Annotated in this window: 59 protein-coding genes, 2 pseudogenes and 1 riboswitch (1 of these 62 cut by a window edge); of the genes and pseudogenes, 28 read left to right on the top strand and 33 right to left on the bottom strand. The window is 73.0% G+C overall.

The features are described 5' to 3' along the window. The 4 genes from I6A60_RS22255 to I6A60_RS22240 form a co-directional block, all read left to right on the top strand. Positions 1–548, top strand: partial view of an ABC transporter ATP-binding protein gene (locus I6A60_RS22255; RefSeq protein WP_203042382.1) — the 3' portion only. Its footprint begins 253 nt before the window's first position; 548 of the gene's 801 nt are visible here — the last part of the coding sequence; its start codon lies off the left edge, out of view; it ends in the stop codon at positions 546–548. Positions 549–564: 16 nt separating this feature from the next. Further along, positions 565–1,647: a phosphotransferase family protein gene (locus tag I6A60_RS22250; RefSeq protein ID WP_203017194.1), complete on the top strand. Its 1,083-nt coding sequence runs from the start codon at positions 565–567 to the stop codon at positions 1,645–1,647. A 54-nt stretch (positions 1,648–1,701) separates the two neighbouring features. Further along, positions 1,702–2,028 carry a DUF4286 family protein gene (locus tag I6A60_RS22245; RefSeq protein WP_203017188.1) on the top strand — a complete coding sequence of 109 codons (327 nt, stop codon included), beginning with the start codon at positions 1,702–1,704 and terminating at the stop codon, positions 2,026–2,028. 112 nt (positions 2,029–2,140) lie between these two features. Continuing rightward, a complete protein-coding gene (locus I6A60_RS22240; RefSeq protein ID WP_203017184.1) occupies positions 2,141–2,986 on the top strand; it encodes a mycofactocin-coupled SDR family oxidoreductase in 846 nt (281 codons plus the stop codon). Between the two features lie 96 nt (positions 2,987–3,082). On the opposite strand, the gene I6A60_RS43650 is transcribed toward I6A60_RS22240, so the two are convergent. Beyond that, positions 3,083–3,235: a hypothetical protein gene (locus tag I6A60_RS43650; protein WP_203017413.1), complete on the bottom strand. Its 153-nt coding sequence runs from the start codon at positions 3,233–3,235 to the stop codon at positions 3,083–3,085. Between the two features lie 31 nt (positions 3,236–3,266). Between I6A60_RS43650 and I6A60_RS22230 the strand changes: the two genes are divergently transcribed. Beyond that, a complete protein-coding gene (locus tag I6A60_RS22230; RefSeq protein ID WP_203017411.1) occupies positions 3,267–4,379 on the top strand; it encodes an ABC transporter substrate-binding protein in 1,113 nt (370 codons plus the stop codon). A 158-nt stretch (positions 4,380–4,537) separates the two neighbouring features. Further along, entirely contained in the window at positions 4,538–4,744 is a 207-nt protein-coding gene (locus tag I6A60_RS22225; RefSeq protein ID WP_203055678.1) for a hypothetical protein, read from the top strand. A 41-nt stretch (positions 4,745–4,785) separates the two neighbouring features. Here the strand turns inward: I6A60_RS22225 and I6A60_RS22220 are convergent, their stop codons facing one another. Then, positions 4,786–5,487 (bottom strand): SDR family oxidoreductase, encoded by a 702-nt coding sequence (locus I6A60_RS22220; protein WP_203023403.1) that lies wholly within the window; start codon positions 5,485–5,487, stop codon positions 4,786–4,788. 132 nt (positions 5,488–5,619) lie between these two features. Here I6A60_RS22220 and I6A60_RS22215 point away from each other — a divergent pair, with 132 nt between their 5' ends. Further along, positions 5,620–6,201 carry a TetR/AcrR family transcriptional regulator gene (locus I6A60_RS22215; RefSeq protein ID WP_203023404.1) on the top strand — a complete coding sequence of 194 codons (582 nt, stop codon included), beginning with the start codon at positions 5,620–5,622 and terminating at the stop codon, positions 6,199–6,201. A 244-nt stretch (positions 6,202–6,445) separates the two neighbouring features. On the opposite strand, the gene I6A60_RS22210 is transcribed toward I6A60_RS22215, so the two are convergent. Both I6A60_RS22210 and I6A60_RS22205 read right to left on the bottom strand, forming a co-directional pair. Continuing rightward, positions 6,446–8,293: an MFS transporter gene (locus I6A60_RS22210; RefSeq protein ID WP_238435962.1), complete on the bottom strand. Its 1,848-nt coding sequence runs from the start codon at positions 8,291–8,293 to the stop codon at positions 6,446–6,448. Between the two features lie 91 nt (positions 8,294–8,384). Further along, positions 8,385–8,885, bottom strand: a complete 501-nt coding sequence (locus tag I6A60_RS22205) for a MarR family transcriptional regulator (RefSeq protein WP_307873808.1) — start codon at positions 8,883–8,885, stop codon at positions 8,385–8,387. 117 nt (positions 8,886–9,002) lie between these two features. Between I6A60_RS22205 and I6A60_RS22200 the strand changes: the two genes are divergently transcribed. Beyond that, positions 9,003–9,758: an AAA family ATPase gene (locus I6A60_RS22200; protein WP_203023405.1), complete on the top strand. Its 756-nt coding sequence runs from the start codon at positions 9,003–9,005 to the stop codon at positions 9,756–9,758. 98 nt (positions 9,759–9,856) lie between these two features. Continuing rightward, positions 9,857–10,642 carry a 2-phosphosulfolactate phosphatase gene (locus tag I6A60_RS22195; RefSeq protein WP_203023406.1) on the top strand — a complete coding sequence of 262 codons (786 nt, stop codon included), beginning with the start codon at positions 9,857–9,859 and terminating at the stop codon, positions 10,640–10,642. 107 nt (positions 10,643–10,749) lie between these two features. On the opposite strand, the gene rox is transcribed toward I6A60_RS22195, so the two are convergent. Genes rox through I6A60_RS22180 form a run of 3 tightly spaced genes read right to left on the bottom strand, consistent with a single transcriptional unit; the run spans position 10,750 to position 13,104 of the window. Continuing rightward, positions 10,750–12,177 carry a rifampin monooxygenase gene (gene rox / locus I6A60_RS22190; protein ID WP_203023407.1) on the bottom strand — a complete coding sequence of 476 codons (1,428 nt, stop codon included), beginning with the start codon at positions 12,175–12,177 and terminating at the stop codon, positions 10,750–10,752. Then, positions 12,170–12,619, bottom strand: coding sequence for a hypothetical protein (locus I6A60_RS22185; RefSeq protein ID WP_203023408.1), 450 nt, complete (start codon positions 12,617–12,619; stop codon positions 12,170–12,172). The genes rox and I6A60_RS22185 overlap by 8 nt, the downstream gene beginning before the upstream one ends. Continuing rightward, positions 12,616–13,104 carry an NUDIX hydrolase gene (locus I6A60_RS22180; protein WP_203023409.1) on the bottom strand — a complete coding sequence of 163 codons (489 nt, stop codon included), beginning with the start codon at positions 13,102–13,104 and terminating at the stop codon, positions 12,616–12,618. Before I6A60_RS22180 ends, I6A60_RS22185 begins: the two co-directional genes overlap by 4 nt. A 217-nt stretch (positions 13,105–13,321) precedes the next feature. Between I6A60_RS22180 and I6A60_RS22175 the strand changes: the two genes are divergently transcribed. The 4 genes from I6A60_RS22175 to I6A60_RS22160 are packed head-to-tail and all read left to right on the top strand — an operon-like array spanning position 13,322 to position 17,109. Then, positions 13,322–14,239, top strand: a complete 918-nt coding sequence (locus tag I6A60_RS22175) for an ABC transporter ATP-binding protein (RefSeq protein WP_203023410.1) — start codon at positions 13,322–13,324, stop codon at positions 14,237–14,239. Further along, entirely contained in the window at positions 14,236–15,054 is an 819-nt protein-coding gene (locus I6A60_RS22170) for an ABC transporter permease (protein WP_203023411.1), read from the top strand. Before I6A60_RS22175 ends, I6A60_RS22170 begins: the two co-directional genes overlap by 4 nt. A gap of 13 nt (positions 15,055–15,067) precedes the next feature. Next, positions 15,068–16,471 carry a sensor histidine kinase gene (locus I6A60_RS22165; RefSeq protein WP_203023412.1) on the top strand — a complete coding sequence of 468 codons (1,404 nt, stop codon included), beginning with the start codon at positions 15,068–15,070 and terminating at the stop codon, positions 16,469–16,471. Next, the gene (locus I6A60_RS22160) at positions 16,468–17,109 is read left to right on the top strand and encodes a response regulator transcription factor (protein WP_203042735.1); all 642 of its coding nucleotides are present in this window, start codon (positions 16,468–16,470) and stop codon (positions 17,107–17,109) included. The genes I6A60_RS22165 and I6A60_RS22160 overlap by 4 nt, the downstream gene beginning before the upstream one ends. A 36-nt stretch (positions 17,110–17,145) precedes the next feature. Here the strand turns inward: I6A60_RS22160 and I6A60_RS22155 are convergent, their stop codons facing one another. Together I6A60_RS22155 and I6A60_RS22150 are read right to left on the bottom strand one after the other, a co-directional pair. After that, on the bottom strand, positions 17,146–18,531 hold the full coding sequence (locus tag I6A60_RS22155; RefSeq protein WP_203023414.1) for an MFS transporter: 1,386 nt from the start codon (positions 18,529–18,531) through the stop codon (positions 17,146–17,148). A 186-nt stretch (positions 18,532–18,717) separates the two neighbouring features. Continuing rightward, complete coding sequence (locus tag I6A60_RS22150; RefSeq protein ID WP_203023415.1) at positions 18,718–19,518, bottom strand: SHOCT domain-containing protein; 801 nt, start codon at positions 19,516–19,518, stop codon at positions 18,718–18,720. Positions 19,519–19,945: 427 nt separating this feature from the next. Here I6A60_RS22150 and I6A60_RS22145 point away from each other — a divergent pair, with 427 nt between their 5' ends. Continuing rightward, positions 19,946–20,824: a bifunctional 2-polyprenyl-6-hydroxyphenol methylase/3-demethylubiquinol 3-O-methyltransferase UbiG gene (locus I6A60_RS22145; protein ID WP_203023416.1), complete on the top strand. Its 879-nt coding sequence runs from the start codon at positions 19,946–19,948 to the stop codon at positions 20,822–20,824. A 221-nt stretch (positions 20,825–21,045) separates the two neighbouring features. Next, positions 21,046–21,492 carry a nuclear transport factor 2 family protein gene (locus I6A60_RS22140; protein WP_203023417.1) on the top strand — a complete coding sequence of 149 codons (447 nt, stop codon included), beginning with the start codon at positions 21,046–21,048 and terminating at the stop codon, positions 21,490–21,492. An 80-nt stretch (positions 21,493–21,572) separates the two neighbouring features. On the opposite strand, the gene I6A60_RS22135 is transcribed toward I6A60_RS22140, so the two are convergent. Beyond that, positions 21,573–21,722 (bottom strand): hypothetical protein, encoded by a 150-nt coding sequence (locus I6A60_RS22135; RefSeq protein ID WP_203023418.1) that lies wholly within the window; start codon positions 21,720–21,722, stop codon positions 21,573–21,575. A gap of 220 nt (positions 21,723–21,942) precedes the next feature. Further along, positions 21,943–22,539, bottom strand: coding sequence for a histidine phosphatase family protein (locus I6A60_RS22130; protein ID WP_203023438.1), 597 nt, complete (start codon positions 22,537–22,539; stop codon positions 21,943–21,945). Between the two features lie 157 nt (positions 22,540–22,696). Here I6A60_RS22130 and I6A60_RS22125 point away from each other — a divergent pair, with 157 nt between their 5' ends. Then, the gene (locus tag I6A60_RS22125) at positions 22,697–23,434 is read left to right on the top strand and encodes a VOC family protein (protein WP_203023419.1); all 738 of its coding nucleotides are present in this window, start codon (positions 22,697–22,699) and stop codon (positions 23,432–23,434) included. 20 nt (positions 23,435–23,454) lie between these two features. On the opposite strand, the gene I6A60_RS22120 is transcribed toward I6A60_RS22125, so the two are convergent. The 3 genes from I6A60_RS22120 to I6A60_RS22110 all read right to left on the bottom strand — a co-directional run bounded on the left by I6A60_RS22120 (position 23,455) and on the right by I6A60_RS22110 (position 25,370). Beyond that, positions 23,455–23,922 (bottom strand): hypothetical protein, encoded by a 468-nt coding sequence (locus tag I6A60_RS22120; protein ID WP_203023420.1) that lies wholly within the window; start codon positions 23,920–23,922, stop codon positions 23,455–23,457. Continuing rightward, a complete protein-coding gene (locus tag I6A60_RS22115) occupies positions 23,919–24,413 on the bottom strand; it encodes a MarR family winged helix-turn-helix transcriptional regulator (RefSeq protein ID WP_203023421.1) in 495 nt (164 codons plus the stop codon). Before I6A60_RS22115 ends, I6A60_RS22120 begins: the two co-directional genes overlap by 4 nt. A 117-nt stretch (positions 24,414–24,530) precedes the next feature. Continuing rightward, entirely contained in the window at positions 24,531–25,370 is an 840-nt protein-coding gene (locus tag I6A60_RS22110) for an NAD(P)H-binding protein (protein ID WP_203023422.1), read from the bottom strand. Positions 25,371–25,432: 62 nt separating this feature from the next. On the opposite strand from I6A60_RS22110, the gene I6A60_RS22105 reads away from it, so the two are divergent. The 3 genes from I6A60_RS22105 (at position 25,433) to I6A60_RS22095 (ending at position 27,748) form a co-directional block, all read left to right on the top strand. After that, positions 25,433–25,828 (top strand): helix-turn-helix domain-containing protein, encoded by a 396-nt coding sequence (locus I6A60_RS22105; RefSeq protein ID WP_203023423.1) that lies wholly within the window; start codon positions 25,433–25,435, stop codon positions 25,826–25,828. Between the two features lie 145 nt (positions 25,829–25,973). Beyond that, positions 25,974–26,065, top strand: a riboswitch (SAM riboswitch). A gap of 7 nt (positions 26,066–26,072) precedes the next feature. Further along, the gene (locus I6A60_RS22100; RefSeq protein ID WP_203023424.1) at positions 26,073–26,693 is read left to right on the top strand and encodes a GNAT family N-acetyltransferase; all 621 of its coding nucleotides are present in this window, start codon (positions 26,073–26,075) and stop codon (positions 26,691–26,693) included. Positions 26,694–26,842: 149 nt separating this feature from the next. Next, positions 26,843–27,748, top strand: coding sequence for an alcohol dehydrogenase catalytic domain-containing protein (locus I6A60_RS22095; RefSeq protein ID WP_203023425.1), 906 nt, complete (start codon positions 26,843–26,845; stop codon positions 27,746–27,748). A 67-nt stretch (positions 27,749–27,815) separates the two neighbouring features. On the opposite strand, the gene I6A60_RS22090 is transcribed toward I6A60_RS22095, so the two are convergent. The 4 genes from I6A60_RS22090 to I6A60_RS42900 all read right to left on the bottom strand — a co-directional run bounded on the left by I6A60_RS22090 (position 27,816) and on the right by I6A60_RS42900 (position 30,718). Next, entirely contained in the window at positions 27,816–28,529 is a 714-nt protein-coding gene (locus I6A60_RS22090) for a Uma2 family endonuclease (RefSeq protein WP_203023426.1), read from the bottom strand. A gap of 402 nt (positions 28,530–28,931) precedes the next feature. Then, positions 28,932–29,480, bottom strand: a complete 549-nt coding sequence (locus I6A60_RS22085; RefSeq protein WP_255545377.1) for an Ldh family oxidoreductase — start codon at positions 29,478–29,480, stop codon at positions 28,932–28,934. A 91-nt stretch (positions 29,481–29,571) separates the two neighbouring features. Beyond that, positions 29,572–30,462, bottom strand: coding sequence for an aminoglycoside phosphotransferase family protein (locus I6A60_RS22080; RefSeq protein WP_203023428.1), 891 nt, complete (start codon positions 30,460–30,462; stop codon positions 29,572–29,574). Positions 30,463–30,583: 121 nt separating this feature from the next. Continuing rightward, a complete protein-coding gene (locus I6A60_RS42900) occupies positions 30,584–30,718 on the bottom strand; it encodes a hypothetical protein (protein WP_255545376.1) in 135 nt (44 codons plus the stop codon). Positions 30,719–30,740: 22 nt separating this feature from the next. On the opposite strand from I6A60_RS42900, the gene I6A60_RS22075 reads away from it, so the two are divergent. Further along, a complete protein-coding gene (locus tag I6A60_RS22075) occupies positions 30,741–31,217 on the top strand; it encodes an NUDIX hydrolase (RefSeq protein ID WP_203023429.1) in 477 nt (158 codons plus the stop codon). Between the two features lie 119 nt (positions 31,218–31,336). On the opposite strand, the gene I6A60_RS22070 is transcribed toward I6A60_RS22075, so the two are convergent. The 3 genes and pseudogenes from I6A60_RS22070 to I6A60_RS22060 form a co-directional block, all read right to left on the bottom strand. Then, complete coding sequence (locus I6A60_RS22070) at positions 31,337–32,110, bottom strand: bifunctional 2-polyprenyl-6-hydroxyphenol methylase/3-demethylubiquinol 3-O-methyltransferase UbiG (protein ID WP_203023430.1); 774 nt, start codon at positions 32,108–32,110, stop codon at positions 31,337–31,339. 92 nt (positions 32,111–32,202) lie between these two features. After that, positions 32,203–32,436, bottom strand: a complete 234-nt coding sequence (locus I6A60_RS44125; protein WP_203023439.1) for a GNAT family N-acetyltransferase — start codon at positions 32,434–32,436, stop codon at positions 32,203–32,205. Positions 32,437–32,448: 12 nt separating this feature from the next. Next, positions 32,449–32,880, bottom strand: a pseudogene (locus I6A60_RS22060) (Tn3 family transposase); the annotation flags it as partial. A gap of 158 nt (positions 32,881–33,038) precedes the next feature. On the opposite strand from I6A60_RS22060, the gene I6A60_RS22055 reads away from it, so the two are divergent. Continuing rightward, positions 33,039–33,779, top strand: coding sequence for a maleylpyruvate isomerase family mycothiol-dependent enzyme (locus I6A60_RS22055; RefSeq protein WP_203023432.1), 741 nt, complete (start codon positions 33,039–33,041; stop codon positions 33,777–33,779). A gap of 271 nt (positions 33,780–34,050) precedes the next feature. On the opposite strand, the gene I6A60_RS22050 is transcribed toward I6A60_RS22055, so the two are convergent. After that, on the bottom strand, positions 34,051–34,857 hold the full coding sequence (locus I6A60_RS22050) for a methylenetetrahydrofolate reductase (RefSeq protein ID WP_203023433.1): 807 nt from the start codon (positions 34,855–34,857) through the stop codon (positions 34,051–34,053). Between the two features lie 417 nt (positions 34,858–35,274). Here I6A60_RS22050 and I6A60_RS22045 point away from each other — a divergent pair, with 417 nt between their 5' ends. Beyond that, positions 35,275–36,633, top strand: coding sequence for a hypothetical protein (locus tag I6A60_RS22045; RefSeq protein WP_203042736.1), 1,359 nt, complete (start codon positions 35,275–35,277; stop codon positions 36,631–36,633). Between the two features lie 284 nt (positions 36,634–36,917). On the opposite strand, the gene I6A60_RS42895 is transcribed toward I6A60_RS22045, so the two are convergent. The 4 genes from I6A60_RS42895 to I6A60_RS22030 all read right to left on the bottom strand — a co-directional run bounded on the left by I6A60_RS42895 (position 36,918) and on the right by I6A60_RS22030 (position 39,763). After that, positions 36,918–37,355, bottom strand: a complete 438-nt coding sequence (locus I6A60_RS42895; protein WP_255545407.1) for a hypothetical protein — start codon at positions 37,353–37,355, stop codon at positions 36,918–36,920. Continuing rightward, on the bottom strand, positions 37,352–38,062 hold the full coding sequence (locus tag I6A60_RS42890; protein WP_307873807.1) for a hypothetical protein: 711 nt from the start codon (positions 38,060–38,062) through the stop codon (positions 37,352–37,354). Before I6A60_RS42890 ends, I6A60_RS42895 begins: the two co-directional genes overlap by 4 nt. Before the next feature lie 274 nt (positions 38,063–38,336). Continuing rightward, positions 38,337–39,191 carry a PASTA domain-containing protein gene (locus I6A60_RS42885; protein ID WP_203024397.1) on the bottom strand — a complete coding sequence of 285 codons (855 nt, stop codon included), beginning with the start codon at positions 39,189–39,191 and terminating at the stop codon, positions 38,337–38,339. After that, positions 39,188–39,763, bottom strand: coding sequence for a SigE family RNA polymerase sigma factor (locus tag I6A60_RS22030; RefSeq protein WP_203024398.1), 576 nt, complete (start codon positions 39,761–39,763; stop codon positions 39,188–39,190). The genes I6A60_RS42885 and I6A60_RS22030 overlap by 4 nt, the downstream gene beginning before the upstream one ends. 158 nt (positions 39,764–39,921) lie before the next feature. Between I6A60_RS22030 and I6A60_RS22025 the strand changes: the two genes are divergently transcribed. Further along, positions 39,922–40,935, top strand: coding sequence for a GlxA family transcriptional regulator (locus tag I6A60_RS22025; protein ID WP_203024399.1), 1,014 nt, complete (start codon positions 39,922–39,924; stop codon positions 40,933–40,935). 266 nt (positions 40,936–41,201) lie between these two features. Here I6A60_RS22025 and I6A60_RS22020 read toward each other — a convergent pair whose 3' ends face one another. Continuing rightward, entirely contained in the window at positions 41,202–41,735 is a 534-nt protein-coding gene (locus I6A60_RS22020) for a hypothetical protein (protein WP_203024405.1), read from the bottom strand. Positions 41,736–42,097: 362 nt separating this feature from the next. On the opposite strand from I6A60_RS22020, the gene I6A60_RS22015 reads away from it, so the two are divergent. Next, entirely contained in the window at positions 42,098–43,291 is a 1,194-nt protein-coding gene (locus I6A60_RS22015) for an MFS transporter (protein ID WP_307873806.1), read from the top strand. Positions 43,292–43,513: 222 nt separating this feature from the next. On the opposite strand, the gene I6A60_RS22010 is transcribed toward I6A60_RS22015, so the two are convergent. From I6A60_RS22010 to I6A60_RS21995, 4 genes are all read right to left on the bottom strand, one after another. Then, positions 43,514–45,490: an ABC transporter ATP-binding protein gene (locus tag I6A60_RS22010; RefSeq protein ID WP_203024400.1), complete on the bottom strand. Its 1,977-nt coding sequence runs from the start codon at positions 45,488–45,490 to the stop codon at positions 43,514–43,516. Beyond that, complete coding sequence (locus I6A60_RS22005; RefSeq protein ID WP_203024401.1) at positions 45,487–47,223, bottom strand: ABC transporter ATP-binding protein; 1,737 nt, start codon at positions 47,221–47,223, stop codon at positions 45,487–45,489. Before I6A60_RS22005 ends, I6A60_RS22010 begins: the two co-directional genes overlap by 4 nt. Positions 47,224–47,398: 175 nt before the next feature. Then, a complete protein-coding gene (locus I6A60_RS22000; protein WP_203024402.1) occupies positions 47,399–47,986 on the bottom strand; it encodes a Clp protease N-terminal domain-containing protein in 588 nt (195 codons plus the stop codon). A gap of 38 nt (positions 47,987–48,024) precedes the next feature. After that, a complete protein-coding gene (locus I6A60_RS21995; protein WP_203024403.1) occupies positions 48,025–48,237 on the bottom strand; it encodes a helix-turn-helix domain-containing protein in 213 nt (70 codons plus the stop codon). Positions 48,238–48,327: 90 nt separating this feature from the next. Between I6A60_RS21995 and I6A60_RS21990 the strand changes: the two genes are divergently transcribed. Together I6A60_RS21990 and I6A60_RS21985 are read left to right on the top strand one after the other, a co-directional pair. Continuing rightward, positions 48,328–49,428 carry a tyrosine-type recombinase/integrase gene (locus I6A60_RS21990; RefSeq protein WP_203024404.1) on the top strand — a complete coding sequence of 367 codons (1,101 nt, stop codon included), beginning with the start codon at positions 48,328–48,330 and terminating at the stop codon, positions 49,426–49,428. Positions 49,429–49,505: 77 nt separating this feature from the next. Then, positions 49,506–51,002 carry a TIR domain-containing protein gene (locus I6A60_RS21985; RefSeq protein WP_307873805.1) on the top strand — a complete coding sequence of 499 codons (1,497 nt, stop codon included), beginning with the start codon at positions 49,506–49,508 and terminating at the stop codon, positions 51,000–51,002. Positions 51,003–51,086: 84 nt separating this feature from the next. Here I6A60_RS21985 and I6A60_RS21980 read toward each other — a convergent pair whose 3' ends face one another. After that, positions 51,087–51,677, bottom strand: coding sequence for a MarR family winged helix-turn-helix transcriptional regulator (locus tag I6A60_RS21980; RefSeq protein WP_307873804.1), 591 nt, complete (start codon positions 51,675–51,677; stop codon positions 51,087–51,089). Positions 51,678–51,842: 165 nt separating this feature from the next. Here I6A60_RS21980 and I6A60_RS21975 point away from each other — a divergent pair, with 165 nt between their 5' ends. Together I6A60_RS21975 and I6A60_RS21970 are read left to right on the top strand one after the other, a co-directional pair. Next, on the top strand, positions 51,843–53,573 hold the full coding sequence (locus tag I6A60_RS21975; RefSeq protein ID WP_238435960.1) for an MFS transporter: 1,731 nt from the start codon (positions 51,843–51,845) through the stop codon (positions 53,571–53,573). Positions 53,574–53,760: 187 nt separating this feature from the next. Beyond that, positions 53,761–54,750, top strand: coding sequence for an SDR family NAD(P)-dependent oxidoreductase (locus I6A60_RS21970; protein WP_203012500.1), 990 nt, complete (start codon positions 53,761–53,763; stop codon positions 54,748–54,750). On the opposite strand, the pseudogene I6A60_RS21965 reads toward I6A60_RS21970, so the two are convergent. Further along, positions 54,717–55,354, bottom strand: a pseudogene (locus I6A60_RS21965) (hypothetical protein); the annotation flags it as partial. The gene I6A60_RS21970 and the pseudogene I6A60_RS21965 overlap by 34 nt on opposite strands.

Genomic DNA, 55,354 nt, shown 5'->3' with positions numbered 1-55,354 from the left:
TCGACGGCGAGCCGCTGCGTCCCGGGCGCGCGACCGCCGCCAACCGGGCCGGGATCGTCCTGGTCCCCGACAACCGGGCCCTGTTCACGGGCCTGACCGTCGAGGAGAACCTCCGGGTGGCGGCCCCCCGGCGCGGCCCGAAACCCCGGTCGATGCTGGAGACCTTCCCCGACCTGGAGAAACGCTGGCGGGTGCCGGCCGGCGCGCTGTCCGGCGGCGAGCAGCAGATGCTCGCCTTGGCCCGCGCGCTGGTCCAGCGGCCGCGGGTGCTGCTCGTCGACGAGCTCAGCATGGGCCTGGCCCCGCTCATCGTCGAGTCCCTGTTCGCCGCGATCAGCCGGATCGCCTCCGGCCACGGTTGCGCCGTCGTCATCGTCGAGCAGCACGTCGGCCTCGCCCTGCAGGCGGCGGACCACGCCGCGGTGCTCAACCGGGGCCGGATCGTGCTGCGCGACCAGGCCGCGGAGCTGGCCACCCACCCCGACCGGCTGGAGGCCGCCTACCTCGGCACCCTCCCCCAGCCGGACCTCACCCCCGAGCAGGCCTGACATGGGAGGACCCACCGTGCCCGATTTAGGCGTCCCCACCGAAGCGACCAGCAGCGGCGTCGCGTTGCCCGACGTCCTGGCCGAGGTGCTTTCCCCGCGCTGGCTGAGTGAGGCGCTGGGTACCCGCTACCCGGGGATCGAGGTCACCGCAGTCGTACCCGGCCCGGTGGTCAGCCGGGTCTCCACCAACGCCCGGTTCCAGGTCGAATGCGCCGGCGGAGTGCCGGACGGCCTGTCCCCGTACCTATGTGCCAAGGGCTACTTCGGCGAGACCGGGCGGCCCGCCCGTCCGGCCGGGGTGCCCGAGACCAGCTTCTACCGGGACCTGGCCGGCCGGACCGGCGTCCGCACCCTGCGCAGCGTCTTCGCGGACGTCGACACCCGCACCGGGCAGAACATCGTCATCACCGAGGACGTCGTCGCCGAGGGCGCGACCTTCCTCGACGGGCTGAGCGACTGCACGCCCGACCAGGTCGCCGACAGCCTCGACCAGCTGGCCACCCTGCACGCCGCGACCTGGGCCAATCCCTCCCTCGCCGATGTCGGCTGGCTGCGCACCCGCCTGGAGACGTACCTGCTCGGCCGGGGCCTGCCCGAGATCGCCGGCAACTTCGGCTGCGCCATCGGCGCCCAAGTGCCCGCCGAGGCGCGCGACGCCGAGCGGCTCGTCGCGTCCTACCGCGCCCTGGCCGCTCTGGCGCCCGGCGCCGCGCCGTGGACGGTCATCCACGGGGACCCGCACATCGGGAACGTCTACCGTGACGACGCCGGCCGGCCCGCCTTCCTGGACTGGCAGCTCGTGCAGCGCGGGCCCTGGTACATCGACGTCGGCTATCACCTCGCGTCGGCGCTCACCGTGGCCGACCGCAGGCGCTGCGAGCGGGACCTGCTGGCGCACTATCTCGACCGGCTGCGGGCCGGAGGCGTCGAGGCCCCACACCCGGACCAGGCCTGGAACGACATCCGGCGCGGCATCCTCCACGGCTTCTACCTCTGGGCCATCACGCTCAAGGTCGACCCGGCCATCACCACCGCGCTCCTGGAACGGCTCGGCACGGCCGCGGCCGACCACGACGTGTTCGCCTCGGTCGGCCAGTGACCACCGCGAGGCCGTCTCTCCGCCACTGATCGCCCGACCTGTCTGGAGCGAGCCATGCCCAAGGGAATTCTGCTGGTGCAGTCCACCCCCGCGAGCCCCGAACGAGAGGCCGAGTACAACCGCTGGTACGACGAGGAACACATCCCCGACGTCTGCGCCATCCCCGGATTCGTCGCCGCCCGCCGTTACCACGTTCGTGAGGCCGGCTCGATGAAGGGTACGCCGGGGATTCCGCCGTACGTCATCCTTTACGAGATCGAGGCCGACGACTTCGCTGTTCCCATGGAAGAGCTACGGATTCGGACCGAGGCGGGCAGCATCCGGCTGAGCGACGCGATCCGGCTTCCCTCGATCGTCGGCTTCTACGAGCTCCTCGAATAGCCGCGGCTCCAGGTCATCGGGACGGGCGCTTTTCCTTCCGTTTCGAATTCCAGATCCGATTCCAGACCGGCCGGCGGCTGATTTCGCCCGGCCTCGTACAGAAAGGCACATCATGACGCCGAGAAGCGGTCGCCTTCAGGGCAAGGTGGCGTTCATCACCGGCGCCGCCCGTGGCCAGGGACGCTCGCACGCCGTGGCGCTCGCCCGGGAGGGCGCCGACATCGCGGCCCTCGACATCGCGGAGCAGATCGAGACCGTCCCATACCCGATGTCCACCCGCGCCGATCTGGACGAGACGGTCGCGCTGGTCAAGGAGGCGGGCGGGCGCTGCCTGCCGATCGTCGCCGACGTCCGTGACATCCACGCCATGGACGGGGCCGTCAAGGAGACGCTCGCCGAGCTCGGGCGGATCGACATCGTGCTCGCGAACGCCGGCATTCTCCACATCGCCCAGGAGGGCGAGGACCTCGACGGCGCGGCCCGCACCTGGGCCGACGCGGTCGGCGTCATGATGACCGGCGTCTTCAACACGATCCGCGTGACCGCGCAACCGATGATCGACCAGGGCGACGGCGGTTCGATCGTCATCACCAGCTCGACCGCCGGGCTTTCCGGCATGCTCGACGGCACCGGCGGCATCGCCGGCTACACCGCGTCCAAGCACGGCGTGATCGGGCTGATGCGCGGCTACGCCAAGCTGCTCGGGCGCCACAGCATCCGGGTCAACTCCGTGCACCCGATGGGCGTCGCCACCCCGATGGTGATGAACGAGCAGTTCGCCCAGCTCTACGCCAACCCCGAGAACGCGAAGATCCTCGACGTCGCGCCGCGGCTGTTGCCCATCAACATCCTCGACGCCGCCGACGTCAGCAACGCGATCCTCTGGCTGGTCTCCGACGACGCCCGCGCGATCACCGGCATCACCCTGCCCGTCGACGCCGGCGTCACCAGCCCCTGATTCGTCGGACGTTCGGACGGGGTGCTGATCGTCGTCTCGGCCCTCCGGCGGTTGTCACGCCAAACGAAGACAACCGCCGGAGGGCCGAGGCCGTAGTCAAGGTGTCGGCGCGGGAACCCAGTCACAATCAAGGAGAATGATGACCACCGGCCGGCGATTACGCCAGGTCTCAGCCACGGCCGTGGCGCTGGCTTTGGCTGCGGTCTCGACGGGATGCGCGGCAACCTCGAACAGCAGTAGCGTGAACACCTGCGCCTCACCGGGTGTAACGGCGAACGAGGTGAAACTCGGGTTACTCTATCCGGACTCGGGCCTGCTTTCCAACGGTCTCCTGGACGCTCGCAGCGCGGTCACCGCCCGGATCGGGCTGGCCAATGCCTCAGGCGGGATACACGGCCGCCGAATCACCCTGGTACCGGCGGACGACCACTCCGATCCGGCGTCCAACCTGTCCGCCGCGCGCACCTTGGTCGAGAACGCCAATGTCTTCGGCGTCGTCGAGGAGAGCGCGGTCGCCACCGGCTCGGCCGCCTACCTCAGCGCACAGGGCGTCCCCGTCACCGGGCTGGCCATCGAACCCGTCTGGGCCGAGCAGCCGAACATGTTCACGGACGCCTTTCCCTTCAGCGGCGGAGCCGTCACCACATTCGGCCTGTTCGGTAAGCAGCAGGGTGCCACCCGCGCCTTCGTCGTACAGGACCCGAGCCTGGCCACCTCGCGACGAGTGACAGCCTCCCTCGCCGCCAGCTTCGCCTCGCAGGGCATCGCCATCGTCGGCACCGCCGACTACTCGACGAACACCTACAGCCCGGATGCCATCGCCAGGCAGATCGTCACCACCCGGGCTGACGCCATCATCGGTGGGGTGTCCGCCGCGAGTCTCGCCAAGATCCTGATCGCGGCCCGCGGTGAGGGCGCGCAGGTCAGGATGACGCTCGGAGTCAACGGCTATGACCAGCAGCTTGTCCACGAGTACGGCGGCCTCGTCGCCGGCATGTCGGTCGTCGTCGGCTACGCGCCGTTCCAGTCGAACTCGCCGGCGCTCGCCGCCTACCGGAAGGCGATGGCGGCCTACGCACCCGAGATCGTCGAGCCGGACGACGAGTCCGCGCTGGCGAGCTACGTGACCGCCGACCTGTTTCTCCGCGGACTCGAGGCCGCCGGCGCCTGCCCGACCCGGGCGGGGTTCATCCAGGCGCTTCGCCAGGTGACCGACTATGACGGAGCGGGTCTGATCCCCGGGCCGGTGAACCTCCAGAAGGTCGCGGGCGGCTCCCAGACCTGCTACTTCTTCGTCCAGGTCAACCGGTCGGGCACCGACTTCGAAGCCATCCCGCGGACGGCCGGACCGAGCGACGGTCAATGGTGCGGAACCGCGATTCCCGCGGGCTGACAAGGGCCCTCTGGGGCCGTGTCCGTAGCCGTTCTACGACCGCCAGAGGGCCTCGGGGCGGGGGGGGGGGCGGGGGGGGGGGGCCCCCCCCCCCCCGCCCGCCCACCCCCGCGCGCCCGGCCACCCTGACCGCCCAGTCCGGCCCGCGGCCGATCGCGGTGACCATCCATCAGCGTGACCCCACCACGCAGTTCGGCGACCGGATCGGGATGGCCGTCGAGATCGCGCTCAACGCGGCCATCTTCCGCGACTCCGACGACGAGCTCACCACCGCGGGCCGGTACATCGACATCTCCGCCCGGCTGTTGGGACCGCTGTTCCTCGGCTTCTCCCTGCTCGCCGTCCGCAACCGCGTCAAACGCTGAGCATCCTGGCCTCGGTGTTCTGGGTTCCACCCTGGTGCCGGCTACGCGACGAGCTCCGGGTAGAGGACGGACGGGTCCGCCGAGAGGGCGGCCTTGACGTGGCGGGTCGTGTCGTCGGCGAGGACCTCGAACGCGCCGGCCTCGACGCCGTCGAGCGCGAGATCCGCGACGACGCGCGGGTCGGCCTTCGGGGCGTCGACGTTCGCGGCCATGTCGGTGTCGATGTAGCCGACGTGCAGGCCGGTCACCGCGATCCCGCGGGGCCGCAGCTCGGCGCGCAGCGACTGGGTCAGCGACCACAGGGCGGCCTTCGACGCCGCGTACGAGCCGCCCTGCGCGTACCAGGACAGCACCGAGGCGACGTTCAGCAGGTGGCCGCCGCCGTTCGCCGCCAGCACCGGGGCGAACGCCCGGGTGACGAGCAGCGGGCCGTAGAAGTTCGTCTCGAACTCGCGGCGGACGTCGGCCAGGTCGCCGTCGAGGAACGGCACGCCGAGGTAACCGCCGGCGTTGTTCACCAGGATCGTCACGTCACCCGCCGCGGCGGCCGCGGCGGCGACGGCGGCCGGGTCGGTCACCTCCAGGGCCAGCGGGACGGCGTGCGGGTGGGTGACGGTGCGCGGGTCGCGGGCGGTCGCGTAGACCTTGCGGGCGCCCCGGTCGAACGCGGCGTCGACGAACGCGCGCCCGAGCCCGCGGTTTCCGCCGGTGACGAGTACGACGGCGCCTTCGAGAGAGGTCATGGCCAGCTCCTTGTCCCCGGGCGGCGGGCGGCTCCCGCCACCGACACCCGGGAAACCGATCGGTTTCCGTGGTCGACTCCGACAGTAAACCGATCGGTTTCCAACGGCAAGGTGTGGGGCTACGCTCGTGGGGTGAGCAATGCCACGGCGCCCGACAGCCGGTCCGACCCCGCCGCGCGGCTGGTGGCCGCGGCCGGGCCGCTGTTCTACCGGGAGGGCGTCGCGACCGGCGTCGACGCGCTGTGCCGCGCGGCCGGCGTCTCCAAGCGCACGATGTACCAGCTGTTCGCCAGCAAGGACGAGGTGATCGCCGCCGGCCTCGACCAGTGGGCCGACTGGATCCGCGCCACCATGTGGCCGCCCGACGACGACGGCGCCGGCCCCCGCGACCGGGTCCTGGCGGTCTTCGCGGCACTGGAGGCGGCCAGCGGCGACCCGGAGTTCCGGGGCTGCCCGTTCGTCGCGGCCGCCGTCGAGGTCAAGGACCCCGACCACCCCGCGGCCGTCGTCGCCCGCCGCCACAAGGAGGCCCTCACCGGCTTCTTCGCCACCGAGGCCCGCCGCGGCGGCGCCGCCGACCCCGACGGCCTCGCCGCCGCGCTCACCATCGTCTACGACGGGTCCAGCGCCCGCGCGGTCGTCCTCGCCCGGCCGCTCGACGGCCTCGCCGTGGCCACCGCGACGACCCTGCTGGACGCGGCCGGCCTGCGGTAGCCGGCCGCGATCCCACTGGGTGTGCGGTCCGGCGCGGACGTGGGTCCACGGCGAACGCGCTAGGCCCTTTCCTGGGAGCTTGAAGCGCCGATGGCGGCCGGCGCCTCCCGCCTTGATCGCTGTTTCGGCCCTCAGGTGGTCGCGCAACAGGTCCGATCGCAACCACGCGAGGGCCGAAACAGCGATCAGTGGCACCAGGGTGGTGGTGGTGCGTGACGCACCCGCCAAGATCTACGGAAGTGTCCTAAGGCACCGGGTCGACGCCGGCCGGCTCGGCGGGTCGCGGGACGGCGGGTCGGCCGCCGCCGGGGGAGGGCACCGTCCCCGCCTCGACGCCGGGCTCCTGCGCCGCTGCGTCGCCGGAGCCGGCGGCCAGGTCCGGGCTCGGGCCGAGAGCCGGACGCCCGCCGCGCAGCAGCGACGCGACCGCGGCGACGGCGGCGAGGACAGCTGCCGTCGCGAAGACGATGACGAGGCCGTGGTGGAAGGGCCCGGAGATCAGGTCGGGGAAGAACTCGTGGCCGGTCACCGTGGCCCGCTGCTCAGGGGTGAGCCGCGCGAGCGTCCCCGACGGGAGCAGGTGCTCGATCGGGTTGAACCCCAGCTGGGCGGCGAACAGCGACGCGACCGGTGGCAGGTGCCCGACCTGCGCGGCGACGTCCGCCGGCACCCCCTGGCGGGCGAGGCCGCCGGACAGCGCCCGCGGCAGGCTGCCGGCGAGGCCCGCGACCATCAGCGAGAAGAACACCCCGATCGACAGCGCCGTCCCGGTGTTCTGGAACGTCGCGCGCATCCCGGACGCCACCCCACGCTGCGCGACCGGCACCGAACCCATGATCGACGACGTGTTCGGGGAGGCGAACATGCCCGACGCGATGCCGTTGAGCAGCAGCAGCGTGGCGAACGGCCAGTACGAGAAGTCGACGGGCAGCAGCATCAGCCCGACGAAGCTCGCGCCGAACAGGATCGCCCCGGCCGACGCGATCCCCCGGGAGCCGAACCGGTCGGACAGCATCCCGGAGATCGGCCCGGCGACGAGGAACCCGAACGTCAGCGGCAGCATGAAGATGCCGGCCCACAGCGGGGTGTCGGCGAAGTCGTAGCCGTGCAGCGGCAGCCACACACCCTGCAGCCAGATGATCAGGATGAACTGCATCCCGCCGCGCCCGATCGACACGCACAGCGACCCGATGTTCCCGGCGGCGAACGCCCGGTTGCGGAACAGCCCCAGATTGATCATCGGCGCCTTGACCCGGCCCTCGGCGACGGCGAACGCGACGAGCAGCGCGGCGCCGCCTGCGATCAGGGCGACGACCAGCGGCCGGGTCCAGCCCATGGTGTGCCCGCCGTAGGGCTGCAGGCCGTAGGTGACGCCGACGAGCACCGCGGACAGGCCGACCCCGAAGGTGAGGTTGCCCCACCAGTCGATCCGGCCGCCGCCGCGGGCCGAGGTCTCCCGCAGCTTCGCGTACGCCCAGAACGTGCCGAAGATCCCGACCGGGACGTTGATCCAGAACACGGCTCGCCAGTCCCAGGCGGTGAGCAGGCCACCGGCGACGAGGCCGACGAACTGGCCGGCCAGGGCGGCGACCTGGTTGACGCCGAGGGCGAACCCGCGCCGTTCGGCGGGGAACGCGTCGGTGAGGATCGCCGCCGAGTTCGCCGTCAGCATCGACCCGCCGACGGCCTGCAGCAGCCGCCAGACGATCAGCCACATCGCCCCGTGGGCCTTGTCGAACGGGTCGAACGACAGCAGCACGGAGGCGACGGTGAACACGGCGAAGCCGGCGTTGTAGAGCTTGACCCGGCCGTACATGTCCCCGAGCCGGCCGACGGTGACGACGAGCACCGCCTGCACCAGCCGGTAGCCCATGATCATCCAGAGCAGGAAGGCGATGTTCCCTGGCGCCAGCGGGTCCAGGTGCACGCCGCGGAAGATCGCCGGCAGGGCGATCAGGACGATCGACCCGTCGAGTGCCGACATGAACACCGCGGCGGTCGTGTTCGTCAGCGCGACCCACCGGTACGGGTCGGGGGCGGTCCGGGCCTGCGCGGGGGCTGCGTCCGGGGCAGCGGTGCCCGGGGCGGCCATCAGGCGTGGCTCGTCGCGAGCGGCTCCAGGGTCGCGGTGGGGGTGACGGTCATGGGAACCCTCCAGGGGGTCGGGGTCGGCCGCGGGTCGGTCAGAGCTGGGCCAGCCGGTCGAGCAGGGCCATCGCCTCGATGACGGTCTGGCGTTCGGCCTCGGTGTAGTGGTCGTGCAGCGCCCGGTTGAGCCACTCGTGCCGGGCGTTCTTGTTGCCCTCGGCGCGGGCCACGCCGGCCTCGGTGAGGGTGACGAGCTGGCGGCGTCCGTCGGTCGGGTCCGGGTCGCGGCGGATCAGCCCGGCCGCGTCGAGCGCCGCGAGCGTCGCGGCCATCGACTGCGGCCGAATCCGCTCGCTGGCCGCGAGCCCGCTGGCGGTCCCCGCGCCGACCCTGGACAGCTGCGCGAGCACGGACGCCTGGGAGGGGGACAGTTCGCCACCGGCGGTGCCGTCGGCGACCTCGCGCAGCCGGCGGCGCAGCCGGCCGATCACGACCCGCACGTCCCGCGCCGCCGTCACGGCCGACGCGGCGAGCGCCACGTCCCCCGCCTCGTCGGCGGGCTGGTCGCCACCGCCGTCTTCGCGCGTTTCAGCCACGGATGCCACCCTAAATCCGACAGTCCAGACTGTCCAGTGCAACCTGTGCAGTTCCGACTGTGTATCCGGGCGGTGATCCTCGCTCGTGCCAGGCCCTGCTCGCGGGAGGATCAGGGGGTGGCGACGCAGCGGCGGTTCATCCGGGAGGTGCGGCTGTCCGTGCCGTCCGGCGCGGGCGGCTACCCGTTCGGCCTTCCCGCGGTCGCGTGGCTGGGCCGGGGGGACGGGCTGCGCTTCGGTGGCGGGGTGACGTTCCTGGTGGGGGAGAACGGCAGCGGCAAGTCGACGCTCGTCGAGGCGCTGGCCGTCGCGGCGGGGTTCAACCCGGAGGGCGGCAGCCAGAACTTCCGGTTCGCGACCCGCGCCACCGAGTCCTCGCTCGGCGACCACCTGGTCCTGAGCTGGGAGGTCCGCAAGCCCCGCACCGGGTTCTTCCTGCGCGCCGAGTCGTACTACAACGTGGCCAGCGAGATCGAACGCCTCGACCGGGACGGGCCGACGCGGCTGCTGGACTCCTACGGCGGGGTGTCGCCGCATGAGCGGTCCCACGGCGAGTCGTTCCTCGACCTGGCGACCCACCGGTTCGGCCCCGACGGGCTGTACATCCTCGACGAGCCGGAGGCCGCCCTGTCGGTCCGCGGCGCGATGGCGCTGCTGGCCCGGTTCGCGGACCTGGCCGCCGCCGGCTGCCAGCTGATCGTCGCCACCCACTCGCCGGTGCTGCTCGCGCTGCCGGGAGCCACGATCTACGAGATTGACGCCGACGGCACGATCGGACCAGTCGGTTACGACGATGCGCTGCCGGTCCGGATGACCCGTGACTTCCTCGCCTCCCCGGACCGCTACCTGCGGCATCTCCTAGCCGGCGGCTGACCGCCGGGCGCGGCCGGCCGCGGGCGTGCGAACCGCAGCGGTGCCCACGTTCGCGGCGAACCGGGCGTGCCAGCCGGTGCGGCGCGCATCATGAACGGGTGGGCCCGTTCACCGACCAGGCGCCGTTCGCGGTCCGGTTCGGCTGGGGCCCCGACGACCTCGCCGCGCTCGCGCCCGGCGGCGACGTCGTCGTGATCGTCGACGTGCTGCGGTTCACCACCGCCGTGTCGGTCGCCGTCAGCCGCGGCGCCCACGTCCTGCCGCACCGCTGGCGGGACCAGGCCGCGGCCCGGTTCGCCGCCGAGCGGGGCGCGCTGCTCGGGGGCCGCCGCGAGGACCCGGACAGCCCGTGGTCGCTGTCCCCCACCGACCTCGCGACGATCCCCCCGGGGACCCGGCTGGTCCTGCCGTCCCCGAACGGCGCCACCCTGTCCGCCGCCGCCCTGGAGCTCGGGGTGTCCCGGCTGCTGGCCGGCTGCCTGCGCAACGCGGCCGCGGTAGGCCGGGCCGCCGCGGCGCGGATCGCGGGCGGCGGGCACCTGGTAGTGATCGCCTCCGGGGAACGCTGGCCTGACGTGTACGGCGACCCGCACCGTGGCCCGCTGCGCCCCGCCGTCGAGGACCTGCTCGGCGCCGGCGCGGTCATCGCCCGCACCGTCCAGGCCGCGGGACTGGCCAGGGAGCAGCTCTCCGCCGAGGCCCGGGCTGCGATGGCCGCGTTCCTCGCCGCCGAACCGGACCTGCACGCCGAGCTGCGCGCGTCGGCGTCCGGGCGGGAGCTGCTGGCGCTCGGCTGGGACGACGACATCGCCGCCGCCGCCCAGCTCGACGTCGACCAGGCCGTCCCGGCCCTGACCGACGGCGCGTTCACCGCGTCCGAATAGGCGTTCGAGACCCACAGCGTCGCGTATTCAACAGTTCACCGCGACGACGGACGTCTGCCCGTCACCTTCGCCGCGCCGTCCCAGCCGGGTACCGGGCAGGCGGCAGCTCAGCGGGCGGCGGCGCCGAACCAGGTGACCAGCCGTTCGCCCAGGTCATCCTGGTCGTCGCCGACCCACGCGACGTGGCCGTCCGGCCGCAGCAGCACGGCGGGTACGTCCAGCTCGTCGCTGACGTCGACGACGTGGTCGACCCGGTCCGCCCAGCCCGCCACCGACAGCCGCCCGGTCTGGTCGAGCAACAGTCCGCGGCCCGCGTGCGTCAACGCATAGAGGCGGCCGCCGGTCAGCGCGACGTCGCGCAGCCGCCGCCCAAGCAGCTCATGACCCGGCCCGAGGTCGTAACGGACCCCGATCCCGGTGATCTTCTCGATCAGGAGGCGGTTCACGTCGTCGAAGTCCATCAGCTCCGCCAACAGCCGGCGGACGGCCTGGGGACCGGGCTCCAGCGAGGTCAGCTCGACCTGCGCGCGGGTGTTGTCGAGGACGGCGGCGGCGACCGGGTGGCGTTCGCCGTGGTAGCTGTCGAGCAGCCCCGGGGGCGCCCAGCCGTTGATCTCGGCGGCCAGTTTCCAGCCGAGGTTGAACGCGTCCTGGAGACCCAGGTTGAGGCCCTGCCCGCCGTTCGGCGGGTGGATGTGCGCCGCGTCGCCGGCCAGCAGCACCCGGCCGGTCCGGTAACGCTCGGCGAGCCTGGTGGCGTCGCCGAACCGGGACAGCGACCGTGGCGAGTGCGCGCCGAAGTCGGTGCCGGCCAGGGCCCTGACCTGCGCTTTCAGCTCGTCGAGAGTCGGCGGGACCGTCGGGTCCTCGGCCAGGCCGGCGGCGGGCGCCCCGAGGCGGTACAGCCCGTTCCCGAGGGGCACGGCGCCGAAGTTCTTGTGGGTCTTGTAGACCTCGGTCACGACGGCCATCAGGGTCTGTTCGGGGACGGCGATCTCCACCTCGCCGAGCAGGGTCTCGCGGCGGGTCGGCTCGCCGGGGAAGGCGATACCGGCCAGTTTGCGGACCGTGCTGCGGCCGCCGTCGCAGCCGACCAGGTAGCGGGCCGCCAGCCGGGTGCCGTCGGCGAGCTCGGCGGTCACCCGCTCGTCGTTCTGGCTGAGACCGACGAGCGCGCCGCCCCGGCGCAGGTCGGCGCCGAGGCTGGTGGCGTGCTCGGTGAGCATCCGTTCGACGGTGGGCTGCGGGATGCCGAGGAGGTACGGGTGGGCGGTGTCCAAGCCGCCCGGCGCCGGTCGGACGAGGCCGGCGAAGGAGGCCCGCAGCGGGTGGCGCGTGCCGTGTGGCAGGAGCCGGTCCAGCAGGCCGCGGGCGTCGAGCACCTCGACGCTGCGGGCGTGCAGGCCGAGTGCCCGGGCCCGGCTGGTCGGTGCGGCGTCCTGCTCCACGACGACGACGCGCACGCCGTGGAGCCGCAGCTCGGCGGCCAGCATCAGACCGGTCGGCCCACCCCCGGCGATGATCACGTCAGTCATCGGAGGCGCTCCGCTCCGCCGGGCCACGTTCGGCCTGGGCGCGGATCGCGCGCAGCCAGCGCCGCATGACGACACGGTGACCCCCGGAACCGATCACCAGGGCGCGGTAGACCCGACCGCGCCAGCCGGGGAACGCGGCGCAGGTCCGGGCGGCGAGCACCGTCCCGCCGTCGCGCGCCGAAAGCCGCCACTCCAGCGTGTAGTCGGAGAACCGGTGGCCGCCGGCGAACAGCAGCCGGCGCGGCGGGTCGGACTCGGCGACCGCGAACCCCGGCCGGGCCGCGTCGGGATCCGAGAGCCGCAGCGCCCGGGTCAGCAGGGCGCCGCCGGGCCGGCGCCGCGGCGGCGCGACCAGGACAGCCCAGACGGCGGTGGCCGGCGCCACAACGAACACGCTGTGCTCGTCGACGAACGGCGGCCCGCCCGCAGCCGGCCCGGTCACGCGCCCCCGCCCGGCCGTTCCCCTGGTTCGCCGCTTCCGCTGGCGAGAAACCGGTCCAGGACGTCGCGGTCGAGGTCGTAGGACAGCAGCCCCGCCGCCTGGTCCGGTGGCAGCCAGCGCAGCTCGTCGACCTCGTCGTTCGGCGTGAACGCACCCCCGGTGACCCGCAGCGCCCAGTACCGCACGACCTTCGTCGCCGGCTTCGACGGCGCGGACCCGTGCCGTCCGACCGGGTAGGTCACGTCGCCGAGCAGGACACCGACCTCGACGGCGAACCCGGTCTCCTCGTCGACCTCCCGGACCGCGGCCGCCAGCCATGTCTCGTCGCCGTCGACCTTGCCCTTGGGCAGCGACCAGTCGTCGTACCTGGGCCGGTGCACGACCACGACCTCGACGCCGCCCGCCGCCGGGCGCCACACCACCCCGCCGGCCGCCCGGACCTCGGCGCCGTCCACGCCGGCCTCGTTTTCTGGTGCCTCGCCCACGACGTCCCCTTCTCCCCGGCCCCGCCTCGGCGACCCACCGGCCGCGCTCTCCCGATCGTGACAGCCCGCCTACCCGGGCGCCGCATCGACCGATCGGTGGATGGGCGGCGTCCACCGCACGGTGGCCGGGATGTAGCCGGCGGGGCGATGTGGCGCACCCGGCCCGCGCGAGATCGTCAGAGCTGTCCACGGGGGCTCGCAGGGAAGGGATGGACCGGTGACGGTTGTCGAGGTGACCCGGCTACGCAAGGCCTACGGGGATCGGGTCGCGGTCCGCGACATCTCGTTCTCCGTGGCGGAAGGGGAGATCTTCGGCCTGCTCGGGCCGAACGGCGCCGGGAAGACGACGACGGTCGAGTGCGTCGCCGGGCTGCGCGCGCCCGACGGCGGAGCCGTGCGGGTGCTCGGCCACGACCCGGCCCGGGACCGGGCCGCGGTCACGGCCCGCCTCGGCGTCCAGCTGCAGGACAGCGAGCTGCAGGCGAACCTGCGGGTCGGCGAGGCGCTGGAGCTGTTCGCCTCCTTCTACCCACGACCGGCCGACCCGGGCGAGCTGCTCGACGCCCTCGGCCTCACCGCGCAGGCCCGCACCCGGTTCGGGAAGCTGTCCGGCGGCCAGCGCCAGCGGCTCTCGATCGCGCTCGCGCTGGTCGGAGCGCCGAAGGTCGCGATCCTCGACGAGCTGACGACGGGCCTGGACCCGGCCGCCCGCCGCGACACCTGGGAGCTCATCGCGGCGGTCCGCGACCGGGGCGTGACGATCCTGCTTGTCACCCACTTCATGACGGAAGCCGAACGGCTCTGTGACCGGGTCGCGGTCATCGACGCCGGCCAGGTCGTCGCCTGCGACTCGCCGTCGGCGTTGACCGCCCGCCTCGGCGCCCGCCAGCGGATCCGCTTCACCCCGTCCGGACCGCTCGGTGTCGACGAGCTGGCCGTACTGCCCGGCGTCGAGTCGGTCAGCCGCCACGGCGAGGAGCTCCTCGTCGTCGGCGACGACGACGCGCTGTCGGTCCTCACCGCCCACCTGGCCCGGACCGGGGTGCTCGCGCGCCGGCTGCGGGTCGAGCAGCCCAGCCTCGACGACGCCTACCTCGCGCTCACCGCCCGCACCCCGCCCCCGGACCAGCCATGAGCCCCACGCCCGCGACCACCACCGAGGAGAAGGCCATGACGTCGATCACCGCCACCGTCCCGGCCCGAGCCGGCCGCCGTCACCCGTTCTGGCGGCTGGCCCGCGTCGAGGCGCTGCTGTTCGCCCGGTCCGTCGGCTCGATCCTGTGGACCGCGCTGCTGCCGATCGCCGCGGTCGTCGTTCTCGGCGCCGTGCCCGCGACCCGCCACCCGAGCGCCTCGTTCGACGGCCGCAGTTGGCTGGAGGTGTACCTGCCGATCCTGATGATGTACGTGTTCGTCATGGCGTCGGTGAACTTCCTGCCGGAGGTGCTCGCGGGCTACCGGGAGAAGGGCATCCTGCGCCGCCTGGCGACGACACCCGTGCCACCGGCGCGCCTGCTCGGCGCGCAGGCGCTGATCTACCTGACGCTCGGCGTCGTCATCGACGTGGTCATCCTGGTGATCGGGATCGGTTTCGGCGCGCCGGCGCCCCGCCAGCCCGTCGGCTTCGTCCTCTCCCTGCTGCTGGTGGCGGCCGCGACGCTGGGGATCGGTCTGCTGATCACCGCGCTCGCCCCGAACGGCCGGGCCGCGAACGCGGCGGGCATGCTGGCCTTCTTCCCGCTGATCTTCTTCGCCGGGCTGTGGATTCCGCGCCCCGAGATGAACCACGTCCTGCGCACGATCAGCGACTACAGCCCGCTCGGCGCCGGGGTCCACGCGGTCGGGGGCTCGCTGGACGGGCACTGGCCGGCCGCGTCCGCGCTGCTCGTCCTCGTCGGCTGGGCCGCCGTCTGTGGCGCGATCGCGGCGCGCCGCTTCCGCTGGCAGTGACACGATGACGGTCATGAGCGGCGTCCACCTCCCCCACCAGGCCGTGGGCCCGGGGCCTGGATGCGGGGCTGGGGTGCAGGCGGACCCGTCGGCGCAGGTCGGCGAGGTGACCTGGCAGGAGCGCTCGGACCGCCTCGCCCGGCTGTTGATGCTGCCGATGCTCGCCATCTCGACCCTGCTGGCAGTGATCACGCTGCCGGCCGTGCGCACCGACCACGCCCGGGCCGAGATCGGCGTCGCCGTGTTGGCCGTCGCCGCCCTCTGGTCGACCGGGCTGATCCGCTACCCGGTGACGGGCGTGCCCCTGCGGTCACGCTGGCTGGTGTTCGGCGTCCACCTGACGCTGGCCGCGACGCTGGTCTGGTTGAACCCCTGGTACGGCGTGTTCGCCTTCACCGGCTACTTCCTCGCGGACGAGCTCGGCGGCCGCGCCCGGCGGGTCGGGTTCGTCGCCGTCGCGCTCGTGTCGGCAGCCTCCCAGGCCGCCGGCTACCCGAACGGCTCGAACGCCCACACCGTCACCTACCTGATCATGGCGGCGTTCAACGTCGTCGCCGTGCTCCTGATGGTCAACCTGACGAACCGGGTGATGGAACAGAACACCGAACGCGGCCGGATGATCGCCGAGCTGGCCGAGACGAACCGCCAGCTCCAGGCGTCGATGGACGAGAACGCCGGCCTGCACGCGCAGCTGCTGACCCAGGCCCGCGAGGCCGGCGTCGCGGAGGAACGTGGCCGGCTCGCCGGCGAGATCCACGACACCCTCGCCCAGGGCCTCGCCGGGATCATCACCCAGCTGGAGGCGGCGCGGCGGGCGCACGCCGACCCGGCCGAGTGGTCCCGCCACGTCGAGCTCGCCGACGGGCTCGCCCGCGCGAACCTCACCGAGGCCCGCCGTTCGGTGCGGGCGCTGCGCCCCGAGCAGCTCGAGCAGGCCGGCCTCTCCGACGCTCTCGCCGACCTGGCCCGCGACTGGTCGCGGCGCGCCCAGGTCCCCGCCGAGGTCGTGACCACGGGCGTCCCGGTCCGGGCCCCCGCTGAAACGGAGATGGCGGTGTTCCGCATCGCCCAGGAGGCACTCGCGAACGTGGCCAGGCACGCCCACGCGAACCGAGCCCGGGTGACCCTCAGCTACCTCGACGACGCGCTCCTGCTGGATGTCGCCGACGACGGAGCCGGTTTCCATCCAGGCGCCGGCGCGCCGCCGGCCCGGTTCGGCGTGACCGGGATGCGCCGGCGCGCCGAGTCCGTCGCGGGGACGCTGAGCATCGAGTCCGCGCCCGGCGACGGGACCACCGTCAACGCCGCGTTCCCGCTGACGCCGGCCCAAGCTGACGAGGCGACCCCGGACCGCGGGGGAGCGGACCCTGCCGAGGCCCCGGTCCGCGACGCGGCGTCCGTGCGGGCGGCCCGGTGAGCCGCGCCCAGGCGGGGCCGATCCGGCTCCTGATCGTCGACGACCATCCGATCGTGCGCGACGGCCTTCGAGGCGTGTTCGCCGGCGACCCGGACTTCGAGGTCGTCGCCGAGGCCGCCGACGGCCTCGACGCCGTCCGGGTGGCCGAGACCGTCGAGGTCGACGTGATCCTCATGGACCTGCGGATGCCCGGGACCAGCGGCGTCGAGGCGATCACCCGGCTGCGGGAACGCAACCATCCGGCCCGCGTGCTCGTCCTGACGACCTTCGACAGCGACCGTGACGTCGTCGCGGCGATCGAGGCGGGCGCCACCGGCTACCTGCTCAAGGACGCGCGGCGCGACGAGCTGATCCGGGCGGTCCGCGCCGCGGACGCCGGCCAGCCGGTCCTCGCCCCGTCGGTCGCGGGCACCTTGATGGGCCGGGTCGGTGCCCGCGAACCCGGCGGTCTGAGCCCCCGCGAGCTCGACGTGCTGCGCCTCGTCGCGGCCGGCGCCACGAACCAGGCCGCCGCCCGCGAGCTGCTCGTCAGCGAGGCCACGATCAAGACCCACCTGATCCACCTGTACAACAAGCTCGGGGTCCGCGACCGCGCGGCCGCCGTCGCCGTCGCCTACCAGCGCGGCATCCTCGGCTGACCGGCCCACCGCCGGCCGGTCGAGTGGCCGCGTGGGTCAGGCGCCGAGGCCAGTCTCGATCCGCGCCTGCGCACCCTCCGGCCGCGCGGGCGCCGGCACGACGTCGGCCGCCTGCGCCGCCGTCGCGCCGGTGTCGTAACGCCAGAACGGCCGGACCGCGACGGCGGCGATCAGCACGAGGACGACGCAGAGGATCGCCGAACCCGACCAGGCGACAGTGAGGGTCGTCGCGGCGGCCATCGCGCCCGCCCGCAGGTCCCCCAGCCGCGGGCCGCCCGCGACGACGACGGTGAACACGCCCTGCAGCCGTCCCCGCATGTTGTCGGGCACGTAGGTCTGCAGGATCGTCTGCCGGCACACGGCGCTGATCAGGTCGGCCGCGCCCGCGAACGCGAGCAGCACGATCGCCAGCCAGTACACGTGGGCGAACCCGGCGAGACTGATCGCCGCCGCCCAGCCGAGGACCGCGACGGTCAGGACGACGCCCTGGCGGCGGACCCGGCCGATCCAGCCGCTGCTCAGCCCGGCCAGCACCGACCCGAGGGCGATCGCCGAGTAGAGCAGGCCCACCCCGCCGTGGAACCGGGTCGCGGCCGCCTGCGGGAACAGTGCCCGCGGCATCGCCAGCACCATCGCGGCGATGTCGACCAGGAACGACATCAGCAGCACCGGGTTCCCGCCGATGAACACCAGCCCGTCGAGGACCGACCGCAGCCCCGGCCGCCCCGCGGACACCGTCGGGCGCAGCGACGGCAGCCGGAACGTCGAGTAGAGCGCGGCGGTGAACAGGACCGCGTCGGCGGCGTAGGCGTAGCTGAACCCGTGGTCGAACCCGAGCAGCAGGCCGGCGACGAGCGGCCCGATCACCGCCCCGACGGTGAACGCCGTGTAGTTCAACGAGTTGGCCGCCGGGACCAGCTCGACCGGGACGAGCGCGGGAACCACGGCACCCCGGGTGGACGACGACACGGCGAAACCGGCCGCCTGGATCGCGACGAGGCAGAGGATCAGCCCGACCGACCGCACGCCCAGCAGGCTCTGCGTCAGCAGCGCGAGGGTCACCGCCCAGGTCAGCAGCGACGACGACAGGTAGAGGGTCCGCCGGTCGACCGCGTCGGCGACCGCCCCGCCGTACAGGCCGAACACGACCATCGGGACCAGCCCGACCAGCCCGGTCAGGCCGACCGCGAACGACGAGCCCGAGATGTCGTAGATCTGGACCGGGGCGGCGACCTCCGTGACCATCGTCCCGATGATCGCGGTCCCCTGCCCGAGGAAGGTCCGGCGGAACGCGGGGATCGCCAGCGGCCGGGTGTCGACCGCGAGCCGGCGCAGCCGCCCGCGCAGCCCGCCAGGCGTGGGGTCCGGCGAAACTGTCGGGTCCGGTGAGGCTGTGGGGTCCGGCGACACCGTCGAGGTCATGAGGCCGCGGCGCGCCGCGCCGTCCCCCCGCTGGACGGGACCGGCCGGGGGCTGGTCGCGGGCCGGTCAGGACCCGACGAGTCGTCTCTCATGCCCCCACGGTGCCTGGAAACACCGCCGAGTGGGGCGTCGGCATGGCCTTGGTCTCGAAGCCTTGGTCTCGATCGCCCGCCCGCCGGGGTGGGGTCACAGGCGGGCGAGCAGCTCGGCCTTCTTCGCGGCGAACTCCTCGTCGGTCAGGACGCCACGCTGGTGCAGGTCGCCGAGCCGGTCGAGGGTCGCCAGCACCGCGTCGGCGTCGGACGCCGGCACGGAGGCCGCCTGGGCAGGCGGCACGGCGGCCTCGGGCGCCTTGACGGTCGCGGCCGGCGCCGGTGGCTGGCGTGCGGCGGTCCCGGCAACGGGAGGTGCCGCGGCTGGGGCCGCCAGCGGCAGGCTTTCCACGGTGAAGGTGCCGTGCTGGCTGGTGAACGACAGCGCGCCCGGCACGGCGCCCTGCTGCTGTTGCACGCCACCGATGACATGGTCGAGCGTGTCGTGGACGCGGACGGGCCCGCCACCGCTCTGCACGGCCAGCCGCCTGACCTGTGGGAACACGGCGTAGCGGGAGTCGTTCTGGCCGCCGCTCGAACCAGGCCGGCCCAGCTCGCCAGGCCACCAGGACTCCAGGTTGGCCTGGTGAACCGGACCCGGGTCGGCGTCGGGAGCCGGCGCGTACAGCGGGGCTGCGGCGAGCTGGCTTGCCAGCTCACTGGCTAGCCCGCTGACCGTCGCCTGCAGGCGTTGGTTGAACATGTCGGCGACCATGGTCATGCCGCCCGCCATCCACTGCCCGCGTCCGCCGAACTCCGGGTGGGAGAACTGGGCCATGGTGCCGTTGCCGAGCCGAACCGCCTCCAACATGGCGCGCACCGCGTCGGCGCTGACCCCGTATCTGGCGGAGAGATCCGCGACCACCTGCTCGCCCTGGCTGGTCAGCTTGCGCACGGGTGCCTCCCCTCACGGCTCGGACGCCTTCCACCGCAAGGCTAAGGTCCACCACGTAGATCATCCAGGCGAACGCCCGGGGGAGTGGGGAATGAAGGCCCGAAACTCGGGGGTGGTCAGCCAGGCAAGACGAAGATCCTGTTCGCGGTCGAGCGCGCACATCAACCTCTACGGCCGTTTCCAGCTCGACATGGCCAGCCACCTCGACGCGCTACGACCGTTGACGGAGGAGGTGCCCTCAGCCAGGAGCAGGAGGTTGACCCAGCACGCGGCTGATCTAACGACGTTCCTCGTCGAATGAGGAGCCACGGTGGCAGGGCGGGTGGATGTGCCGGAAAAGCCAGTTGCGACCGGATACGGAATTGCCTGTACTGCGTGAGGCGGGTCAGTCGCCGGTGCTGACTGGGCGTGTGACAGGGGGTGGGCGGTGTCGCCAGAGGCGGATGAGTCGGTCGCGCGAGTCCGGGAGGTCTTTGACGCGTTCGGCGGGGAATGGGAGCGGCTGCGCAAGGACGCCGCCGGACGGGTTTCCTTCGAGATCCACCGCCGGTTCCTCGATGAGCATCTGACGTCCGCTCCGCGGGTGCTGGAGATTGGCGCAGGTCCCGGGATCTTCACCCAGTACATGGCGCGGCGCGGGGCCCGGCTCACTGTCACCGACATCTCCCCGGTGCAGCTGGCGGACAACCAGCGGCGGCTCATCGAAGCCGAGCTGGGCGGCACGGTAGAAGACTTCCGGGTCGCGGATGTGCGGGATCTGTCCTGGTGGGCCGATGGCTCGTTCGACCTCACGGTGGCCTACGGCGGCCCCCTGTCCTACGTCTTCGAGGACGCGCCGGCCGCGCTGCGTGAACTGTTTCGGGTAACCCGCCCGGGCGGCACGGTAGTCGCGTCGGTGATGTCCGCCCTCGGCGCCTACCGACATTTCATGCCCGGCGTGGTGGACATCGTCATGGACTACGGCGACGACGCCAACGACGCGGTCCTGCGCACCGGAGACCTGCGGCCAGTCCAGCCCGCCGGCCATGTATGCACCATGTACCGCTCCGAGCAGATCCCCGGCCTGGTCGAGCAGGCCGGGGGTCGGGTGATCGCGATGTCGGCATCAAACTGGTCCTCGCTTGGCGACATCGGGGCCCTGGCCCAGTTGGAGGCCGACCCGGCACGCTGGGCGCGGTTCCTGGACAACGAGACATGGGCGTGCCGTCAGCCAGGCTGCCTCAACGGCGGTACCCACCTGATCTTCGCCACCCGCCACCACCACTTCAACACCAACGACATTCCGCCGCCACGCCCGACCGTGTGACTGCGTCGGTCACAGCGAGGCCACCCACCTCGGCGACGCCGACACCTCCGCGAACGTGATCATGGCCGAGACCGGACACCGGTCGCTGCGCAGCGTGCAGCTTGGCGGTGGGTGACACGAACCCGAGCCCCGGGCCATGAAGCCGCGCGGCGGCGGACCGGCTCAGGCTGGCACGCACGGTTTCTTGACTGAGTGCAAATTTGTTCGGCAAGCTGGTCGCCATGAGCACAAGCAAGCTGAGCCTCGAAGAGCGTGTGCGGCTGCTGGAGGACCGGGCGGAGATCACGCAGAGCCTGATCGACTACGGCGAGCTGCTCGACACCCGCGACCTGGACGCCTGGGCGCAGCTGTGGGCCGAGGACGGCGAGTTCGAGATGAGCACGGGCCGGGTCGCCCGCGGCCGGGCCGCGATCAAGGACATGCTCGCCAGCGTGATGGCGAAGAACCCACCGGCTGTCGTCCACATGGAGATGAACCCGCGGATCACCCTCGACGGGGACACCGCCAGCTCCACGATGCTCTACGGCGTCGGCCGGACCCAGGACGACGGGCTGACCCGGGTCGTCTGGTTCGGGCACCACTACAGCCGCCACGTCCGCACCCCGGACGGCTGGAAGATCCAGTACCGGCGCAACACCGTCGACCTGCCGGAGACCGGCCACCCCTGAGCGCCCGCTGTCGGCTGCCGGACATCTCGTTGCGCCAAAGCCGGCCCGTTATGTCTCCCGACCGCAATGGACCGGTCCGATCAGGTCACACCCATCCCTCGCCTCGCGATGCGCGCGCTCGGGGCCTCGGCGGTCCTCGCGGTCGCCGCGGCCTGCTCCACCGGGTCGAACCCGCCCGCGGCGCGGCCTTTCCCGACGGCGCGGCCAGTCGCCCCCAGGTCCGTCTCCACCGTCCCCACCACGAGGCCCTGTAAGGGCGAGAGCCTCGGCACGCAATTCCTCAGCGGGAGCCGCGCCTCCGGGTTCATCGCCGGCACCGGTCCATCGGCTACAGCACCACCAGCCCAGACGTCCTCCAGGCCGTCTACGGCTGCCACGGCGAGGTGGTTCTCGAAAGGTGAACAGCCCGTGACCCCGAGACGGAACGAGGAGTCCCGGCGCGTGGGTGACTTAGCGAGACGGGCTGTCCGGATACACTTGGTTGAGGCCCGGGCCTACGGCGCTGTGCAGGTGAGGGCCGTCGAAGCTGAGCTTGTATATCGCAGGCATCGGCATCGACAGCCAGAAGGTGCAGTCGATCGAGAGACCCAGGGCGAGGAGCGCGCGGGCAATCCAGGTGCCGTGCGTGGCGGCCAGGGTCGCCGTCATGGGCGCAGCGGACGCCACAAGATCGCGAGCGGCGTTCCTTGCGCGCTTGGTGAGATCGGTGAGTGTCTCGCCGGTGCCGATGGCGAGATCGGGCTGAGTCCAGCTCTGCTTGTAGTGGGCCTGCCAGTCCGGGGTCGGGGTCAGGCCTGACCTCCACTCGCGAAGATCGTCACGGTGATGTACGGGGAGTCCCAGAGCCTGGGCGGTCGGTTCGATGGTCTGGACCGCGCGAAGGTATGGGCTGGACACGACCTGTGAGGCGCCGAAGCCAACGAGGGCCGCGGTAAGGGCGACGGCCTGTTCGTGGCCCGCCTCGGTGAGCGGCCGATGGTGGTCGTCGGGGCCATCGAGCGTCGGCCTGACCGACAGGGCATGACGGACCAGGACCAGGACGACCACAGGAGAGATCATGCGTCGTGCGGCACGCTACGTAATGAGAACGGGGTCTGGATCTGGCGCCGATCTGGTGTTCGAACAGCGCGCCCCATCGTAGTCGTCGAGGCAGAACACGCGCTCCAGGTCAACCTGGCTCAGCCGCTGACCTAGGGTCGATGGCATGGGGCTGCGACTTGTCCAGGTGAACTTCAAGGCCCGAGATGACGCGGCGCTCGGCCGGTTCTGGGCGGAGGCGCTCGGTTGGGGGATTTCCAGCGAGGGACCCGGGGTGACCAACATCGAACCCGTGGGCTTCGCGTGGCCGGACCCCGCGGCCGTCTGCATCGACGTCGTCACCGTCCCGGACCCCGAAACGGTCAACTACGGCGTGCACCTCGATCTCGCCACCACCTCCGCCGCCCATCAGACGGAGCTGGTCGCGCACCTGCGGGAACTCGGTGCGACGCCCGCCGACGTCGGCCAGGGCGACGTCCGGTGGACGGTCCTGGCCGACCCGGAGGGCAACCTGTTCTGCGTGCTGGAGCCTCGGGAGATCTACCGGGACACCGGGCCGATTGCCGCCGTGGTGGTCGACTGCGCGGACCCTCGCGCCATGACCCGGTTCTGGGGTGAGGCGATCGACTGGACCCTCCACGAGGTGACCGACGATCACGCGCGCCTCCGCTCGGCCGCGGGCGTCGGCCCCTATCTGGAGTTCCTGCGTACGCCCGATACGGAGACCGTGAAGGGCCGTGTCCACCTCGACCTGCTGCCGTACCCCGGTGACGACAAGGACGCCGAGGTGGCCCGGCTGAAGTCCCTCGGCGCGACGCCAGCGGACGTCGGCCAGGGCGACGTCCGCTGGACCGTTCTGGCCGACCCGGCGGGCAACGAGTTCTGCGTCCTGGCCCTGGCCTGATACGACGTTCTCTTCGGCGGTCAGGCGTTCAGCGCCGCGAGCTCCGCGTTGGCGCGCTCGGTGACCACGGCGAGGACGCGGCCGGTGGCGGCCAGGTCCGCGGCGGAGATCCCGCCCCAGACGCGGGCGGTCACGGGGCCGGTCTCCGCGCTGACGGTGGCCATCAGCGTGCGTCCCGCCTCCGTGGGCCGAATGTGCGGGCCCTGCGTGACGAGCAGTCCCTTGGCCAGCAGCTCGTCGACAGTGGCGCGGACGTCGCCCGGATCGGCCTTGAGGGACCCATGAACCTCGGCAACGAGATCCTCCGGCGTCTGCGCGGCCTCGGCGGTGACGGCGGCCCGCAGGGCGACCTGCTGCGGGAACGTGAGGTCATGCCGGGCGAGGACGTGCTCCAGGACGCCCCGGGCGGCGTAGTGGGCCAGGGCGAGGGTGCGGGCCCCGGCGGCGGGCGCGGTGGGCTCCGGGGTGGTCACGGCGGTGGTGGTCATGGCGTTGTCTCCTGTGTGCTCTCGTCGTCTGGTGCGGATGGGGTGAGGGGTGCGTCGAGCAGAGTCGTCAGCTCGTCGGTGAACGCGCGCGTCCGCGGGGCGTCGAGGCCGCCGAGCGGCTCCAGCAACTGCGCGAGCAGTTCCTGGACCGCCACGATCGCCTGCCGCGTGACGGCCTGGCCCTGCTCGGTGAGAGCGAGCTGCACGGCGCGCGGGTCACGCGGGTCGCGGGTGCGTTCGATCAGGCCGGCGGACTCCAGGACACGCGCCAGCTTCGAGACGTACAGCGCCTCCAGGCCGGTGTGGTCGGCCAGTCGGCGCTGACTGGGCCGCTCACCGTCGCGCTGCATGCCGAGCAGCGACGCGACCAGCGAGTACTGCGCATGGGTGAGGCCCAGCGGAGCCACCGCGCGATCGACCGCGACCCGCCACTTGGTAGCGAGCCGCCACACCAGGAAGCCGGGCGTGGGGCCCGGTGAACCATCACCCATGACCGATAGAGTACATGGCTATCATGTCCATGGCTACTATCTCCGGCAGTGACGTAGCGAGGCGTCTCCGGGGTTGGGATGCTGGCAAGAACGCGTCACCGGGCGCGTCTGGGTCGCTCAGCGGAAGTCGGATGCGTGGTCGTGCGCCCATCGCGCGAAGGTGTGTGCGGGCCGTCCGGTGACCTGCTCAATGGTCGTGTCGAGCTGGGGTGGCGCGGTGGTTCCCGCCTGCCAACCGGCTAGGACACCCTCGACGGCGATGGGCGGCAAGGTCCTGCTCAGTTCCGCGCGCGCTTGATCGACAGTGGTCACTTCCACGGTGATGTCACGGCCGACGGCCTCGCCGATGAGGCGTACCTGCCGACGCAGGGAAAGCGACTCCGGGCCCAGCGCAAGGTAGGAGTGGCCGAGGTGACCCGGGCTGGTCAGGGCCGTCACCGCGAGCGCGGCGATGTCCTTCTCGTGGACCGGTGCGGTTCGCGCCTCGGGATAGGGCAGCCGGGTGACCCCCTCCTCACGGATGGAATCACGCCACCACGCCAGCGCGTTCGTGGCGAACATGCCGGGTCGCAGAAAGGTCCAGGCCAGGCTCGACTTCTTGAGGGCGGATTCGACGACAGCGTGCATGGCCGCGATCGGGCTGCTCATCGGGTCGCCGTTCAGGACAGCGGCCGACGACAGGAGCACGACGTGGCGCACGCCAGCGGATTCGGCCGCCGCCACGAAATCGTCGATACGGGCAGGCCTGGCGTAGAGGAAAACGTTCCTCGCGCCGTCGAGGGCGCCAGGAAGTGTTTCGGGTTGGTCCAGGTCGGCCCTGACCACGTCTGCCCGCGCCGGAAGGGTCGCCTGTTCGGGATTTCGGCTGACCAGACGAACGGGCACACCAGCGGAGGTCAGGCTGGCCGCGACATGGCGTCCGACGTTTCCGCCGGGTCCGAAAACTACTGTCACCATGACTGGAACCTATTGCGGTGGCTCACCTTAGGTAAGTACCCACCCTCAGGTAAGGTCGTGACATGGCGGTACGGTCGCAGGTAGCGCACACTGGCGCGCGGGATGGAAGTGACCTGCCCGACATCGGGTGCTCGGCACGCGAGGTGTACGACTTCACCAGCCGCTGGGGTGGACATATCCTCAACGCTCTACTGGACGGGCCGCACCGGTTCTCCGAGCTGCACAGGACCGTCGACGGCATCAGCGAGAAGATGCTGTCGCAGACGCTGCGCACCCAGATCCGCGACGGGCTGGTCACCCGCAGTGTCCAACCCACCACCCCACCACAGGTGAGTTACGAACTCACCGACCTCGGCCGCGGCCTCATCGAGTCGCTGCAGCCGTTCGTGGAATGGGTCCGCCGGAACGCCGTCGAGGTCGCGGCGGCCCGGCACCGCCACGACCAGAACCAGAAGTGACCGCACGGCCTCACATTTCGACACCCCGGGTTGCGGGCGTGTCCCTGACCGCGGCCAACTCGACGGCCAGGACATGAGATCCGCGTTCCGCGCCGCGTTTCTGGGTTGACGCGGTTCTGGGCCGTTGGGGAGGATCGACCTTCGGTGATCATCCAGAGGATCTGAGGGACCTGGCCCGGTGACGGTCCGGCAACCTGCCCAGCACGGGCAAGGTGCCAACGCCAGGAACGATGAGGACGGACTGATGAGCACGCAGCTCGACGTTCCCGCGCTTCCCGGTTCCCTGGTGCGGCTGGAGCCGTTGACGATGGAACACACGGCCGACCTGGCCGCGGCCGCTGAAGAGGACCGGGCGTCCTACGGGTTCACGCTGGTGCCCAACGGGCGCGAGATGCGGGGGTATGTGGCGGCGCAGCTGGCCAGGCGTGGGCTGACGCCGTTCACCCAGATCCGGGTGGGTGACGGGAAGGCCGTCGGGTGCACCGGATTCTGGGACCCGCGGTCGTGGCCGGACCGGTCGGCCCTGCGCGCGGTCGAGATCGGCTTCACCTGGCTCGCGGCGTCGGCGCAGGGCAGCGGGATCAACGCCGAGGCGAAGTTGCTGCTGCTGGGGTATGCGTTCGAGACCCTGGGCGTCGTGCGGGTCGATCTGAAGACCGACGCCCGCAACCACCGGTGCCGGCGGGCGTTGGAGCGACTCGGTATCAGCTTCGAGGGTGTCCTTCGCAGCTGGTCGATGTCCTGGGCGCCCGGCGAGGAGGGGAAGCTGCGGGACTCGGCGATGTTCGCGGTCGTCGCCTCCGAATGGCCGACCGTCCGCCAGGCCCTCCTGACCCGGCTGGCCGCAGCAGCCACGGCCGGATAAGTATCCGGCTCGGTACGAAAGCGAGGCGGGCCCGCCGGTTCCCGGACCCGCTGGTCGACCGGAACCTCGTCGACGTCGGGACGATCGTCCATCCCGGTATGACACGTGCTCCAGGCAGTGCACTCACGCACCCACGAGAGGAACGCCCGATGTCCCGAGCCGTGGTCCTGACCGGATTTGGTCCGCCCGATGTTCTCGAACTCCGTGAGGTGGAGGTGGGGCCGCCTGGCACCGGTCAGATCCGCGTCGCGGTGACCTTCGCCGGAGTCGGACCCACCGACCTCGCGATCCGCGCCGGCCAGGTGAAGGCATTTCCGGCCGGACCGGGAACCTCGCTCGGCTTCGAGGCAGCCGGCGTCGTCGACGCGGTCGGCTCCGAGGTGCACGACGTGGCGCCCGGCCAAGAGGTCGCGGTCTTCCTCCCTCGGCTCGGCGGGTACGCCGAACACGTGCTCGCCGAGCACTGGGTGCCCAAGCCTGCCTCCGTGAGCTGGGAGGACGCGGCCGCTCTTCCCGCCTCCGGAGAGGCGGCGGCCCGCACGCTGGCCGAGCTGGATCTGCGCGAGGCAGAGACCCTGCTCCTGCTCGGCGGCCTCGGCTCAGTCGGCACGATCGCCACCCAGTTGGCGGTCGGCCGGGGAGCCCGAGTGATCTCGGGCGTGCGGGCCGTGGACTTCGCTGCCGCCGAGAAGCTCGGAGCGGTACCTGTCGCCTACGGCCCGGATCTCCTCAACCAGGTGCGCGCGAAGGCCGGCAGGGTCGATGCCGTACTCGACGCGGCGGGCAAGGGCGGCCTGGAGGCCGCGATCGAGCTGGCCGGCGGGCCCGAACGAGTGATCACACTCGCCGACCACCGGGCCGCTCAACTCGGCGTCCGGTTCTCCGGCCCCGACCCGCGCCGCATCCCGGCCGCACTCGCGGAGGCCATGGCGGCGCTCACGGCCGGCGGCCTGACACTCCGGCCCCGGATCACGGTGCCGCTGGCCCAGGCAGCCGACGTCCACGCCCAGCTCGAGGACGGTCGCGTGCGCGCGAAGGTCCTTCTCGCCACCTGAGGTCTCGGGGGAGCGGGACCACTCGGGTTAGCGGGCATTCCGCGAGCCGTGGGCGGCCGAGGTCTCGCTACCCGAGGTCGTGCAGGTCGGCGAGCCGCAGGGCGACGGGGAACGGCTCCGCGGTGGTGAGGATGCCGTCCGGGCCGACGGTCGCGTCGTCCAGGTATTCGCCCGTCGCGGGGTCGAGACGCAACGCGGTGATGGCCGGGCCGGTGCGCGGGGACGGGTCGATGATCCAGTAGGTTGGCACGCCGATGCGGGCGTAGACGCTTCGTTTGACGAGGCGGTCGAAGGTTCTGGTGGACGGGGAGAGCACCTCGACGGCCAGCACCGGTACGCCGGTGTACGGCCGGTCGAACGCGGCGGCGACGTCGGCCTTGCGCAGCACCACGACATCCGGCTCGACACTGCCGCGACGCCCCTTGCGGACCGCCGGCGACGAGCCGAGGACGAAAAGGTCCCGCGGGCAGGCGGCGGTCAGCAGCGTGGCCAAGCGGGTGACGACGACCTGGTGTGGCATGCCTGGCGCCGGGCTCACGACGAGCATCCCGTCGATGAGTTCGTAGCGGTTCCCGTCGCCGCCGGGAATGCGGTCGAGATCGTCGACGGTGAAGCCACCCGGGCGGGAGACCAGCAGGGTCCCGTCGATGATCTCCGCTTGGCCGCCCTCGTCGGACAGGTCGGCGAGATCGTCGACCGTGAAGCCGTCCGGGCCTGGTGCGGGGAACAGCCACGGGTCTGGCGGGGGCGGTGTTGGCGGGCGAACGGCCATGACCGACATGGTGCCCTCCTCAGGGTCAGGGACATAGGGCAACGGTGCGCGCCGGCCGGGTACGACCGCCACCAACATCACGAAACTGTGGATACGTGCCGTTTGTCCACACTCCCGCCAGGCGAGACTGTGGTCCCGAGGTGGTCCTACTGTCCCGTCTCACTGGACCTGCTCGGTCAGCCAGAAATCTGGGAGGCGTGCAGTGGATATGCAGACCGTCAGTTACTTCGTCGACGTCCGCTCGGGCTTGGGGACGCTGCCGCCACGATCGAGGCTGGTTGCGGGAAGTCCGCAGAGCTGAAGGCAGAAGCGCCCGCGGTGGTCGAGGCCCGGGACCCGGGTTCATGTCACCGGCCGCCAAGTAGCTCTCGGTAGCGGGTCGCGTATCTGCCGGGCAGCTTTTGCCGCCCTTCAGTGGCGGCCCTGTGCGGGAAAGTGTGTGGGGTTGACGCCCAGGACCGGGGTCCGGCCGCCGGCGGGGACGGCCTCGGCGCGGGAGGTGTTGGTGGCGATCCCGATCAGGCCGTGCCGGGCGATCTCCTCGGTCCAGGGGGCGAGGATGCCGTACCGCTGGGTGTTGATCATCCCGACGGCGGCGGCGCCGTGGCGGGCTGCGGTGGCCACGGCGAGGTCGACGGCGAACGCGGCGGACAGCGGTCCGATCTCGCGGTGGGCGTCGACCACGGCGAACACGCCCCGCTGGTGGACCACTTCGGGCGGGCCCTGGCGTAGGTGGAAGAACTGCGACTCGAAGCAGAACTTCGCGACGCCGTGTGAGGGCTTGCCGCGTAACTCGCCCTCCAGGTAGTGCGCGACCACGGCGTCGATCTGCTCCGCCGGGACGCCTTGGTGGCGGCAGGCGGCGGACATCAGCCGCGCGACGTCGCGGCGGGCGACGCGGGCCGCCGGCGCGTCCTGCTGCCCGGCGGCCCGGCCGGGGCCCGGCCGGGGGCCGGCCAGGCGGGTCGGGTATCAGGTGCGACGAGGGCATGGCTGCGCTCCTCTCCACGAGGGAAGGCGACAGTCAGGTGCTCGATAGGCGGTGCGGGGGTCAGGCGTAGGTGCGGACCAGGTCGCCGAGCGCGGTGCGACCGCGGTCGATGAGCGCCTGGTCCTGGTTGCGCAGGCCGGTGGTCAGGTAGGACACGGCCAGCCGGGCGGTCAGCAGCAGCAGTAGCCGCTGGTCATCTTCGGTCAGAGGGCGGCCGTAGCCGTCGAGGTACGCCTCGCGCAGGTGCGGCTGGCTAGGCCACATGGCGCCGCGGAGCCAGATCATGTCCTGGACGGCGAGGCCGTGTTCGGCGGTCTCGAAGTCGATCAGGGCCAGGGTGGTGGTGACCTGGTCCCAGAGCCAGTTGCGCGGTGCGGCGTCGCCGTGGAGGTAGACCAGCGGGAGGCCGGCGGCCAGGGCGACCAGGTCGTGGGCGACCTCGGCGACCAGTTCCCGCTCGTCGGGGTGCAGCAGTTCCTCGGTGGCCTTCAGGCACAGTGCCGCCTCGGCCGCCTGCGCGGTCATCGAGGCGGTGACCGCCTCGCGGGCGCCCTCGGGTTGCGCCTCGGGGTGGTCGTGCCAGCCCCGCAGCAGGGTGCCACCCAGGTGGTGGACCCGGGTCTCGATGTCCGGGTCCAGCGGCAGCCCGCGCACCACGGCGCCGGGGACCGCGGTGGTCAGCAGGGCGAGGGTGCGGGTGTCGTAGGCGATCAGGCGGGGGGCCGCGGTGGGGGGCAGTGCCGCCCTGGCGTGGCGGTGGGCGTGGATCTCCCGCTCGAAGGCGCGGCGTGAGGGGCTGATCTTGACATAGGCGCTGGTGCTCGCGCCGTCCACGCGCCAGACCTGGGAGGTGCTGCGCGGCCAGGAGGTGTCGGTGGCCCGGGTGGTGGCGGGCAGGTGCTGCTCGGCCCAGCGGTGCAGGTCCTCGGGGATCGGCGCGGTGGGGGTCAACAGGGTCTCCAAGGGTGCTGGTCGGGGACGGCGGCGGCCCGGTGGGTCCGGGTCTGGACTGTCAACGCTGCAAGCGGGGCGGCGGGCGCGGGGTGCGCCCGAGCGCCGGGGTGCTGGGTGGTCAGAAGTATTCGGTCAGCCACGGCTCGCGGTCGCAGGTCAAGGCGACCAGCGCGGTGACCGCTTCGCGGGTGCCGTCCACTCCGGTGCGGGTCGGCCCCGAGCTCGCCGCCGTGGGTGTCCCAGCCTCGACCACGGCGTCCTTATCGTGCTCGGGTATGAGCGACTACCCCAGCCCCGCGCTGCTGCGAGCAGCGGCGGGTGCCCTGATCCGGGACCCCGACGGCCGCGTCCTTCTCGTCCACCCCCGCGGCCGTGAGTGGTGGGAGATCCCGGGCGGCGTCGTCGAGGACGGGGAGGCGCCCCCCGAAGCGGCGGCACGCGAACTGCGGGAAGAACTCGGGGTCGCCCTAGCCGTGGGCCGTCTCCTGGTCGTCGATTACGTCTCGGCTCGCGACGGCCACAACGGGCTGCTCAACTTCGTCTTCGACGCCCCCGTAGTCGCGCCGGACACGACTTTCGATCTGCCACCCGACGAACTGGACGAGGCTAGCTGGGTCGCGGCGAAGCACCTGGAGCGCTACCTGATCCCACGCATGGCGGACCGTGTCCACGCGAGCCTCGACGCCGTTCGCCGAACCAACGCTCACTATCTCGACACCGGCCGGGCCGTCGGGACAGCGTCGATCTTCTGACTTCTGACACCACGGACGAGAACCGTCACGACGGCCAGCTTCGAGCGGTGCACGCCTAACGGACACCTCGCGTCGCGTGACCACAGAGCCAGGCTCGGGACGGTGCCCGTCGTGTGTGGTCAGGAAGTGACCGACGTGGTGAGTCCGCGTGCGAGTAGGTGGATCGACAGGTGTGGTGCGGCGGTCTCGGCCAGTCGGGCCGCGGCGATCGCGGTCTGTTCGAGTTGGGTGTCCCTGCGGGCCTGTGCCCCCAGCGGCCCCTCCACGCCAACTATCGTGACGTCCGTCAGGCCGGCTGTGACGAGCTCGGTGTGCAGCTCGGCCGGGTCATGGTTGTAGGAGACCTGGTCGAAGACGTCGCCGTGCGAGTCGTGTCCGTGTTCCATCACCCGCAGCAGGTGGGCCCGAATCGCCTCGTCGCCGAGCTGGTCCTGCACGGTCCGCACGACCGGCTTGGCCCACCGCGACATCGCCGCCACCACCACGACACCGCCGGGGACCGTGCACCGCGCCGCCTCGCCCAACGCCTTCGTCCGGTCCGGGCCGTCCGGCAGGTGGTAGAGCGGGCCCATCAGCAGCACCGCGTCCGCTGATGCGTCTGGACACGGCAGTGCCCGCGCGTCACCCTGTACCGCGTCCAGTCCGCGGTCCCGCGCCTGGCGCACGTGTTTGTCTACCAGGTCCACCACCTGAACCTGGTAGCCGCGTTCGAGGAGCCAGGCCGCGTACCGGCCCGAAGCGCCACCGACGTCCAGGACCCTGGCAGGAAATGGCGGAAGCCAGCGGGTGAGGAGCTCGAGAGTACGGACCCACTCCACCCGATTGCGCTCGGCCACCAGCCGCGCGTCCTCGTCCCCGACGTCGTATATCTGGACAAGACCTTCAAAATTCACCCCGCCAGTGTCCTGCGCCGCGGGCAGAGGGCCTGACCTCTGCCCCCCAGAGACAACAAGCGATCACGAACCGCGACGCTAACCGCTGAAGATCACAGACGTAGCCTGGCCTGCTCAGGGCTGGGCGCCGTCGACCTTTCATCGCCGGGTCGCGCGGAGCTCATTCTGATCTTGATGTTGTTCTCGCCGTGCCGCGCGAGGTCATGGAAGCCGAGTCGCTGGTAGAGGGCGTGCGCTTGCTGGTTGACGGCCAGGACGTCGAGGCTGACGGCGTGGCCGCGGCGAGCGGCCTCGTCGAGGAGGCCCTGGATGAGGCGACTGCCGATGCGCTTGGCGGCTCACGTGTCGCCCTCGTCATCATCGGGCACCTCGGGATCGTGCAGTTCGCGGATCGCTCCTGGCGCGAGGTCCGGCAGGACGAAACTGTAGGTGCCGTGGACTCCGAGGTGCCGGTTGACGAACGGCGACAGCCTGGCCATGTCCTCCTCGCGGACCGGGTAGCCCTGGGTCTTGAGCTGGCGGACGGCGGCATCCAGGTAGACCGTGGTCCACAGGACCACGCAGTTCAAAACGAGTCCGAGAACGCCGAGCTGATTCTCCAGGCCGCGTTCGTAGCGGTGGTACAGCTCGCCCTTGCGGCCGTGGCAGATCTTGCGGGCCAGGGCATGGCGGCCTTCCTGCAGGTTGCGGATGTGCTTGATGTCGCGCCGGTAGGTCTCGTCGGTATCGATGTAGGCCAGGATGTGCAGCGACTTGAAGATCCGGCCGTAGAAGCGCCCGCGTTGGTCGAAGGCGGTTCTGACCGGGCCCCGGTCCTGGACCACGGGTCATCCCGCGACGGCCGTCCATTGTGGCTCGCCGGCTGCACCCACACTCGGCCGAGTATTTCGCCGACGTTCTGACCTGGCATCGGCGTACGGTGCCAGTCGTGGACCACGCTGCCGCTTTGGTGGAGCAGAACGATCTGTTCGCCGATCTGCTCGGCGAGGCCGATCTGGACACACCGGTTCCGGCCTGCCCGGGCTGGGACCTGACCCAACTGATGCGCCACGTCGGGCGTGGTCATCGGTGGGCCGCGGCGATGGTCCAGGCGCGGGCCGTTGACATCATCGACCCACGCACGGTCGCGGGCGGCAAGCCACCGGCTGACCACGACAGCGCGGTCGCCTGGCTGCGCGAGAGCCCGGCGCTGCTGCTCGACGCGGTCGCCGTGGATCCAGACGTGCCGGTGTGGACGTTCACTGGCCCGCGGCCGGCCCGTTGGTGGGTCCGGCGGCGGCTGTACGAGGCGGTCGTCCACCGCGTCGACGCCGCACTCGCGCTGGGAACCGAGTACACCGTCGAGCCGGCGCTCGCGGCGGACGGGGTCGCCGAATGGCTCGGCCTTCTCGCCGCGCGCCCCGACGCCACCGCCCTGCGCGAAGGCGCCACGATGCACCTGCACGCAACGGACGACGGCCTTGGCCTCGACGGGGAGTGGACGGTTCGCGGCGGTCCGGGCGGGATCACATGGGACCACGGCCACGGCAAGGGGGACACCGCCGTCCGCGGCACCGCGGCCGACCTGCTGCTCGCACTGCTGCGCCGTCTCCCCGCCGACGACGGCTCCCTGGAGATCGTCGGCGATGAAGACCTCTGGACCGTCTGGCTCGCCAACACCACGTTCTGAGCACTCGGCCCAGGCGAGGCCCATTGATGACCGCCAGCCTCCACACATCGCCGCCGGATCCTGGCGCCTCGATGACCTGACCGTGCGCCGGCAGCCTCCCTGCATGATCGCCGCTTCGGCCCTCAGGTGGCTGTGTTGATGCTCTGATCACGACCACCCGAGGGCCAAAACAGCGATCACCTGATCGCCCGCCACCGCTCCCTGACCGCTTTCAGCGGGGGGGGCTAAGGCGGCAGAAAGTACCAGGACCTGTGAGAAACGGCCCGGGCGGTTAGAGAAGGTCCTCAAGTCGGGTGGCTACCTGGCGGTAGCGGCTGACCGGGACGAGGTGCACACCGGCGAAGGCGCCGCTGTCGCGCAGCCGTAGCACCTGGTCGCAGGCCGCTTCGACCCCGGCCGCCCGGTCCCGTTCGACTGCTTGGACGAGGTCGTCGGGGATGTCGATGTCGGGAATGGTCGCGGCGAGGCGGCGGGCCATCCCGGCGCTCGCGAGGACCATGACGCCGGCGTAGATCGGCAGTTCGACCGGATGGGCGTCGCGCCAGCGCAGCAGGGCGTCGACCGAGTAGCTGACCTGTACGAACAGGAAGTCGGCCGCTCGTTTCCAGGTGGGCAGTGGACGCAGGCCGGCCGCGGCGCCGACCCGGAACGCCGGCCTGTCCGCGAAGACCGGGTCCTCGCTGGCCGCGCGGGCCTCGTCCATCATCGCGCGCACGGTCAGGTCACTGGTCCGGTTCCCGGCGGTCGGCTTGTCGCCGTGGACGAACAGGAACTCCTCGACGCCGTAGGCCGCGGCGGTGAGCAGATCGCGGCGGAAGCCGAGCAGGTTACGGTCGCGGGAGTTCACGCAGGCGATGCTGCGTCCCCCCATCGCCTGCACCTCGTGGGCGACGGCGATGCTCGACACCGTCGCGCGTCCGATGTGGTTGTCGGGGATCAGGAACGCGTCGGTGACCGGGCTCAGGACGCCGATCTGGTGGCGGGCGTGGGTCAGGTCCGGCCGGGTCGGTGGCTCGATCTCGCAGATCAGCTCGAAGCCGCGCACCGGACGTTCGTGACCCGCCGTGGATTCCTGCACCCGGACAGGATAGGACGCCACGACCCACCGCCCACAGGCACACCGCGCGGGTGCTGGCCGGATCGGCGCTGGTCCGCCATATCCGCCCGATCCTCGGCGGATGCTGTGGAGACCCCCCCTTGCATGATCGCCGATTCGGCCCTCAGGTGGCTGCGTTGACGCCCTGATCACGACCACCCGAGGGCCAGAGCAGCGATCACCCAAGGCGCGCCGTGTGCAGAACGCCGCGACGACGCGGACTGTCGCGTGTCGAGCTCGGAGATGCCGCTCCCCCGGGCCCGATTTCTAACGCGCGAGAAGTGAAGCTTATCGAGCGTCAGACTTTTCGTTTCGCAACTCTCAAGCGTTTCGTTCCGTCGTTGCGTTTCGTTCCTGCTACGGTCTGGACGTTACGAAACTGGTGGAGGGGGCGCGAAGGTGGAAGCGGCGGCGACACGGGACAACAGCGGGGATTTGGGGACGGAGGTCGGGGGAGAGATCGGTCAGGCGGCCGGCGTCACCGACGACGCCGGCCGTCTCGCCGCTGTCCGGGACGCGTCGGACCAGGTGGCCGGGGCGGTGTGTGGCTACCCGGGGTGCGGGCGTCCGTGCGCGCCGGCGGACGGGCCCGGCCGGCCGCCCGCGTACTGCGACGACCCGGCGCACACCCGGCTGTCGGCCTACCGGCGCCGCCGCGAGCTCGCCGCGCTGACCGCGGCCGACGGCGGGCTCGAGACGGGTGACGGTCCGCGGCGGACCGGCGCGGGCAGCGTGCCGGCCAGTCGTGCGGGCGCGCGGTCCGAGACGCGGCCGGTGGCGGTGGCCCGGCTGCGCGCCGACGAACTCGCCGCCCACGTCGGGACGCTGGCCGCCGATCTCGGCCGGACACTGGAGGCGTTCACCACGACGCTGGGGCGGCTGGGCGACGTCGGCGCGGCCGAGACGCAGGTCGAGGCGGCGGAGGCGGACGCGGCCCGCCGGGTGGGTGAGGCGACCGCCCGGGCGGTCCGCGCCGAGGCGGCGGCCCGGGAGCAGACCGTGGCGCGGGCGGACGCGGAGGCGGTCACCGCGGAGGCCACCGTCGCGCTCGACGAGCTGGAACGGCGTCTGGCCGTGGCCGACGCAGCGGCGCTCGCCGCCCGGGAGGCGGCGGGGGACGCCGAGCGCCAGGCCGCCGAGGAGATCGCGCGGGTCCGCGCCCAGGCGGCGGCGGAGGTCGAGACGGCCAGGGCCCAGGCCCGGGCGGAGGTAGCGACCGCACGGGCCGAGGCCGACGAACGGGCCGAGTCGGCGCGGGCGGACGCGGCGGCCCGGTTGGCGACGATCCGGGCGACCGCGGAACGGGAGATGGCGACGCTACGCGGTCAGCTGGCCGCGGCGAACGCGGAGCTCGGTGGCGCCCGCCGCGACGCCGCGTCGGCGGCCGAGGCACAGGCGGAGCTGCGCGCCGAGCTGACCGCGCTGCGGGAGGCGGCGTCGGCGGACCGGGCCGGTGCCGCGTCCACCCTTGACCGGGTCCGGGCCGAGGCGGCGGCCGAGGCCGACCGGCTGCGCCGGGAGACCGCCGACGAGCTCGGCCGGGTCCGGGACGAGCTGGCCAGGGTGCGGGCCGCGGCGGATACCGAGGTCGGCCGCATCCGGGCCGAGGCGGCGGCGACGCGGGAGGCCGACCGCGCGGCGGCGGCGGAGCGGATGGCAGTGCTGGGCGAGGCCCGCGCCGACGCCCGGTCCCGCGCCGAACGCGCCGAACGCCACGCCGACGCGCTCGCCGCCCAGCTCGCCCAGATCACCGGCTGACTCCAGCCCGCCTTCGACGAGGTCCGCTCGCCTTCGGCGTCTCCATGATCGCCGTGGCGACCCTCCGATGGTCGTTGCCGGGCCTTTTTCGTAGCCACCCGGGGGCGAAGACGGGGATCAGGGCGGCGGCCAGCCGCTGACGGTCGCGGCGCTGGGCCTTCCTCTCCCCCACAGGCCCGATGATCAGGCCTGTTTGATGATCGAGAACTTGTGTGCGGGTCTCGGCAGCGGCTGGCGACCCGGCCAGGGCCAGCCGCTTTCATGATCGGGGTGATTCGACGAGGTCAGTGGCGGAACAGGCGCAGGCCGGTGTGGATGAGGGCGATCCCCCGGTCCTGGCAGACGGCGGCGACGTTGGCCGAGCGGGTGGACCCGCCTGGTTCGGCGATGTAGCGGACGCCGTGGCGGTGGGCGTGGTCGATGTTGTCCGGGAACGGCAGGGCGCCGTCGGAGGCGAGCGCGACCTGGTCGAGCTGGCGCAGCCAGCGTGCGCGATCGGCGCCTGTCAGCGGTACCGGGCCAGCGTCGTCACCACGGGCGGCGGGGTCCGCGTCGAGGTAGCTGATCTGGTCGTTGATCCGATCCTGGATCTTCCGGTCGCCTCCGGCGGTCAGGGCCTGGACGCGGGGGTGGCGGCGCAGCCACCAGGTGTCGGTCTTCGCGCCGGCGACGCGGACGCCGTCGACCCGGGACTGCTGGCCCGCGCCGACCCCGAGGGTCATCCCGTCGCGGACGTAGGCGACCGAGTTCGACTGGGTGTGACGGACCAGATCAGGCCGAGCAGCAGGTCGTCGAGCGCGCCGTCGGGCACCGTTCCCACCTGGACGTCGGCGAGCGTCGTTCGGTCCAGGACGGCGTCGTCCCGTGGCTGGACGAAACGCATCCCGTGGACCTCGCGGATTTCCCGGGTGGGTGGCTGGTAGGCCGGGTCGGCTTCGAGGACGACGAACGCGCCGTTCTTCTTCGCGGACAGCGCCGCCACGGTGCCGGGCTCGTAACCGGGCGCGACGATCCCGTCGCAGACCAGCCGCCGCAGCAGCTCGGCCAGCTCGGCGTCGACCGGCGCGGACACCGCGGCGAAGTCGCCGTAGGAGCTCTTCGGGTCGGTGTCGCGGGCCCGCACGTAGGCGCTGGTCAGCGCCCCGACCGGTGCGCGGCCCAGCCCGTAGGTCTCGGTCATGGTGGCGTCGAGGGTTCCGGCGAGCGCGGCTCCGGCCGGCGAGACGTGCTTGAACGAGGCGGCGGCGGGCCGGCCGAGGGCCTCGGCCGCCTCGCGGACGAGCTGCCAGCCGCCCAGCGCGTCCAGCATGTTGATGTAGGAGGGCTGGCCGTGCAGGACCCGGACGGGCGGCGCGTCGCCGAGGGGTTCGACCGTCGCCGGCCGCTGGTGGGGGTTCATGCCGTACCGCAGGTTCATAGCCCACCTCACGCGAAAGGGTTCCTTCGCGTCGCGGGCCCAGGCGGTCGGCGTCGACGGTCACGCGGCCGTTCCCCGGTGGTGACCCACCCGCGCCAGTAGCGGCCTTCCGCACCGTAGCAAGACCGGGCCCGGTGGCCGGGGGAATCCAGCCGAGCAGGCGGTGACGCCGGGCCGCGAGGTCGGCCGTGTACGCGACCCGGCCGTCCGGGAGGGGTCGGGCCCTGTCCTGTCATCCGGACCGGCGGGGATGGCAGGACAGGGCGGGGGGGCGAGGTGGTGGCGGTCAGGGGCTGGGGGCGACGGACGCTGAGGTCGCGCAGGCGTAGGTGATGGCGACCGTGCTCCCCTGGGCGGCGCGGGTGCCGCCGGCGGGGCTCTGGGTCGTCACGCTGCCGTAGCCGGCGGGGCAGTTCCACTGGCCGTTCAGCCAGACCGTGAGACCGGCAGCCTCAAGCGTCGTCTTCGCCGCGGGCGGGGTGGTTCCGACGACGTTGGGGACGTCGACGCAGTCGGCGGCGACCCGCAGGGTGATGGTCGCGGTCGGGGCGGCCCGGGTGCCCGCGGCTGGCTGCTGGGCGAGGACCTGGCCGGCCGGGATGTCCGTCGAGCGGCACACCGGCGTCTGGCTGACCGTGAAGCCGAGGGCCCGCAGCGTGAACGTCGCGTCGGTGCTGGTCGTGCCGACCGTGTTGGGCACCGTGGTGAGGGCCTGCGACGGGGGTGGCGTCGCTGCGGCTGGGACCGTCGTCTGCGGGCCCGGCTGGGTCGGCGCGACCGTGGGCGGCTGCGTTCCGATGGTCACGACGATCGCGGGTATGTCCGGCGGGCCGGTCGTCGCCAGGGTGGCGGCGGGCCGGCCGGCGAGGGGCTGGGTGACGTGGCTGACCGCGGGGCTGCTGCCGGTGAGCAGGACCGTCACGGTGATGACCGCGGCGACGGCGAACGCGGTGACGGTCACCGGGATCGCGACGGCGAGGCGGCGGCGGCGCCGGGCCGCCGGGGCGGCGGCCAGCGCCCTGGTCAGCAGCCTGTCGGGCGCGGTGGCGTGTACCTGGCCCGCCGCGGTGCGCAGCCAGTCGGCGGTGGCGCCCTCGGCGTCGTCGTCGCGGCGGTCCGTGGGGTGACGGGTGGGGTTCACGGGGTCTCCTTTCCGCGGGCGGCGCTGGTGAGGGGGACCCGGCCGGGTGGTGTGGTGGTGGTCGTCGGCGGGCCGAGGGCGGCGACGGTCGGGTCCGCGCGCAGTTTCGCGAGGCCCTTCGACGCCTGGCTTTTCACCGTGCCCGTCGAGCAGCGCAGCAGCGTGGCGACCTCGTCTTCCGGCATGTCCTCGCAGTAGCGCAGGATCACGACCGCCCGCTGGCGGGGTGGGAGTGCCGCGAGGGCCTTGGCCAGCTCGGCGCGGTCCTCGATGGCGGCGAGCTGCGCCGAGGCCTGCGCGTTCTCGGGTGGCCGCTCGACGAGGACGTGGTGGATGCGGCGGCGGCGGAACTGGCTCACGTTGGCGTTGACCATGACCCGCCGGGCGTAGGCGTCGGGCCGGGCGTGGCCGGACACCCGGCGCCAGACGACGTAGACGTGGGTCAGCGTCGTCTGGGTCAGGTCCTCGGCCTCCCCCGCGTCGCCGGTGAGCAGGTAGGCGAACCGCAGCAGCCCCGCGGTGCGCGGTTGGAAGTAGGCGACGAACCCGTCGTCGCCGTCCGCTGGTCCCATGTGACCTCCCTCCCTACAGACGCTGCCTCATCCGCCCGGGGTTGCCCGTCCTGGCCGGTTTGTGCGGACCGCCGGTGGGTGCGCTGGAGGCGGTGGCCCAGGCCGGAGTCCGCCTGGGTCCTGGTGGCGGGAATCCGGCGGTGTCCTAGATTTCGGCCATGACGGTGGTGGCGGCACGCGGCCCGGTCCCGCGGCTGGTGGCGGTGCTGGCGGTCGACGGGGTCGTCCCGTTCGACCTGGCGGTGCCGGTGGAGGTGTTCGGCCGGACGCGGCTCGCCGACGGGAGTGCGGCGTACCGGGTCGTCGTCTGCGCGGCCCGGCCGGGGGCCGACGTCGACGCGGGAGCCTTCACGCTGCGCGCCCGCCACGGGCTGGACCTGCTCGCCGAGGCGGACACGGTGGTCGTCCCCGGTACCGGCGACGTCGGCGCCCCGGTGGACCCGGCTGTCCTGGACGCGTTGCGCGCGGCGGCGGCCGGGGCGGACGGCCTGGGTGGGGCGCGGGTCGCGTCGATCTGCTCGGGGGCGTTCATCCTCGCCGCGGCGGGCCTGCTCGACGGCCTGCGGGCCACGACGCACTGGCTGGGGGCGGCGCAGCTCGCCGCCCGCTACCCGAGGGTCGACGTCGACCCGGACGTGCTGTTCGTCGACAACGGTGGCCGGGTGTTGACCTCGGCGGGCGCGGCGGCCGGGCTGGACCTGTGCCTGCACATGGTCCGGGCGGACTTCGGGTCGGCGGTCGCGGCCGACGCGGCCCGGCTGTCGGTGATGCCGCTGGAGCGGGCCGGTGGGCAGGCGCAGTTCATCGCGCACCAGCCGCCGGCGCCGGACGGGGTGTCGCTGGAGCCGCTGCTGCGCTGGCTCGCCGGCCATCTCGACGAGGAGCTGACCCTCATCGGGATGGCCCGGGAGGCGGCGCTGTCGACGCGGACCCTGTCGCGCCGGTTCCGGGAGCAGACCGGCACCACGCCGGCCCAGTGGTTGGCGCTCGCCCGGCTGCGGCGCGCCCAGCAGTTGCTGGAGTCGACGGACCATCCGGTCGAGTGGATCGCGGCCCGGGTTGGTTTCCGCTCCCCCGCGGCGTTCCGTGACCGGTTCCGCCGGCTGGTCGGGACCAGCCCGCAGGCCTACCGCCGTGCGTTCCGCTCCCCCGAGGCCGCCCGCGCGGCGTAGGCCGTCTCCGGTAGATCTCCAGGTCGGTCCAAAGCGCCGATTCACCCCTGTGAACGGGGTGCCCGCGCCCGCATCGGCCCGTTGGTGCTGGTGATCGTCGCTTCGGCCCTCGGGTGGGTGCGGAAATGGCCAGGCCACGACCATGGCAAGGCCAAATCGGCGATCAAGGAACGGTCGCAGGGCCCGACGGTCGCGGTCCGCTGCGCCAAGGGTGGCCACCACCCCCACAACCCAGATCACCACCAGTCTGGCACCGGGCCCGCCACTCAGACGCCGGTGGTCGAACCTGGTCGGACGATCATGATGACGACGACGGCGGCCCAGAGCAGGTTGAACATGCCGGTCGTCATCGCCAGGCGGCCTGCGAGCCGTGCGCCCACCCCGGGGTCGGCCGTGGTGGCGGGGTCCGGCACGGCCGGAACGCTTTCGGCCCGCGCGGCGACGGGCTGGCCGGTCAGAGTGGCGAGGGCCTGGCTCTGGCCGGGTAGCACGACGGCCGCGAGGAGCGCGGCCGCGGCGGCGGTGAGCACGATCGAGACGATGACCCAGGCCTGGCCGAAGACGTGCAGCGGGCCGGCGAGCGCCAGCCCGAAGAACGGCACCGCGAGGCCGACGAGCGCGTAGACCCGGCAGATCCGGTGCAGGGTCCGGGCCACCGTCAGCGGGGTGCTCTCCCCCGGGCTGTCCGCCGGATCGGCGGCGAGGCGCAGGTAGCGCGGGAACATGCTCGCCGCGACGGCGACCGGGCCGACGGTGAGGATCGCGGCGAGGACGTGCAGGCTGAGCAGGATCTTGTTCACGTGTCGGTCGCTCCGGCTTCCGTGGATGGTCGGGCCGAGTCCCGGGACCGGGGACGTCGGTGGGCCTCCGACCAGCACGAAGGCCGCGACCTGGACGCTATGCACCCGCTCGCCGCTCCGACCCTGGCTGAAATGCCAGATGTCGCCGGATTCACGCCACCACCCTGGGATCCGACTTCCCCCAGACCCGTTCGGGCGGGCGAAAATCCGGTGCGGAGGCGGGCGGAAGGCCGTAGCCTGCCGGTGTGACCTGGCGACATTGATCCAGAACTGGCAACTCGAGCGGTAGCGGCAAGCCGTGGTCGGCCCCGGAGCGGGTCCTGGCCCGACGGCTGTACGCGTACGCGTTTCTCGCCGACTGTGTGCCGTTCTACCCCGTGTACGCGTTGGTGTTCGCGGATGCTGGGGTGTCGCCGGCGGGCATCTCGGTGTTGTTCGCCCTGTGGTCGGCCGCGTCGTTCCTGGTGGAGATCCCGTCCGGGGTGTGGGCGGACGTGGTGTCCCGGCGGCTGCTGGTCATCCTCGCCCCGCTGCTGGAGGCGGCCGGCTACGCGCTCTGGGTCGTCTTCCCGGTGTTCTGGTCGTTCGCCGCCGGGTTCGTGTTGCTCGGGGCGGGCACGGCGCTGCGGTCCGGCACGCTGCAGGCTCTCGTCTACGCCGAGGTTGACCGGGTCGGCGCGGCCGGCGCCTATGCGCGGCTGTCGGGTCGCGCCCAGGCGTTCGGTGGCGCCGCCGAGCTGGTCGCCACCGCGCTGGCCGCCCCGCTGGTCTCCGCCGGCGGCTACCGGCTCGTCGGCGCGTGCAGCGTCCTGGCGCTGCTGGCCTGCGCGGCGGCCGGCCGGACGCTGCCCCGGACCCCCGTGCGCACGCGGTCAGGGCCGGCCGAGCCGGAGCGGGTCTCCTCGCGTGACCGTACAGCCGGGGCAGCATCGAGCGAGCCGACCCCGGACAACCAGGGCGCGGGTGGCGACGACCTGGGTCAGCTCGCGACGTTGCGCGCCGGCCTTGGGGCCGTGCGGCGGTCCGCGGTGCTCCGGCGGGTGCTGCTGCTAACCGCCACGCTGACCGGGGTCGCGGCCCTGGACGAGTACCTGCCACTGCTGGCCCGCGGGACCGGCGCCGGGCCGGGCCTGGTTCCGCTGCTGGTGCTGGCGGTGACCGCCGGGTCGACGATCGGCGGGCTGCTCGCCGGTCGGGGTGGCCGCTGGCTAGGCCCGGCGCTCGCGGTGGCGGCGGTCCTGCTCGCCGTGGGGGCGGGCACCGGCCTGCCGGTGGGGATCGTCGGCGTCGCCGCCGCGTTCGGGATCTTCTACTGGGCGCTCGCGCAGGCGGACGCCCGGCTGCAGGACAGCGTCGAGGACTCGGTCCGGGCGACGGTCAGCTCGATCTCCGGCGCCGCCATGGAAGCCGTCGCGATCCTGACGTTCGGCCTCTACGCCACCGGTTCGGCGTGGCTGTCGCCCCGCTGGCTGTTCGTCGCCGCCACGCTCCCCTGCCTCCTGCTCGCCGCCATCGCGAGACGACCTCCCACCGGACGGCCTGGGCCGGACCGCTGACCGGCGGCTTCCACGGTCCGGACCGAACCGCTGATCGCTCCTCTCCTGCCCACCGTCGCGCGGCGCCGGCCGGGCCCGCACCCGGCCGCCGACACCTTCGTACGTTGATCGCCGTTTCGGCCCTCGGGTGGTCGTGGAGACGGCCAGATCACGACCACGCCAGGGCCAAAACGGCGATCAACGGCCAGCACGAGAAGAGGAGAGGCGCCGCGCCCGGGACCGTCAGACCTCGGCGACCGCCTGGGCGAACTGGGCCTGGTAGAGGCGCGCGTAGGCGCCGTCGGCGGCGAGCAGCTCGTGGTGGGAGCCCTGCTCGACGATCGAGCCGTGCTCCATCACGAGGATCGTGTCGGCGTCGCGGATCGTCGAGAGCCGGTGGGCGATAACGAACGCGGTCCGCCCGGAGCGAAGCTGCGCCATGGCCCGCTGGATGAGGACCTCGGTGCGGGTGTCGACCGAGCTGGTCGCCTCGTCGAGGATCAGGATCTGCGGGTCGGCGAGGAACGCCCGCGCGATCGTGATCAGCTGGCGTTCGCCGCCGGACACGCCGGTGCCCTCGTCCTCGAGCACCGTGTCGTAGCCGTTCGGCAGCAGCCGGACGAACCGGTCGACGTGGGCGGCCTTCGCGGCCTCGACGACCTGCTCGCGGGTCGCCCCCTGCGCGCCGTAGGCGATGTTGTCCGCGATGGTGCCGCCGAACAGCCAGGTGTCCTGCAGCACCATCCCGGTCGTCGCCCGCAGCTCGTCGCGGGTCATCGTCGCGATGTCGACGCCGTCGAGGGTGATCCGCCCGCCGGTGGGCTCGTAGAACCGCATCAGCAGGTTGATCAGGGTGGTCTTCCCGGCGCCGGTCGGGCCGACGATCGCGACCGTGTCGCCGGGGTCGGCGACCAGGGACAGGTCCTCGATCAGCGGCTTGTCTGGCTCGTAGCGGAACGCGACGTGCTCGAAGGCGACCCGGCCGCGGGGCTCGCCGGGACGGGCCGGGACCTCGGGGTCGGGGCTCTGCTCGTCGGTGTCGAGCAGCTCGAACACCCGCTCGGCGGACGCCACGCCGGACTGGACCAGGTTCGCCATCGAGGCGACCTGGGTCAGCGGCTGGGAGAACTGCCGGGAGTACTGGATGAACGCCTGCACCGAGCCGATCGAGAGGTCCCCGGACGCGACCCGCAGCCCGCCGACGACCGCGACGAACACGAAGTTCAGGTTCCCGATGAACATCATCGCGGGCTGCATCAGCCCGGCGAGGGCCTGCGCGCGCCAGCTGGCCTCGTACAGCTTCTGGTTCTGCTCGGCGAACGTCGCCGCAGCCTCGTCCTGGCGGCCGAACAGCCGGACGAGGGAGTGCCCGGTGTACATCTCCTCGATGTGGGCGCCGAGCCGGCCGGTGGTGCGCCACTGGTTGACGAAGTGCGGCTGGGAGAGCTTCCCGACCCGGGCGGCGACGAGCATCGACAGCGGGACGGTAACCAGCGCGATCAGCGCGAGCAGCCAGGAGATCCAGAACATCATCGACAGCACGCCGATGATCAGCAGGATGGACTGGATGAGCTGTGAGAGGGACTGCTGGACGCTCTGGCCGAGGTTGTCGATGTCGTTGGTGACCCGGGAGAGGACCTCGCCGCGCTGGGCCCGGTCGAAGTACCGCAGCGGCAGCCGGGTGATCTTCGCCTGGACCTCGGCGCGCAGGTCGGACAGGATCCGCTGCAGCGCGGCGTTGATGAGCCGGGCCTGCAGGATGTTGCAGACGAGGGCGACCAGGTAGACGGCCAGGACGATCGCCAGCACCCGGCCGATCGCGTCGAAGTCCATCCCGTTGCCAGGGCGGACGTTCAGCGAGGACAGCAGGTCCGCCTGGGTGCTGTGCCCCTGGGCGCGCAGCTGGGCGACGGCCTGCGCCTTGCTGACCCCGGCGGGGATGTGCTTGGACAGCAGGCCGGTCAGGACGAGGTCGGTGGCGTGGCCGAGCAGCCGGGGGCCGGACACGTTGAGTGCGACGCCGAGGGCGGTGAGGACCACGGCGGGGATGACCAGGTGGCGTTGCGGGCTGAGCAGGCGCAGCAGCCGGCGGGTCGAGGACTTGAAGTCGGTGGGCTTCTCGACGTTGCCGCCCTGCATCATCATCCGGGCCATCGGCGGCCCGCCCACCGGTGCCCGCTGCGCCGGCGCGCCGCCCGGCCGGCCGTTCGGGCTGGTCATGCGGCCGCCTCCTGTTCGGTGAGCTGGGACAGCACGATCTCCCGGTAGGTCTCGTTGTCGGCCATCAGCTCGTGGTGGGTGCCGACGCCGACGATCTGGCCGGCGTCGAGAACGATGATCTGGTCGGCGTCGCGGATCGTCGCGACCCGCTGGGCGACGATCACCACGGTCGCGGCGGCGGTCTCCCGGGCCAGCGCCGCGCGCAGCGCCGCGTCGGTGGCGTAGTCCAGCGCCGAGAACGAGTCGTCGAACAGGTAGACCTCGGGGCGCCGCACCAGCGCGCGGGCGATCGCGAGGCGCTGGCGCTGCCCGCCGGAGACGTTCGTGCCGCCCTGGGAGATCGACGTCGCGAGCCCGTCGGGCATCGCCTCGACGAACCCCTTCGCCTGCGCGGTCTCCAGCGCGCGCCACAGCTCGTCGTCGGTGGCGTCCGGGTCGCCGTAGCGCAGGTTGGACGCGACCGTGCCGGAGAACAGGTACGGCTTCTGCGGCACGAGGGCGACGGTCTTCGCGAGCAGCGCCGGGTCGAGGTCACGGACGTCGACGCCGTCGACGAGCACCGTTCCCTCGGTGACGTCGGACAGCCGGGGGATCAGGGACATCAGCGTCGACTTGCCCACGCCGGTGGACCCGATGATCGCCGTGACCTGGCCGGGCCGGGCGGCGAGGCTGATGTCGCGCAGCACGGACGCCTCGGCGCCCGGGTAGCGGAACCCGACGCCGCGCAGCTCCAGCTCGCCGTGGCGGGCGAGCTCCGTGACCGGGTTCTCCGGCGCGAGCAGCGTCGTCTCGGTGTCGAGGACCTCACAGATCCGCTCGGCGCACACCGCGGCGCGCGGGATCATGGCGAACATGAAGGTCGCCATCATCACCGACATGAGGATCTGCATCAGGTAGGACAGGAAGGCGGTCAGCGCGCCGATCTGCATGCCGCCGGAGTCGATCCGGTGCGCGCCGAACCAGATCACCGCGATCGAGGAGATGTTCACCGCGGCGAACACCAGCGGGAACATCAGTGCCATCAGCCGGCCGTAGCGCACCGAGGTGTCGGTCAGCTCGGCGTTCGCGACGGCGAACCGGTCGCGTTCGTGGGTGTCGCGGACGAACGCGCGGATCACCCGCAGGCCGTGGAGCTGCTCGCGCAGCACCCGGTTGACCGTGTCGAGCCGTTCCTGCATCGCCCGGCCCAGCGGGTGCATCCGCCGGATGATCAGGCTGATGACGATGCCGAGGATCGGGACGACGGCGACCAGGAGCAGCGACAGCTTGGCGTCCTGGTTGATCGCCAGGATGATCCCGCCGATGCACATGAACGGCGCCGAGATCATCATCGTGCCGGACAGCAGGGCGAGCATCTGGACCTGCTGGACGTCGTTCGTCGCCCTGGTGATCAGCGACGGGGCGCCGAAGTGGCCGATCTCGCGGGCGGAGAACGACTGGACCCGGTTGAACACCGAGGCGCGGACGTCGCGGCCGAAGGCCATCGCAGTGCGGGCGCTGAAGAACGCGGCGCCGCAGGCGCACACGACCTGCCCGAAGGTGAGCGCGAGCATGATGCCGCCGATGGACACGATGTAGCCGGTGTCCCCCTCGACGACGCCGTGGTCGATCAGGTCGGCGTTCAGTGTCGGCAGGTAGAGCATGACGAAGGTGGCGGCCAGCTGGAGCACGACGAGCGCCGCGATCTGGCCGCGGTAGGGCCCGAGGTGGGCCCGCAGGACTCGGATCAGCATGCGGCGGTGATCCCTCTCGGCGTCGGCGCGGACGGCGGTAGCAAGGCTGCCATATGGCTGTGACAGGCCCGGACCGGACGGCGCCGGTCTCCGGGTGTCTCGCCGTCGGCGTATGGGGACACTACGAGCTCAACTCCACTTCAGGTCAACGCGTTTTCTGGGCCGGGCGCGGGGCTCAGCCGCTGGGCGGGCGTGGGTGTGGCGGGGTGAGCCGGGCGCGGGCCGCGGCGGGGTCGACCCCGAGGCGGGCGAGCAGCGCGGCGGCGGGGTCGGGTGGCTGTCGTTCGAGCAGGGCCGCCAGGACAAGCTCGGGGGTGGCGCGTCCGGCCGGGTCGTGCGGCGCGGCGCCGATCGAGCGGGCCAGCACGGCGCGGGCACCGGAGCTCAGCGCCGCCCGCAGCCGCGCGACCTGTTCGGGGCTCGGCGGGGGCCGGTCCGCGCCGAACAGCCGCCCGGCGGCGGGTTCCTCCTCCGGGGATCCCCACGGGTCGCCGGGGGCCAGGCACGGCCCGCCCGTGGGGACGGGGAGCCCGGGGCTCACGTCGATGCCGAGCACCGCGAGCGCCTCCCGGTCGAGCGCCGCCAGCGCGGCGCGGGCGTCGGCGAGGTCCACCGCCAGCGCGCGGGCCGCGGCGGTGTCCGGGTGGCGCAGCACCCCGAGCAGCAGATGCTCGGTGCCGATCCGGCGGTCGCCGCGCAGCCGGGCCTCGGCGACCGCCGAGCCGATCACCTCGCGGGCGCCGGGGCCGAACCGCGGTCGCATCCGCCCACCCTCCCCCTCCGTGTTCGACCCGGCCGCCGCTAGCCGGCGGACCGGCCGTGCTTGGCGTGCGCGGACTGGCGTGACACCCCGAGGGCGTCGCCGATCTGTTCCCACGACCAGCCGCGGTCGCGGGCGGCGACGACGGCGACCGCCTCGACCTGCTCGGCCAGCCGGTGCAGCGCGCCGACCGCGCGCAGTCCCAGCGCCGGGTCGCCGGCGCGGACCCGGTCCAGAAGGGCGTCAACGTTCACGGCTGTCAGTTTGAACTGACAGGCATCATACTGTCCACAGCGGCGGCCAGCTCGTTGCCGCCAGGTGAGAGGCGGGAGAACACTCCGACCATGGCCAGCGGACCCGTCCCGGCGCTCGACCCCGCCGGCCCCGAGTGGTCGCGCCCGCCCGGCGCGGACCCGGCCGGCGCCGCGCTTCCCGTGCCGTTGGAGCGCGACCCCGACGACGGTGAGCTGGCGGCGTGGCTGACCGGCCGGGTGACGGACTACGCCCGCGCGGCCCGGGCGGCGTCGACGTGGAAGGCCTACGACGCCGACCTGCGGCACTTCCGCGCCTGGTGCGCCGCGCAGCCGGGCGCGCCGGTCGCGGTGCCGGCGAGCGCCCTGACCGTCGCCGGCTACCTGACGGCGCTCGCCGACGACGGCTACAAGCCGTCGACGATCCGCCGCCGCCTCGCCGCGCTCTCGGTGGCCCACCAGCTCGCGAAGGCGCCGGTGAACCCGGCCGCGTCCGTCGAGGTCGCGACCGTGTGGGACGGCATCCGCCGGGTCCACGGGGTCCGCCCGGAGCGCAAGGCCGCCCTGGAGACGACGCTGCTCACCCGGGTCCTCGCGGCGCTCGACGAGCCGCCCGGCCTGGGGGCCGAGCCGGCGGGCCCGGCGGCGGCGCTCGCGGCCGTCCGGGACCGGGCGCTGCTTCTGGTGGGGTTCGCCGGCTGCCTGCGCCGCTCCGAGCTCGTCGGCCTGGACGTCGCCGACGTCGAGGTGACCGCCGACGGGCTGGTGCTGTCGGTCCGCTCGTCGAAGACCGACCAGCAGGGCGCCGGTGCGCTCGTCGGCGTCGCGTACGGCTCCTACCGGCCGACCTGCCCGGTGCGGTCCTGGCAGGCCTGGACGGCGGCGGCCCGCGTCGAGGACGGGCCGGCGTTCCGGGGCATCAACCGGCACGGCCAGGTCGGCGCCGGGCGGCTGCACGCCAGCTCGGTGGCCCGGATCGTGCAGCGCCGGGCGCGGGCGGCCGGGCTGGACCCGGCCGACTTCGCCGGCCACTCGCTGCGTTCGGGCTTCGCGACGGCGGCGGCCCGCGCCGGCGCCTCCGACCGGGCGATCATGCGGCAGGGCCGGTGGCGGTCGGCCGCGTCGCTGGACAGCTACGTCCGCGCCGGCCGGCTGTTCGACCGTGACAACCCGTCGAGCCAGGTCGGCCTGTAGCCGGCGGGCACGCAGGTGGGGCCGGCTGGGCCGGGCCGGTCCTGACGTGGCAGTCTCGACCTGTGACAACCCCCAGCGTGGCAGGCGGATCCCCGGACGGCGTCCGGTGGGATTTCACGGTGTCGTTCGTCGAGGCCGACCGCGGCTGGGCTGACTGGCTCGTCTGGCAGCTGCAGGACGCCGGTGTCCGGGCGATCGCCGAGCCGCCGCTGGCCCCGGCCGCCGGTGAGGACGCCGCCCCGGCGCTCGCCGCCGCGACCGGCCACGCCGAGCACGTGCTGGTCGTGCTGTCCGACGACTACCTGGCCGCGGTCGGCTCCGCGGCGGACACGCTGGACGACGCGGCCGCCGGACGGCTGGTCGCGGTCCGGGTCGCGGACTGCCGCCGGCCCGGCCGGTTCAGCCGGGTCGTGTCGTTCGACCTGTTCGGTCTGGAGCGGCCGGTCGCCCGCGAGTGGCTGCGCCGCCAGCTGGCCGTGCTGCGCACCGAGCCCGCCGCGGAGGCGTCAGCCCCGCCGGCCGCGACTCCCCCGCCGGCCGCGGTGCCCCCTGCGGCCGTCCCAGCTGTGGCCGCGGTCGTGCCCGCGCAGGCTGCCGAGGACGGTGTCGAGGTCCTCGCCGAGCTGGCCGGGTTCCCGTCTCCTGTGCGGGCCGTGGAGTTCCCGGCGAGCGGCGGGCTGCTCGTCACCGGCGCGCAGGACGGCAAGGTCCGCCTGTTCGACCTCGCGAAGCCCGCCCGGCCGACCACGATGGTCGAGATCGAGTACGGCGCCCGGTACAGCCAGGAGTGGGTCCGCGACCTCGCGACGAGCGCCGACGGCACGCGGCTCGCCGTCGTCGGCGACGCGATGCGGGTGGCGGTGTGGGACCTCGCCGACCCGGCGGCGCCCGAGCTGGTGTTCAGCGAGGTGGGGCACAAGCACTACATCCGGGCCGTGGCACTGAGCCCCGACGCGTCGATCATGGCCACTGGCGGGCAGGACAAGGCCGTCGCGCTGTGGAACACGCGGCGCTCGGGCCGCCAGAGCGTGCTCGCCCTGCTGACCGACCACCGCAAGGGCGTGCAGTCGGTCGCGTTCAGCCCGGACGGACGGCGGCTGGCGTCCGGCGGCGACGACAAGACCGTCATCCTCTGGGACGTCGCCGACCCCGAGCACCCGACCCGCACCGCCTCGATCGCCGCGCACCGCGACACGGTCCACGCCGTCCGGTTCGTCACGCCGACGCTGCTGGCGACCGCCGGCGCCGACCGGACCGCGCGGCTGTGGGACATCACGAGCCCCGCCCACCCGGAGCCCGTCGCCGAGCTGACCGGCCACCGCAAGGCCGTGACGGCGCTGGCGGTCAGCGCCGACGCGACCAGGGTCGCGACCGGAGCCGCCGACAGCACGGTCGCGCTGTGGGACATCACCACTCCGGGGCGCCCGAACCGCCTCGCCGCGCTGTCCAGCGGCTACGGCGCCGTCAACGACCTGGCGTTCTCCCGCGACGGGGCGCTGCTGGCCGCGGCCTGCGCCGGCAAGACCACCGTCCTGTGGAGCATCGGGGCCCGGCTCGCCTCGACCACCAGCTGACGGCCCTGCGTCTGAGGACCGGCCGGCGGCCCGCCGCCAGGCCGGGTCCGGCCGTGCCGGTGTGGCCGCGGGGGTGCCGGCGGCTCAGGTGTGGTGGGTGATCGGCTCGCCGCTGGGACCGTGGGTGGCGGCCTGGTGGTTGAGCACGCGGGTGAGCAGCCGGACGAACTCGGCCCGCTCGGCGGGTGACAGCGGGGCGAGCAGCCTGTCCTGCATCGCCTCGGCGATGACGTCGAACTCCGCGAGCCGCGCCTGGCCCGCGTCGGTGATCGCGATGATGTTGCGGCGGCGGTCGGCCGGGTCCTGGGTCCGCTCGACGTAGCCGGCCGCCGCGAGCTCGTTGACCATGGCGGCCACGTCGCTGCGGTCGAAGCCGCACCGCCGGCCGAGGCTCGCCTGGCTGGACGCGCCGAACTCGGCGAGCGAGGCCAGCAGCGCGTAGTGGTAGCGACGCCCGCCGGTACCCGCGAAGCCCTCGGCGGTCAGCCGGTGGGAGTGCGCCGCGGTCTTGTTCACCAGCCAGGTGGCCAGCCGGCTCAGCCGGGTCGGCCACATCGCCGAGTAGTTCTCGACGCCCGCCGGCGCCCAGTCGGGCTCGCCGGGATCGGCGCATGCCCCGGCCACCAGGTCCGGGCCACCGTCCGGGCTCGGTGTCACGTTCCGCCTGCGATTCACGCTCCGGAGTCTAACAATTTCGTTGGCAGGACCCACGAATCTTGTTACTGTTGGCGCCACCAACGTTGGCTTGTCCAATGATTCTGGTGTGGCCTGGGCGTTCCGCCGGGCCGGACCGTGGCCCCGGTGCCGCCCCGCGCGGCGCCAGGCGGGAGAGACACACCCATGACGACAGACAGCCCAGGTCCCGCCGACGGCCTGCTCGCGGTCGCCCCGGCGGCCGCGAGCGACGCGCCGGTGCCCGGCGGCGCCGAGAGCCGGCGCTGGCGGGCGTTGGCCGCGGCGGCGCTCGGCCAGCTGATGGTCGCCGCCGACCTCACGATCATGAACATCGCGTTGCCGTCGGCGCAGCGCGACCTGCACATGTCCGACCCGACCCGCCAGTGGGTGCTGACGACGTTCGCGCTCGGCTACGGCGGCTTCCTGCTGCTGGGTGGCCGGGTCGGCGAGCTGCTCGGCCGCCGCCGCGCGCTGCTCATCGGACTGGCCGGTTTCGCGGCCGCGTCGGCACTGGGCGGCGCGGCCGTCGACACCGGCATGCTGCTGGCCGCCCGCGGCCTGCAGGGCATGTTCGGGGCGCTGTTCACCCCGGCGGCGCTCGCGCTCCTGGGCACGACGTTCACGGTCCCGGCCGAGCGGGCCCGCGCGTTCGCGATCTTCGGGACGGTGATGGGGTCCAGCTCGGGGATCGGCCTGATCCTCGGCGGAGTGCTCACCGGGTACCTGTCCTGGCGCTACAGCATGTACATCGCGGTCCCGCTGGCCCTCGTCGCGGCCGCCGTGACCGTCAGCGCGGTGCCCCGCCACACGCCCGCCCCCGCCGCCGGCGCCCCCGGCCCCGGTGCCGTGGCGCCGGGCCGAGGCCGCGTCGACATCGCCGGGGCGCTGCTCGCGACGGTCGGGCTGATGGCGCTGGTGTTCGGGTTCTCCCGGGCCCAGACCGACGGGTGGGGCTCGGCGGGGACGGTCGCGGCGCTCGTCGCCGGGGCCGTGCTGCTCGCCGCGTTCGTGCTGGTCGAGGCGCGGGTCCCGAGCCCGCTGCTGCCGCTGCGCGTGGTGCTGCACCGAGGCCGCGGCGGCTCCTACCTCGCGACGCTCGCGATCGGTGTCGCCGTCTTCGCCGGGTTCTTCTTCCTCACCTACTACCTGCAGGAGGTGCTCGGCTACTCGCCGACCCGCACCGGGGTGGCGTTCCTCCCGCTGACCGCGGGCCTCGTCACCGGGGCGCGCATCGTCGGCCGGCTGATCGTGCGGGTGGCGATCCGCAACCTGCTCGTCACCGGGCTCGTGTCGGCGGCCGCGGCGCTGACACTGATCGGCCTGCTGCGGCCGGACAGCTCCTACTGGGCGGGGGCGCTGCCCGCGCTGGTCGTGCTGGGCTTCGGCATGGGCTGGGTCATGATGCCGGCGAACAGCATCGCGACCCTGGGCGCCGGCCGTGACGCGGGCGTCGCCGGCGGCGCGGTGATGACGTTCCAGCAGATCGGCGCGTCGCTGGGCCTGGCGCTGCTCGGCACGATCGCGGGCACCGCGACGACCGGCTACCTCGGCTCGCACCACGCCGCGACGGGCGGGCCGCGGGCGCTGGCGCAGGCGGCGGTCGTACACGGGTTCAACGTCGCGAGCTTCGCCGGCGCCGGTTTCCTCGCCGCCGCGGCGGTCGTCGTCTACCTGGTCGTCGGCCCGCACGGCTCGACGGCCACCGGCGGCGCCCCCGCGCCGGCCGGCCCGGCCGCGGTCCCCACGCAGCCCGCGGCCCAGGGGGAGACGACCCGAGACCCGGCCGCCCTGCCCGGCAGCCCCGTCGCCCTCTCCCGGCCCAGCCCGCCACCGCGCCTGAGCCCGGCCGTCGCCCCGGCGGCGGGCCGGCTGCCGCCGGGGGCGTCTGTCGGGTGACCGTCGCTGTCGTCGCAGCGACATCTCCCCCGCCCCGATCACCGTCAAGATTGCCTCGAAGCCGAGGGCTTTCGCGACGGGCTGTCCCGAACCGGTAGGGGACCCGACGGACCCGCGCGGGTCGCGCCCAGTCGTGCGATGATCGCGCGGCCCCGTGCGCGGCGACCGGGACGACGGCGGAGGAAGCGTGGCACCACACCAGGAGAGAACGGGCCAGCTGGTCGACGAGACCCCACGCCCGGTACACGACGAACAGCGGCCGGCGCTGGTGCCGGCACCTCGAATACCACCGGAGCCGGTGCTCCGGGACGCGGGGGGCGACCAGCCGCTGGCCGGCCGGACAGTGGTCGTCACCGGCGCGAGCGCCGGCATCGGCGCCGAGGCGGTCCGTCAGCTGGCGACGCTCGGGGCTCGGATCATCGCCCTGGGCCGGTCGCCGTCGAAGACGGCCGCGGTCGCCGCGGAGACCGGCGCGACCCCGGTCGTCGCCGACTTCGCCCGGCTCTCCGACGTCCGGGACGCCGCCGCCGAGGTGGCCGCCCTGTGCCCACGGATCGACGTGCTGGTCAACAACGCCGGCGGGCTGTTCCCGCACCGGGTGGTGACCGAGGACGGCAACGAGCTGACGTTCCAGGTGAACCATCTCGCTCCGTTCCTGCTCACGAGCCTGCTGCTGCCCCGACTGCGGGAGACGCCCGGCTCCCGGGTGATCGTGACGAGCAGCTTCATGAACCTGGAGGGCCGCATCGACCTGACGGGTCTGGAGACCGATCCGGGCTGTGTGGACCGGCGTTACCGGCCCTTCGTCGCCTATTCGACGAGCAAGCTGGCGAACATCCTTTTCGTCAAGGAGCTCGCCCGCCGCGGGTACCCGGACGGTCCGACCGCGACCGCCGTGCACCCGGGGGTGGTGCTCAGCAGCTTCGGGCGGGACAGCTGGTTCGTGCGGACGTTCTACCGGCGGCCGTTGAAGGTCTTCGGCGCCAGGTCCTCGGCCAGCGGCGCGATGCCCCTGGTCGACCTGGCGACGCGCACCAACCCGCAGGCCCTCAACGGCACGTTCCGGATGCGGTTCCACCAGGGCGACCGGTTGTTCACCGCCCGCCAGGCCAACGACCCCGGGCTGGCCCGCGGGCTGTGGGACTACTCCCTCGAACGGGTCGGCCTGCCCGGCTGAGCGGTCACGGGCTGGGCGCCGACGATGGCGGTCGCGACGCTGAACCGGCCTGTGAGCACGTGGATGCCGCCACGGCGGCGCAGCAGCCGGCCGGTCGCGACGACCGGAGTCCGGGTCCGGTAGGCGTGGATCGCGTCGTCGTACTCGGGTCCGGACACCGCGACCTGCACGGTGCGCGGGGTGGACCGCCCGACGACCCCGTGAATCGTCGCGACCCCGCCGTCGCCGCCGTCGCCACGGTCAAGCCGGGTGACCTGGCCGTAGACGGCGGTCGGGTGGCGTGGCTCGGGCAGGGCGGCGAGCTCGTCGCGCAGCCGCAGCAGCGCGTCGGCGTCGAGGCGGTGCAGGGCGGCCCGGACGACGGCCGGGGTGTCGAGCCCGGCGCGCTGCGCCCAGTAGAAGGAGAACTCCAGCGTCCGGACCCGCGGCGCGGTCACCATCGCGAGCAGCGCGTCGCACAGGTCGGCGCTCACCCCGCGCGCGACCAGCGGGCGCAGCGCCTCCGCCCGCCTCCCCGCCGCCTCCGGAGCCGTGGCCGGGGCCGGCGCCGGGGGGGGGGGGGGGGGGGGGGGGGGGGGGCCCCCCGCCCGCGGGTGGCCCGCCG

It is taken from the genome of Frankia sp. AgB1.9 (assembly GCF_016786355.1).
Classification (GTDB): Bacteria; Actinomycetota; Actinomycetes; order Frankiales; family Frankiaceae; genus Pseudofrankia.
This window is presented reverse-complemented; position numbering and strand designations above follow the sequence as displayed.

Bases quoted from the DNA above. Each gene is read 5' to 3' on its own strand.
- I6A60_RS22140 (WP_203023417.1), top strand. From the start codon at position 21,046: ATGAGCACAAGCAAGCTGAGCCTCGAAGAGCGTGTGCGGCTGCTGGAG.
- I6A60_RS22220 (WP_203023403.1), bottom strand. From the start codon at position 5,487: ATGACCTCTCTCGAAGGCGCCGTCGTACTCGTCACCGGCGGAAACCGC.
- I6A60_RS22245 (WP_203017188.1), top strand. From the start codon at position 1,702: ATGCCCAAGGGAATTCTGCTGGTGCAGTCCACCCCCGCGAGCCCCGAA.
- I6A60_RS22075 (WP_203023429.1), top strand. From the start codon at position 30,741: ATGAGCGACTACCCCAGCCCCGCGCTGCTGCGAGCAGCGGCGGGTGCC.
- rox (WP_203023407.1), bottom strand. From the start codon at position 12,177: ATGACTGACGTGATCATCGCCGGGGGTGGGCCGACCGGTCTGATGCTG.
- I6A60_RS42895 (WP_255545407.1), bottom strand. From the start codon at position 37,355: ATGACCCTCGGGGTCGGCGCGGGCCAGCAGTCCCGGGTCGACGGCGTC.
- I6A60_RS22155 (WP_203023414.1), bottom strand. From the start codon at position 18,531: ATGACCTCGACGGTGTCGCCGGACCCCACAGCCTCACCGGACCCGACA.
- I6A60_RS22115 (WP_203023421.1), bottom strand. From the start codon at position 24,413: ATGGGTGATGGTTCACCGGGCCCCACGCCCGGCTTCCTGGTGTGGCGG.
- I6A60_RS21990 (WP_203024404.1), top strand. From the start codon at position 48,328: ATGGCCAGCGGACCCGTCCCGGCGCTCGACCCCGCCGGCCCCGAGTGG.
- I6A60_RS22240 (WP_203017184.1), top strand. From the start codon at position 2,141: ATGACGCCGAGAAGCGGTCGCCTTCAGGGCAAGGTGGCGTTCATCACC.
- I6A60_RS22095 (WP_203023425.1), top strand. From the start codon at position 26,843: ATGTCCCGAGCCGTGGTCCTGACCGGATTTGGTCCGCCCGATGTTCTC.
- I6A60_RS22000 (WP_203024402.1), bottom strand. From the start codon at position 47,986: ATGCGACCGCGGTTCGGCCCCGGCGCCCGCGAGGTGATCGGCTCGGCG.
- I6A60_RS22090 (WP_203023426.1), bottom strand. From the start codon at position 28,529: ATGTCGGTCATGGCCGTTCGCCCGCCAACACCGCCCCCGCCAGACCCG.
- I6A60_RS22165 (WP_203023412.1), top strand. From the start codon at position 15,068: ATGAGCGGCGTCCACCTCCCCCACCAGGCCGTGGGCCCGGGGCCTGGA.
- I6A60_RS22100 (WP_203023424.1), top strand. From the start codon at position 26,073: ATGAGCACGCAGCTCGACGTTCCCGCGCTTCCCGGTTCCCTGGTGCGG.
- I6A60_RS22210 (WP_238435962.1), bottom strand. From the start codon at position 8,293: ATGGCCGCCCCGGGCACCGCTGCCCCGGACGCAGCCCCCGCGCAGGCC.
- I6A60_RS22110 (WP_203023422.1), bottom strand. From the start codon at position 25,370: ATGGTGACAGTAGTTTTCGGACCCGGCGGAAACGTCGGACGCCATGTC.
- I6A60_RS22005 (WP_203024401.1), bottom strand. From the start codon at position 47,223: ATGCTGATCCGAGTCCTGCGGGCCCACCTCGGGCCCTACCGCGGCCAG.
- I6A60_RS22010 (WP_203024400.1), bottom strand. From the start codon at position 45,490: ATGACCAGCCCGAACGGCCGGCCGGGCGGCGCGCCGGCGCAGCGGGCA.
- I6A60_RS22170 (WP_203023411.1), top strand. From the start codon at position 14,236: ATGAGCCCCACGCCCGCGACCACCACCGAGGAGAAGGCCATGACGTCG.
- I6A60_RS22030 (WP_203024398.1), bottom strand. From the start codon at position 39,763: ATGGGACCAGCGGACGGCGACGACGGGTTCGTCGCCTACTTCCAACCG.
- I6A60_RS22105 (WP_203023423.1), top strand. From the start codon at position 25,433: ATGGCGGTACGGTCGCAGGTAGCGCACACTGGCGCGCGGGATGGAAGT.
- I6A60_RS21975 (WP_238435960.1), top strand. From the start codon at position 51,843: ATGACGACAGACAGCCCAGGTCCCGCCGACGGCCTGCTCGCGGTCGCC.
- I6A60_RS22120 (WP_203023420.1), bottom strand. From the start codon at position 23,922: ATGACCACCACCGCCGTGACCACCCCGGAGCCCACCGCGCCCGCCGCC.
- I6A60_RS22125 (WP_203023419.1), top strand. From the start codon at position 22,697: ATGGGGCTGCGACTTGTCCAGGTGAACTTCAAGGCCCGAGATGACGCG.
- I6A60_RS22025 (WP_203024399.1), top strand. From the start codon at position 39,922: ATGACGGTGGTGGCGGCACGCGGCCCGGTCCCGCGGCTGGTGGCGGTG.